This window comes from Anaerorudis cellulosivorans (genome assembly GCF_025943985.1).
Classification (GTDB): Bacteria; Bacteroidota; Bacteroidia; order Bacteroidales; family Dysgonomonadaceae; genus Anaerorudis; species Anaerorudis cellulosivorans.
The window spans coordinates 1-57671 of sequence record NZ_JAPCWE010000011.1 but is presented as its reverse complement, the minus strand read 5'-3'; the positions used below and the strand labels follow the sequence as shown (position 1 = coordinate 57671).

The 57671-nt window shown below is 40.2% G+C and carries 41 protein-coding genes, 1 tRNA gene and 1 pseudogene (1 of these 43 running past the window's edge); 33 read left to right on the top strand and 10 right to left on the bottom strand.

The window, feature by feature from the left end; translation table 11 throughout:
• Positions 1-1070: the 3' portion of a Fe-S cluster assembly protein SufD gene (sufD, locus tag OLM34_RS07510; RefSeq protein WP_264406342.1), read on the top strand. Its footprint begins 268 nt before the window's first position; only the last 1070 of its 1338 coding nucleotides appear in the window; the start codon falls outside the window, past its left edge; it ends in the stop codon at positions 1068-1070.
• Entirely contained in the window at positions 1070-2284 is a 1215-nt protein-coding gene (locus OLM34_RS07505) for an aminotransferase class V-fold PLP-dependent enzyme (protein ID WP_264406406.1), read from the top strand. The genes sufD and OLM34_RS07505 overlap by 1 nt, the downstream gene beginning before the upstream one ends.
• 54 nt (positions 2285-2338) lie before the next feature.
• On the opposite strand, the gene OLM34_RS07500 is transcribed toward OLM34_RS07505, so the two are convergent.
• The 5 genes from OLM34_RS07500 to dnaG form a co-directional block, all read right to left on the bottom strand.
• Positions 2339-3559 carry an LL-diaminopimelate aminotransferase gene (locus OLM34_RS07500; protein WP_264406341.1) on the bottom strand — a complete coding sequence of 407 codons (1221 nt, stop codon included), beginning with the start codon at positions 3557-3559 and terminating at the stop codon, positions 2339-2341.
• A gap of 32 nt (positions 3560-3591) precedes the next feature.
• Positions 3592-4431: a diaminopimelate epimerase gene (gene dapF / locus OLM34_RS07495; RefSeq protein WP_264406339.1), complete on the bottom strand. Its 840-nt coding sequence runs from the start codon at positions 4429-4431 to the stop codon at positions 3592-3594.
• A gap of 151 nt (positions 4432-4582) precedes the next feature.
• The gene (locus tag OLM34_RS07490; protein WP_264406338.1) at positions 4583-5905 is read right to left on the bottom strand and encodes an ABC transporter permease; all 1323 of its coding nucleotides are present in this window, start codon (positions 5903-5905) and stop codon (positions 4583-4585) included.
• 3 nt (positions 5906-5908) lie between these two features.
• Positions 5909-6829 (bottom strand): ABC transporter ATP-binding protein, encoded by a 921-nt coding sequence (locus tag OLM34_RS07485; protein ID WP_264406337.1) that lies wholly within the window; start codon positions 6827-6829, stop codon positions 5909-5911.
• A gap of 42 nt (positions 6830-6871) precedes the next feature.
• Positions 6872-8878, bottom strand: a complete 2007-nt coding sequence (gene dnaG / locus OLM34_RS07480; protein ID WP_264406336.1) for a DNA primase — start codon at positions 8876-8878, stop codon at positions 6872-6874.
• Between the two features lie 125 nt (positions 8879-9003).
• Here dnaG and OLM34_RS07475 point away from each other — a divergent pair, with 125 nt between their 5' ends.
• The gene (locus OLM34_RS07475; RefSeq protein WP_264406335.1) at positions 9004-10023 is read left to right on the top strand and encodes a branched-chain amino acid aminotransferase; all 1020 of its coding nucleotides are present in this window, start codon (positions 9004-9006) and stop codon (positions 10021-10023) included.
• A 40-nt stretch (positions 10024-10063) separates the two neighbouring features.
• Here OLM34_RS07475 and OLM34_RS07470 read toward each other — a convergent pair whose 3' ends face one another.
• The 3 genes from OLM34_RS07470 to OLM34_RS07460 all read right to left on the bottom strand — a co-directional run bounded on the left by OLM34_RS07470 (position 10064) and on the right by OLM34_RS07460 (position 14300).
• Positions 10064-10537: a CYTH domain-containing protein gene (locus OLM34_RS07470; protein ID WP_264406334.1), complete on the bottom strand. Its 474-nt coding sequence runs from the start codon at positions 10535-10537 to the stop codon at positions 10064-10066.
• A gap of 263 nt (positions 10538-10800) precedes the next feature.
• Positions 10801-13182, bottom strand: coding sequence for a transglycosylase domain-containing protein (locus OLM34_RS07465; protein WP_413777205.1), 2382 nt, complete (start codon positions 13180-13182; stop codon positions 10801-10803).
• Positions 13183-13340: 158 nt separating this feature from the next.
• Positions 13341-14300 (bottom strand): ROK family protein, encoded by a 960-nt coding sequence (locus tag OLM34_RS07460; RefSeq protein ID WP_264406333.1) that lies wholly within the window; start codon positions 14298-14300, stop codon positions 13341-13343.
• A gap of 151 nt (positions 14301-14451) precedes the next feature.
• Here OLM34_RS07460 and fabD point away from each other — a divergent pair, with 151 nt between their 5' ends.
• From fabD to OLM34_RS07435, 5 genes are all read left to right on the top strand, one after another.
• Positions 14452-15339 (top strand): ACP S-malonyltransferase, encoded by an 888-nt coding sequence (fabD, locus tag OLM34_RS07455; RefSeq protein WP_264406332.1) that lies wholly within the window; start codon positions 14452-14454, stop codon positions 15337-15339.
• Positions 15340-15431: 92 nt separating this feature from the next.
• Positions 15432-16115 carry a DUF4919 domain-containing protein gene (locus OLM34_RS07450; RefSeq protein ID WP_264406330.1) on the top strand — a complete coding sequence of 228 codons (684 nt, stop codon included), beginning with the start codon at positions 15432-15434 and terminating at the stop codon, positions 16113-16115.
• Positions 16116-16298: 183 nt separating this feature from the next.
• Positions 16299-17450: a COG1470 family protein gene (locus OLM34_RS07445; protein ID WP_264406329.1), complete on the top strand. Its 1152-nt coding sequence runs from the start codon at positions 16299-16301 to the stop codon at positions 17448-17450.
• A gap of 3 nt (positions 17451-17453) precedes the next feature.
• Positions 17454-18212 carry an ABC transporter ATP-binding protein gene (locus OLM34_RS07440; RefSeq protein ID WP_264406328.1) on the top strand — a complete coding sequence of 253 codons (759 nt, stop codon included), beginning with the start codon at positions 17454-17456 and terminating at the stop codon, positions 18210-18212.
• 106 nt (positions 18213-18318) lie between these two features.
• Positions 18319-19239 (top strand): ABC transporter permease, encoded by a 921-nt coding sequence (locus OLM34_RS07435; protein ID WP_264406403.1) that lies wholly within the window; start codon positions 18319-18321, stop codon positions 19237-19239.
• A 183-nt stretch (positions 19240-19422) separates the two neighbouring features.
• Here the strand turns inward: OLM34_RS07435 and OLM34_RS07430 are convergent, their stop codons facing one another.
• On the bottom strand, positions 19423-19644 hold the full coding sequence (locus tag OLM34_RS07430) for a DUF2905 domain-containing protein (RefSeq protein ID WP_264406325.1): 222 nt from the start codon (positions 19642-19644) through the stop codon (positions 19423-19425).
• Positions 19645-20365: 721 nt separating this feature from the next.
• Between OLM34_RS07430 and OLM34_RS07425 the strand changes: the two genes are divergently transcribed.
• The 15 genes from OLM34_RS07425 (at position 20366) to OLM34_RS07355 (ending at position 43826) form a co-directional block, all read left to right on the top strand.
• The gene (locus OLM34_RS07425) at positions 20366-20932 is read left to right on the top strand and encodes an RNA polymerase sigma factor (RefSeq protein WP_264406323.1); all 567 of its coding nucleotides are present in this window, start codon (positions 20366-20368) and stop codon (positions 20930-20932) included.
• 62 nt (positions 20933-20994) lie between these two features.
• Positions 20995-22185, top strand: coding sequence for a FecR family protein (locus OLM34_RS07420; protein ID WP_264406321.1), 1191 nt, complete (start codon positions 20995-20997; stop codon positions 22183-22185).
• A 134-nt stretch (positions 22186-22319) separates the two neighbouring features.
• Positions 22320-25793: a TonB-dependent receptor gene (locus tag OLM34_RS07415; protein WP_264406319.1), complete on the top strand. Its 3474-nt coding sequence runs from the start codon at positions 22320-22322 to the stop codon at positions 25791-25793.
• A 22-nt stretch (positions 25794-25815) separates the two neighbouring features.
• A complete protein-coding gene (locus tag OLM34_RS07410; protein ID WP_264406318.1) occupies positions 25816-27726 on the top strand; it encodes a RagB/SusD family nutrient uptake outer membrane protein in 1911 nt (636 codons plus the stop codon).
• A gap of 165 nt (positions 27727-27891) precedes the next feature.
• Positions 27892-28971, top strand: a complete 1080-nt coding sequence (locus OLM34_RS07405) for a discoidin domain-containing protein (protein ID WP_264406317.1) — start codon at positions 27892-27894, stop codon at positions 28969-28971.
• 170 nt (positions 28972-29141) lie between these two features.
• Complete coding sequence (locus OLM34_RS07400) at positions 29142-31895, top strand: M60 family metallopeptidase (RefSeq protein WP_264406315.1); 2754 nt, start codon at positions 29142-29144, stop codon at positions 31893-31895.
• 138 nt (positions 31896-32033) lie between these two features.
• Positions 32034-33473: a Gfo/Idh/MocA family protein gene (locus OLM34_RS07395; RefSeq protein ID WP_413777206.1), complete on the top strand. Its 1440-nt coding sequence runs from the start codon at positions 32034-32036 to the stop codon at positions 33471-33473.
• A gap of 15 nt (positions 33474-33488) precedes the next feature.
• Entirely contained in the window at positions 33489-34658 is a 1170-nt protein-coding gene (locus tag OLM34_RS07390) for a purple acid phosphatase family protein (RefSeq protein ID WP_264406312.1), read from the top strand.
• A gap of 17 nt (positions 34659-34675) precedes the next feature.
• Positions 34676-38077 carry a glycoside hydrolase family 2 TIM barrel-domain containing protein gene (locus OLM34_RS07385; RefSeq protein ID WP_264406311.1) on the top strand — a complete coding sequence of 1134 codons (3402 nt, stop codon included), beginning with the start codon at positions 34676-34678 and terminating at the stop codon, positions 38075-38077.
• 372 nt (positions 38078-38449) lie between these two features.
• A tRNA-Arg gene (locus tag OLM34_RS07380) sits at positions 38450-38523 on the top strand.
• 380 nt (positions 38524-38903) lie between these two features.
• On the top strand, positions 38904-40364 hold the full coding sequence (locus tag OLM34_RS07375) for a hypothetical protein (protein WP_264406309.1): 1461 nt from the start codon (positions 38904-38906) through the stop codon (positions 40362-40364).
• 151 nt (positions 40365-40515) lie between these two features.
• Positions 40516-40878 carry a helix-turn-helix domain-containing protein gene (locus tag OLM34_RS07370; protein ID WP_045090575.1) on the top strand — a complete coding sequence of 121 codons (363 nt, stop codon included), beginning with the start codon at positions 40516-40518 and terminating at the stop codon, positions 40876-40878.
• A complete protein-coding gene (locus tag OLM34_RS07365) occupies positions 40875-41147 on the top strand; it encodes a helix-turn-helix domain-containing protein (protein WP_052673239.1) in 273 nt (90 codons plus the stop codon). The genes OLM34_RS07370 and OLM34_RS07365 overlap by 4 nt, the downstream gene beginning before the upstream one ends.
• Positions 41131-42678, top strand: a complete 1548-nt coding sequence (locus OLM34_RS07360; RefSeq protein WP_264406301.1) for a DNA primase family protein — start codon at positions 41131-41133, stop codon at positions 42676-42678. Before OLM34_RS07365 ends, OLM34_RS07360 begins: the two co-directional genes overlap by 17 nt.
• A 107-nt stretch (positions 42679-42785) precedes the next feature.
• Positions 42786-43826, top strand: coding sequence for a DUF6371 domain-containing protein (locus tag OLM34_RS07355; RefSeq protein WP_264406299.1), 1041 nt, complete (start codon positions 42786-42788; stop codon positions 43824-43826).
• Positions 43827-44074: 248 nt separating this feature from the next.
• Here OLM34_RS07355 and erm(F) read toward each other — a convergent pair whose 3' ends face one another.
• Positions 44075-44875, bottom strand: a complete 801-nt coding sequence (gene erm(F), locus OLM34_RS07350) for a 23S rRNA (adenine(2058)-N(6))-methyltransferase Erm(F) (RefSeq protein WP_042005545.1) — start codon at positions 44873-44875, stop codon at positions 44075-44077.
• A gap of 275 nt (positions 44876-45150) precedes the next feature.
• On the opposite strand from erm(F), the pseudogene OLM34_RS07345 reads away from it, so the two are divergent.
• From OLM34_RS07345 to OLM34_RS07300, 10 genes and pseudogenes are all read left to right on the top strand, one after another.
• A pseudogene (locus OLM34_RS07345) lies at positions 45151-45309 on the top strand (PG0870-related protein); the annotation flags it as partial.
• 36 nt (positions 45310-45345) lie between these two features.
• Positions 45346-46077, top strand: a complete 732-nt coding sequence (locus OLM34_RS07340; protein WP_264406401.1) for a DUF6371 domain-containing protein — start codon at positions 45346-45348, stop codon at positions 46075-46077.
• A 401-nt stretch (positions 46078-46478) separates the two neighbouring features.
• Complete coding sequence (locus OLM34_RS07335) at positions 46479-48011, top strand: type I restriction-modification system subunit M (protein WP_264406298.1); 1533 nt, start codon at positions 46479-46481, stop codon at positions 48009-48011.
• Positions 48012-48024: 13 nt separating this feature from the next.
• Positions 48025-48966, top strand: coding sequence for a hypothetical protein (locus OLM34_RS07330; protein WP_264406297.1), 942 nt, complete (start codon positions 48025-48027; stop codon positions 48964-48966).
• The gene (locus OLM34_RS07325; RefSeq protein WP_264406296.1) at positions 48963-49421 is read left to right on the top strand and encodes a PIN domain-containing protein; all 459 of its coding nucleotides are present in this window, start codon (positions 48963-48965) and stop codon (positions 49419-49421) included. The genes OLM34_RS07330 and OLM34_RS07325 overlap by 4 nt, the downstream gene beginning before the upstream one ends.
• The gene (locus tag OLM34_RS07320; RefSeq protein WP_264406295.1) at positions 49418-50434 is read left to right on the top strand and encodes a PIN domain-containing protein; all 1017 of its coding nucleotides are present in this window, start codon (positions 49418-49420) and stop codon (positions 50432-50434) included. Before OLM34_RS07325 ends, OLM34_RS07320 begins: the two co-directional genes overlap by 4 nt.
• Positions 50431-51666 carry a restriction endonuclease subunit S gene (locus tag OLM34_RS07315; protein WP_264406293.1) on the top strand — a complete coding sequence of 412 codons (1236 nt, stop codon included), beginning with the start codon at positions 50431-50433 and terminating at the stop codon, positions 51664-51666. The genes OLM34_RS07320 and OLM34_RS07315 overlap by 4 nt, the downstream gene beginning before the upstream one ends.
• Complete coding sequence (locus OLM34_RS07310) at positions 51666-53765, top strand: ATP-binding protein (protein WP_092027366.1); 2100 nt, start codon at positions 51666-51668, stop codon at positions 53763-53765. The genes OLM34_RS07315 and OLM34_RS07310 overlap by 1 nt, the downstream gene beginning before the upstream one ends.
• Positions 53755-56910, top strand: coding sequence for a type I restriction endonuclease subunit R (locus tag OLM34_RS07305; protein WP_264406287.1), 3156 nt, complete (start codon positions 53755-53757; stop codon positions 56908-56910). The genes OLM34_RS07310 and OLM34_RS07305 overlap by 11 nt, the downstream gene beginning before the upstream one ends.
• A 348-nt stretch (positions 56911-57258) precedes the next feature.
• Positions 57259-57573, top strand: coding sequence for a hypothetical protein (locus OLM34_RS07300; RefSeq protein ID WP_264406285.1), 315 nt, complete (start codon positions 57259-57261; stop codon positions 57571-57573).
• Positions 57574-57671 lie beyond the last annotated feature (98 nt).

The window sequence follows — 57671 nt, the reverse complement described above, 5'->3', positions numbered from 1 at the left end:
TCTTCTTCCTCATCAATGACCGGTATTACGATAAAACGCAACCCGATCTGCCGCTATCCAACGGAGTATTTGTAGGAAGCTTACAGACATTTTCCGAAAAATATCCCCGCTCTTTCAGCATGTATTACAATAAAATCGCAGCAGCCGATAACGGTGTCACCGCTTACAATACAATGTTTGCTCAAGATGGTTTTGTGGTGTACGTGCCTGAAAATACGGTTGTTGAAAAGCCACTTCAGCTGATTAACATTCTTCGCGGAGGTGTCAATTTGAACGTAAACCGGCGTATTTTACTCATTGCCGAGAAAAATGCCGACGTCAAATTGTTGATATGCGACCATACGGTGGACGATGTGAATTTTGTGGTAACCCAAGTAACGGAAATGGTAGCCGGAGAAAATGCCCAAGTCGAATTTTACGAATTGGAAGAGAATTCGGTGAAAGTAACCCGGATAAGTTCGTTATACTGCCTTCAGAAAGAACAATCGAAAGTGACGGCTGCAGGAATTACCCTTCACAACGGTTATACCCGCAATGATTACCGTTTCCGATTATCCGGAGAATATGCCGAAACGCACGTAGGCGGACTGGTGATAAGCGACAAGGAACAACATACCGATAATTTTGCCTTTCTCGATCATGCCGTACCGCATTGTACAAGCAACGAATTGTTTAAGTATGTTTTGCAGGAGAAGTCGACCGGCGTTTTTTGTGGAAGAATTTTGGTGGAAAAAGGGGCACAAAAAACAGAAGCCTATCAAAGTAACCGAAATCTTTGCTCTTCTGAAGATGCGCACATGTATGCAAAGCCTCAGCTCGAGATTTATGCCGACGACGTGAAATGTTCGCATGGTCTGACAACAGGACAACTCGATGAAGATGCCCTGTTTTATATGCAAGCACGAGGTATCCCCGAAGAGGAAGCACGCATGTTACTTATGGTGGCTTTTACGAAAGATGTGGTAGACATGATTCATATCGACATTCTGCACGACCGGTTGGAATATTTGATAGACAAGCGATTCCGGGGCGAATTGTTGCGATGTGGGAACTGTAATGTATGCAAATGATGTTGAATATAACTGAGATACGAAAAGATTTCCCCATTCTTTCACGCACGGTTTACGGAAAACCGTTAGTGTATCTGGATAATGCTGCCACCACTCAAAAACCCCGCTGTGTGGTGGATAAAATAGAAGAAATGTACTATAACCTCAATGCCAATGTCCATCGCGGAGTACATTTTTTGAGTCAGGAAGCCACTAATGCTCACGAATCGGCACGGTTAACCGTACAAAAATTCATTGGGGCAAAATCTCCCAATGAAATTGTTTTCACTCGTGGAGCAACGGAATCCATTAATCTGGTAGCCTCATCCTTTTGCCGGGCATTTTGCAAGGAAGGTGACGAAATTCTCATCACGGCAATGGAGCATCACTCCAATATCGTTCCGTGGCAACTGCAAGGCGATATCAAGGGAGTAAAACTTCGGGTAGTTCCTATAGACGAAAACGGCGAATTGCACCTCGATGAATTGGTGAAAAAAATTTCTCCATTCACCAAACTGATTGCCGTAACTCATATCTCCAACGTATTGGGAACGATCAATCCTATTGAAGAAATAACGAAAATTGCACACGAACACGATATTCCTGTTTTGATTGATGCAGCACAGTCGGTACAACACCTGCCGATTGATGTACAAAAAATCGATTGTGATTTTCTGGTTTTTTCATCCCATAAGATATATGGACCCACAGGAATCGGCATTCTATATGGGAAGGAAAATTGGTTGGATGCCTTGCCTCCATATCAGGGTGGCGGTGAAATGATTGCCAGCGTAAGTTTCGAAAAAACCACGTATAGCGAGATCCCTTTTAAATTTGAGGCAGGTACGCCCGATTTTGTTGGATCTGCCGCTTTAGCCACGGCATTAGACTATGTTTCGGAAATTGGATTGGAACCTATTTCTTGCTATGAGCGTGAGTTGCTGGAATATGCCACTCAACGGCTACAAGACATTAAGGGGCTGCATATATATGGCAAAGCAGCAAACAAAAGCAGTGTAATTTCTTTTCTGGTGGATGGTATTCATCCGTATGATATGGGAATGCTGCTCGATAAAATGGGGATAGCCGTACGCACAGGGCATCATTGTGCAGAGCCCTTGATGAAAGAATTGGGCATTCAAGGAACGGTTCGTGCGTCGCTGGCTTTTTACAACACTTATGAAGAGGTTGATGCGCTGATAAAAGGGATTGAACGAATTATCAAGATGTTTTGAATACGGAAACAAGGCTACATAAAATAAGCGGCCAAACGCCGCTTATTTTATGATTTATATTTCCCATTTCTTAATTCGTTCAATGGCTTCCCGAGTTTTTTCGTGACTGTTGAAAGCCGTGAGACGAAAATAACCTTCGCCGCTTGGGCCAAAACCTACCCCCGGAGTACCTACGATGTGACGCTCATTGAGCAACCGGTCAAAAAACTGCCACGAATCATTTGTATCGGGGCATTTCAGCCATATATAGGGCGAATTTACACCACCATATACAGTCCAACCCTTCTCTTGGAGTCCTTCGCGGATAGTCTTCGCATTTTCCAGATAATAATTTACCAATCCTTTAACTTCCTCTTTTCCTTCCGGAGAATACACGGCTTCTGCTGCCCGTTGAATAATATAGGCTGTTCCATTGAATTTGGTGGACTGGCGTCTGAGCCATAATTGATTCAGAGAAACATAGGTGCCGTTGGAAGCTTTTGTTTTTAGTTCTTTTGGCACCACCGTGTAGCTGCAGCGCAGACCGGTGAAGCCGGCATTTTTGGAGTAGGAACGAAATTCGATTGCGCACGATTTTGCTCCCTCAATTTCGAAAATGCTGTGAGGAACGTCATCTTCTGTAACATAAGCCTCATAAGCTGCATCAAATAAAATGAGGCTTTTGTTTTCGAGCGCATAAATTACCCATCTTTTCAGTTCGTCCCTTTTCATGACCGTACCGGTAGGATTATTGGGATAACACAGGTAAATGACATCTACTCTTTTTTTGGGTATCTCAGGCAAGAAATTGTTTTCGGGATGACAAGGGAGAAACACAATTTTACTGTTGGTAATGGAGCGCTCTTTTATTCTCATTATATTGGAATCCAAATACACCGGGTAAACCGGATCGGTGATTCCGACCATATTGTTTTCGCCTAAGATATCTACAATATTTCCCGTATCGCTTTTCGCTCCGTCACTCACAAATATTTCATCGGTAGAAATATCGATACCGTGTGCACGATAATCGTTCTCGGCAATTTTTTCAAGTAAAAAATCGTATCCTCGCTCCGGTCCGTAACCCCGAAAAGTTTCTTTTACCGCCATTTCATCTACGGCTTTATGCAAGGCTTTAATAACAGCCGGCGGTAAAGGCAATGTCACGTCGCCGATCCCTAAACGAATAATGTTTGCATCCGGATGTTCAGATGAAAATTGTTTGATTTTCTCGGCAACAGTAGTAAAAAGATAATTTTCGTTCAGCCTAAGAAAATTTTCATTTATCGTAAACATATTTTACTGAGTTAATGGTTGATGAATTCTTTTTAATCGGGAATTTCTCCCTTAAAAACAAAATGGGCATCGCCTGTCAGATATACTTGGTTATGAACTTTATCCCACTCGATGTGAAGATCGCCTCCTTTTAATTTCACAGTGACAGAGGTATCGCAACGATCATTCAGGACACCCGCTGCCAAGGAGGCACAAGCACCTGTTCCACAGGCAAGGGTTTCGCCGCTGCCTCGCTCCCATACGCGCATTTTGAGCGTATGGCGATCAATGACTTCGATAAATTCCACATTGGTTCGTTGAGGGAACATGGGGTGATTTTCGATTTTGGGTCCTATCTCATCAAGTTTCAATGCATCGATGCCCGACATGAAAATAACGGCGTGAGGATTACCCATCGATACACAGGTTATGCGATATGTCTTTTCATCGATGGTCAACGGTTGGTCGATTACTTCGGAAAGTTCGGAAATAACCGGAATGGAACGGGAAGAAAAATCAGCTTTCCCCATATTTACGCGTACCCGTTGGACGGTATCGGTTTGGGGATCAATAAACAGTTGAAGATATTTTATGCCTGCTTTGGTATCTAAGGCAATTTCCCGTTTTTTTGTCAATCCTCTTTCATATAGGTATTTTGCCACACAGCGTGAAGCGTTGCCACACATTTCGGCTTCACTGCCGTCAGCATTGAACATGCGCATGGAAAAATCGCCTTCGTCCGAAGGGCCTATCAGCACAATGCCATCGCCGCCTACACCAAAATGCCGGTCACTTAACTTTATGGACAATGCCGAAGGGTTATCTATTTTTTCTTCAAACAAATTAAAATAGATATAATCGTTACCTGTCCCCTGCATCTTTTCAAATTTCATACATCCCTATTTTATTTGAAAAATGATTAATACTGCTTTCAATAAATTTCTACCGTTTGAAAAGAAAAAATGCCGAATTCCTTTCAAAAACGATTTTATAGCCGGCAAAATTACGACTTTTTGTCGATTTTAGCAATAAAATAGTTTACATTTATTTATATTTTGCCCATTTTATTATTTCTTTTACCGTGGGTTTTTTCCCATACATCAATATTCCTACACGATAAATTTTGGCAGAAAAAATCGAAATAACGACAAAAGAACCGTATAAAATGATCACTGAAAGAATTTTTTCCCAAGCCGGAATCCCAAAAGGAATGCGCACCATCATCACCACAGGTGAAGTAAAAGGGATAAACGAACACCAGAAAGCTAATGGACCGTCAGGATTTTCTATGCTGTAAAAACCGGCATAAAAAGCAAATAAGAGAATAATCGTTATAGGCATCATAAATTGTTGAGTATCTTGTTCATTGTCGACCGAAGCCCCGATCATGGCAAAGATAGATGCATATAACACATATCCACCAATAAAGAAAACGATGAAATATAAGATGATTTCCAACCAATTTATCGTTTGAAACATGGCAACAATTTCCGACATATTTACCGGCTGCATTGAGTTGTTCATCAGTTGAGAAGAGGTAGCTGCATCGTTAGAAAAAACCGGCAAAATGCCTAAAACCATGGTCAGACTACCCAGCAGCAATGCCCAAATGAAGAGTTGTGTTAATCCCACTAACCCGATTCCGACGATTTTTCCGATTAGCAAATTTACCGGTTTAACGGAAGATACCAGTACTTCTACAATTCGACTCCGCTTTTCTTCCAGCACAGCTTGCATCACCATTCCCCCGTAACTCATAAGAAAAATGTATATCAACAGGGTGAAAGCGATACCAACAATAGAGGAAAGCATTGAAGAAGAGGCAAAGGTTTCTCCCTCTTTGTTCAAACGCAACGTCGAAACAGACACATTAGCACCCGATTCAATGATGTGGCGAACTTTTACGATGGTTTGAGCATCCACATTGCCGGAAGCAGATAATTCGTCGAGCTTTTGTCGCGTCACTTTTTCTGAAAGTACTTTTTCGATGTTTTTCAATAAACTCATCGGAACTTGTTTTTCGGAGATCAAGAATACATTCTGCGGTTTTTTACTCAAATCGTCCGTTATTTGAAGAATGGCAAAAAAATCTTTTCCAAGCCGAGGAGTATAATTAGCTGATTCGTCTGCTTTACCGACGATTTCAAATCGGTAGTCATCCGTGGATTTAAATTCAGGAGCATAAATTCCTGTATGATCAATCACGACAATTTTTTTGATTTCGGAATCTTTTATTGTCGATAACCAAAGAGGAACAAAAGCCAATGCTAAAAAAAGGACCGGCATGAATATCGTGAAAAGGATAAACGTTTTTTTTGTGACGCGAGAACTATATTCGCGTTGTATGATTAATCCGAGCGTATTCATAAGTCAGTTGTCTTTTATGGACTGAGATGTAACCGCACTCACGAAAACCTCGCGCATGGTAGGAAGTTCTTCTTCGAAAGAAATTACCGGATAGGTATTCAAGATCAGTTTGATAAGTTCCGTATTTTCCATCTCGACCTTTTTTTGAATTCTCACATCGATATATTCGTGTTTTTTTTCTTTGGATAGTACAGTAAATGATTCATTCTCCATTTCAAAATCATCAGAAAATAATCTGAAGCGAAGAACATGTTGCCTGTAGGCGTTTCTGATTTCAAAAACATTTCCATGCAACACCACTTTCGATTGATTGATCAAAGCAATGTTATCACATAATTCTTCCACCGATTCCATATCGTGAGTAGAGAGAAGAACAGTTTTTCCTTCATTTTTGAGCCGAAGTATCTCGTTTTTGATGATATCGGCATTTAAGGGATCGAAACCGCTAAAGGGTTCATCTAAAATTATCAACTCGGGATTGTGGATAACGGTAGCAATAAATTGCACTTTTTGCTGCATCCCCTTCGACAATTCTTCAACTTTACGGTTATACCAATTCGTGATGTTGAACTGACGGAACCATTTTGTCAGTTCAGTTTGTGCATTTTTTCTCGACATCCCCCTAAGTTGAGCAAGATACATTACCTGATCGCCCACTTTCATTTTTTTATACAGGCCTCTTTCTTCGGGTAAATAGCCGATACGATACACATCTTGCCCGGAAAACGGACGGCCGTTAACGAGGATTACGCCACTGTCAGGCGCAATGATGCGGGTAATGATGCGGATGAGCGTGGTTTTCCCTGCGCCGTTTGGACCAAGAAGGCCAAAGACAGAACCTTGTGGCACAGCGATGCTCACACCATTTAATGCCAAATGTTCGGCATACTGTTTTACAATATCTTTCGTTTCGAGATAATACATGTAAATAGGAGTAAGAAACCTTAGCTAATGAGAAATCCGGGTTTAATATTTCAATACAATGCGTTCCCCCAATATTTTTGCCAATTCTTTTTTGATATTTTGTAATTGCTGTAATTCCTGAAGAAGGATTATCATTTCGTCGGCATCCGCTTTTTGGATAGCTTTTTTTACATTCTCAATCTTTTGCATGACATAGGCATTTTTCAGTTCGGTAGTAGCTCGCGGCACCAATGCTTCAAGCAAATTTTCTTCAATGAGACGAGAATCTTTATTGTTGATATCTTCGCCCAAAAATTTAGCATGAATCTTACTAAGATGATATTTATCGGTCATCAACTCTGAGGCTAGTTTACCGATTTTTGGGTCATGATGATAAAGAAAATACTTGTCGGGCGCAAAATCCTTTTCTGTCGATTTTTCTACAGCTTCTTCAAATATTTGCTGATATATAGGATGGGTAAATTGGATATGATCACGTTCAAGATCATATTTTATAAAATGGATGACCGAAGGACCTTCTTCAACAAGAACATCAATTTCGACCACATTTTTGCCTTCCCGCCGTTTTTCTTTTTTAAAACGTCTATAAATCGGGTTCATGCCGTAACGAATAACATATCGGATGATTTGTCGTTCATACTTCTCATAGGGATCTTCCGGAAAAAAAGAGCGAGACGCATCATCATGATCAACAGGTAAATCTTCTTTCTTGTCAGAAGAGCGTTCCTTTTGTTTTTCAATATTTTTTAATCGGATTTTGTTGACTTCTCTAATCAGTATTTTTTCGTCAACATTCATCAAGGCGGCACAATCATGAATATAAACGGAACGGGTAATATTGTTGTGGATCACCGAAATACTTTGTACAAGATCGGTAATTAATCCGGCGCGTTTTATGGGATCGTTGGCTGCTTCTTTTAGTAGAAGTTGGGTCTTGAAACGAATAAAATCGACTTCATGTTCGTTGATATAGCGGCTAAAACTTTCTGCATTTTGTTTGCGCGCAAACGAATCGGGATCTTCACCATCGGGCAGCAATACCACTTTCACATTCATGCCTTCTTCAAGCAGCAAATCGATTCCGCGCAACGCAGCCTTAATCCCTGCCGTATCGCCATCATACAAAACCGTAATATTATTGGAGAAACGGCGAATCAAACGTATCTGTCCGTGCGTAAGCGCTGTTCCCGACGATGCAACTACGTTCTCTATCCCCGCCTGATGCATGGAAATTACATCGGTATAGCCTTCCACCAAATAACAACGATCTTGTTTGACTATGGCATTTTTGGCAAAATAGATTCCGTAAAGCTCATTGCTCTTGGAGTAAATTTCGCTTTCGGGTGAATTGATGTATTTCCCTGTGTTTTCTGCCTTTTTAAGAATGCGGCCACCAAAAGCCACCACTTTTCCCGAAAGGGTATGAACAGGGAAAATGACTCTTCCTCTAAAACGGTCAGTGAGCGGGAGCATACTCTCTTCCCCTACTGCAAGCCCTGACTTTAATAAATATTCGCGCTGATAACCGGCCTTCAGTGCCCCGGAAGAAAAAGCATCGCGTTGTTCGGGGCTATATCCGAGTTGAAATTTTTTAATGATATCGTCCCGGAAACCGCGTTCACGAAAATAACTCATTCCGACAGCTCTTCCTTCAGGATGTTCATGAAGTGTTTTCACGAAGAAATCGCGGGCATATTCGTTCAAGATAAACAGGCTTTCGCGGATGCTCTGTGCTTGCTTTTCTTCGTCGGTCAGTTCCTTTTCTTCTACTTCAATGTGGTATTTTTTTGCCAGATATTTCAATGCTTCATAATAGGAGAGTTGCTCGTGTTTCATGATAAAATGCACCGGAGCACCTCCTTCTCCGCATACAAAGCACTTGCAAATGTTTTTGGCAGGAGAAACGTAAAATGACGGCGAATGATCATCATGAAAGGGACACAAGCCAACATAATTCGATCCCCTTTTGCGAAGTGTAATGAAATCAGCTACCACATCTACAATACGTGCAGCATCCTGAATACGTTCTATGGTAACTTGATCAATCATATTTCGTAGCACGAAAATAGTGATTTAAATTGTTAATTTTACATTTTTGATGAAATAATATTATCTTTGTGGGTTTAGATAATTCAAAATAAACAATTCAATATTCTCTTATAAATTTTTACAACATGGATACGATTGATTGGTCGAATTTATCGTTCGGCTATATGAAAACCGATTATAACGTACGAAGTTATTATCGTGACGGAAAATGGAGTGAGCCTCAACTGGAAACCTCCGAATATCTGAATCTGCATATGGCAGCCACGTGTTTGCATTACGGGCAGGAAGTATTTGAAGGGCAGAAGGCTTTTATGGGAAAAGACGGCAAAGTGCGTATCTTTCGCATGCGTGATAATGCATTGCGAATGCAATCGTCTGCACGCGGTATTTTGATGGCAGAACCGCCGGTAGAATTATTTGAAGAGATGGTGGTAACGGCTGTCAAAAAAAATCGGCGGTTTGTTCCGCCTTACGAAAGCGGAGCTTCCCTTTATATTCGTCCGTTACTGATCGGAACCACTGCTCAAGTTGGAGTGAGACCTGCCAAAGAATACCTTCTTATTGTTTTTGTTACACCGGTCGGTCCTTATTTCAAAGAAGGATTTAAACCTACACCCATGGTAATTTTGCGCGAATATGATCGTGCAGCACCTCTAGGAACAGGAAGGTATAAGGTGGGTGGAAATTATGCTGCGGGTTTGCCGGCTGACGAAAAAGCCCACAGAATGGGATATTCTTCCGTATTGTATCTCGACGCTAAAGAAAAAAAGTATATCGATGAATGTGGTCCTGCAAATTTCTTCGGAATTAAAAATAACACGTATGTTACGCCGGAATCTACTTCCATTCTTCCATCCATAACCAATAAAAGTTTGATGCAACTGGCAAAAGATATGGGGATGAAGATTGAGCAACGTCGTGTTCCGGTAGAAGAGCTTTCTACATTTGAAGAAGCCGGTGCTTGCGGAACGGCCGCCGTAATTAGTCCTATTTCGCGTATCGATGATTTGGCTGAAAATAAAACGTATGTGTTCTGCACGGACGATAAACCGGGACCGGTTTGCGAGAAGTTATATCATAAACTGCGAGCCATTCAATATGGTGACGAGCCCGATCCTTACGGTTGGATAACCGTGTTGGATTAAAATAAATCAAACCGGGTTTCTATGATGATTCCCGGTTTTTTTATTTTTTCCATTTACAATAAGGATATTTAGATAAATACGCATTATAATATCGGATATCGTTTGTAACTTCTTCTCCCAGCCATTCCGGCTTTTCAAACGACTGATTCTCGCTCTCTAACTCAATTTCGGCAATGGTGAGTCCCTCATTTTCCCCATGAAATTCATCTACCTCAAATGTACTTTTTCCCACTTTTACCACATAACGTGTTTTTTCGATAACCGATTTTCCGCAAAACTTCAGCATATCTTCCGCTTCTTTTAAAGGGATCTCATATTCCCATTCATAGCGGGAAAACTCACTGCCATTAACTGTGCTTTTGATGGTCAGATATGCCTTTTCATCGGATATACGAACCCTTACAACCAGTGGCGAATCCGTAGAAAGATATCCCTGCATGATACGATGAAAAGCAGATGACTTTGATTTATAGTCGCCCTTCACCAAGAATTTCCGTTCTATCTCATACTTCATAAAGATGAATTTTGTGGCCAAATGTATGAAAAATAATCGAAGGAATAGTCGAAAGGTTCCATTAAAAAATGATGAATGTTAAATATCAAATCGTGTAGTATTTAAAGCTAAGTTCAACTTAGAAGCGCAAAGCGATACGGAGATAAAGGGAGATGTAATCGAAAATCCGGTCATTAAAAATGTCCGCATCAATGGCAAAAAAATCGATTTGTTTGCTACCGATTAAACCGGAATTATTCCCACAATAAATATTCCTTGTCGGATTAATTGAACATATCATCGATTCCTTCGGTTGTCACTTCCTCGTATTCCGAAGGGTAATTTTGCGTTCCGGAGCACGGATTCTTATATTGGGGCGGAACCTCAAAAACACCGTTGTCGCTCATATTCAGCGAGGGATCGGCGTATATTTTTTGGTAGAATAGTCCGTGGATGGGCAACGCCATACTTGCCCCTTGGCCATATGCCATGCGGTCGAAATGAATGGAACGGTCTTCTCCGCCCACCCAGCATCCGGCAACAATCGAAGGAGTAAACGACATGAACCAACCGTCGGAATGGTTTTGTGTGGTTCCTGTTTTGCCTCCCATTTCTCCTTTCAGGTTATAAATCCTTCGTAATCGACTGCCCGTTCCTCCGTCAATTACCGCTTTCAGCATATCGAGCATTTTGTATGACGTACTTTCGCTGAATATTTCGTGCATTTGAGGAATAAACGTTGCAATTAGGTTGCCGTAAGAATCTTCTATATGGGTTACCATCAGGGGTTCCACACGAATACCCTTGTTTACAAATGAAGAATATCCACTCACCATTTCCGAAACAGAAGCATCGCAAATACCCAGTGCGAGTGAAACCACCGGGTCTATCGGACTTTTAAGCCCGAAGGATTTCAGCAATCGGGCAAAGGCATACGGCGAAAACATTTTCATTAAATATGCCGTTACCCAGTTACTCGAATTTTGTAACCCCCATTTGATGGTCACCGGTTCGCCAACAGCACGAGCACCCGGGTTTTGCGGGGTCCATTCCCGTCCGTTTTCATCCGTCAGCGTTTGAGGAACGTGCAGCATTTGGTCGCAGGGCGTCATCCCTTCTTCCATAGCCAGGGTATAAAGGAAAGGCTTGATGGTTGAACCTATCTGCCTTTTCCCTGTACTGACCATATCGTATTTGAAGAATTTGAAGTCGGGTCCCCCTACATATGCCTTTACATGTCCTGTATAAGGATCCATTGCCATGAATCCCGAACGAAGAAATGATTTATGATATCGGATGGAATCCCAAGGCGTCATAACCGTATCGATTTCTCCTTTTTCCCAAGAGAAAACTTTCATTTCTACTTCTTCGTTTTTGAAATACCTCAAAATCTCTTCTTCGCTATAACCGGCTTTTTTCATACCCCTGTATCGATCGGTCTGACGCATGGCATTTGCCATCAGATCTTCCACTTTGTTGCTGACATCGGAAGAGAACGGTGCATATTTTTTCCCTGCTTTTTCTTTATCAAAAAGAGGTTGTAAATAACCTCCGAGATATTCTTTGACGGATTCTTCGGCATATTTTTGCATGCGTGAATCGATAGTCGAATATATTTTCAACCCATCGGTATAAATATTGTAATCCGAGCCGTCGGTTTTTTTGTTTTTATGGCACCATCCATATAGAGGATTGGTTTCCCATGCAATGGAATCTTCAATAAATTGTTGCCGTTGCCATGTTGCGGGATAATCTCTTTTATCGGGCTTATTTGCCATCATAATCATGCCCAGGTATTGACGAAAATAGGGAGCCGGAACATCCACATGACTCAGTCTGTTAAAGTCAACGTTTAGAGGCGTTTGTTTGAGTGAATCGGCCTCCTGTCGGCTCAGGTATCCGGCTTTTCGCATTTGCTCGATTACCACATTGCGTCGTTGGAGAGTAAGTTCGGGACGGCGTATGGGATTGTAGAGCGAAGAATTTTTCAACATGCCTATCAACATGGCCGATTCCTGAATATTCAATTCGGCCGGTTTTTTGTTGAAATAGGTTCGTGCAGCCGATTCTATACCTACGGCGTTGTAGTTGAAATCGTATTTATTGAGATATAAATTGATAATTTCATCCTTGCTGTAATAACGCTCCAATTTGACGGCGATCACCCATTCGATGGGTTTTTGCATCATTCGCTGTAATTTGTTTCCGGCCTTGGGGGAGTAAAGCAATTTTGCCAATTGTTGGGTAATGGTACTTCCTCCTCCGCTATCTTCCTGTTGGAGGAGAAGGGTTTTCACGATGGCACGTCCCAAACCGATAACATCAATTCCCGAATGTTTATAAAAACGAATATCTTCTGTGGCTATCAATGCATCGATAAGGTGAGGTGAAAGATCGGAATATTTCACAAAAATGCGATTTTCTTTGTTTTGTGAAAAAGTAAAAAGGAGCTGTCCATCGGTTGAGACAACCTGAGAAGCATATTTATCGATCGGATTCTCCAATTCTTCAATATTGGGAATATATCCGATAGCTCCTACGGAAATCAAGCCGAAGATGAGGATGCCCAAAATGAGTAGGAATCCGTAAATTTCCCACATCCATTTTATCACGTTCTGTTTTGATTCGGATGAATTATTTTGTTTGCTTTTTTTTCTTTTGCCCATATATTTTTATAGCAAAGAGTACGATTAACTCTCGGAATTTCACTGCAAAGATACACCATAATTTTCAATTAACATACAACAAATAAAAATGAGGTGCCCAAAAAATGAGCACCTCAAAAAAGTGAACTATTTTGATTAAATCGATTTTTCGTGTCTTTCTATACTTCCCAACCTAAAGCGCTTGCACCCAGAACAGCAGCATCATCCTCTTTCAATCCCGAAAAAAGTATTTTCACTTTGTTTTTGAATATCTTTAAAAGGTTTTTTTCCATACTCTCTTTGGTGGGCTTGAGAATAAAGTCGCCGGCTTTTGCCAGACCTCCGAAAAGGATAATGGCTTCCGGACTTGAAAAAGCCACAAAATCGGCGAATGCTTCACCCAGTATATTTCCTGTAAAATTAAAGATAGAGATGGCAACCTCATCACCTGTTACGGCAGCGTCGTATACGTCTTTGGAAGTAATGTCCTCAACCGGAATATTTCTTAAGAGGGTAGGGGTATCGGGATTTAGATCCAAGATTTCCCTTGCGGTTCGTGCTACACCTGTTGCCGATGTATATGCTTCGAGACACCCGTTTCTTCCACAACCACACAACCGACCATTATTGCGGCGCATAATCACATGACCGAGCTCACCGGCGAAACCGTCATGACCATAAACCAACTGCCCGTTTACGACAATTCCGCTTCCGACGCCTGTTCCGAGCGTAATTTCAATGAAATCCTTCATGCCGCGTGCAGCCCCGTAGGTCATTTCTCCAATTGCAGCAGCATTGGCATCATTGGTCAGGGCAACAGGTATGCCGATTCGTTCTTCCAGCATCTGTGCAAAAGGAATAACTCCTTTCCATGGAAGGTTGGGTGCAAATTCAATGCTGCCGGAAAAGTAATTGCCGTTAGGTGCTCCAACACCGATTCCTCTAATGGTATCTTTTGAGAAAGGATCCTTCAGTATGTCGTTAAGAGCCTGTGCGAGTTCGTCTAAATAATCGCCGACGTCTTCATGACGACCGGTTTTAATGGCTCCGCTTCTTAAAATCTGGCCTCTTTTATCTACAATTCCGAAGACGGTGTTGGTCCCGCCGATATCAATTCCTATTACATAAGGTTGATCCATGATTTTTTTGTTTTTTAAAAAGTTAGTCAATGATGATTAGTTTTCGCAAATATACAGGTTTTTTTATCAATTTACTTTTTTATGCTTGAAAATTTTTTATTTTAAATTTATTACCTTTGCGGTTACAGAAACCAACATAAAATAGGTATTTATGAAAAAAGCGTATGTATTTCCCGGCCAAGGTGCTCAATTTGTGGGTATGGGAAAAAATCTCTATGAATCACACCCCTTGGCCAACGAGTTGTTTGAGAAAGCCAATGCTATTTTGGGTTTTTCCATTACGGATATCATGTTTAACGGCACCGATGAAGATCTTCGCCAAACCAAAGTTACCCAACCGGCAGTATTCCTTCATTCCGTTATTCTTGCCAAAACAATGGGTGATGAATTTAAACCCGATATGACTGCAGGGCATTCTCTCGGCGAATTTTCTGCTTTGGTAGCTGCCGGAGCATTATCTTTTGAGGACGGCTTGAAGCTGGTGTATAAGCGGGCTATGGCTATGCAGAAAGCTTGCGAGATGAATCCTTCTACGATGGCTGCTATTCTCGGACTACCGGATGAAAAAGTGGAAGAAATTTGCGCTTCTATCACCGATGATATCGTTGTTCCTGCCAATTACAATTGTCCGGGTCAAATTGTAATTTCCGGCACGATCTCGGGTGTAGAAAAAGCCTGTCGATTACTGAAAGAAGCCGGTGCTAAACGTGCGCTTCCCTTAAAGGTAGGTGGCGCTTTTCATTCTCCGCTTATGGAACCGGCACGCCAGGAACTTTCGGAAGCCATTTCCGTGACGCCTTTTTCCGCTCCGATATGCCCTGTTTATCAAAATGTTTCAACTGTTGGAGAAACCGATCCCGAAACCATAAAGAAAAATCTTATCGCGCAACTTACCTCGCCGGTGAAATGGACGCAATGTGTGCTGCACATGATAGAAGATGGAGCTACCGAATTTATTGAACTCGGCCCCGGAAACGTATTACAAGGACTCATTTTAAAGATCAATCCGAATGTCATTGTTTCGGGTAGACAACAATAGAATTTTGTTGATTAAGATTTATTAAAAAATATTGTTTGTTAAAATGGGAAAAGGAAAATATATTTGCTATCATTATTAACTATCGACTCCAAATGAAAAAAATCGTCTTTCTATTTTTTTTAACGATAAGTGCTTTTGTTGCAAATGCACAGTCTTTTTCTTCCCATGCTCCCGATTATAAATCGATAAAGAAAAGTATCGAAAATCCTTCATCCGAATTTTATTATCCCAACCTCATGGAGAGATACCAAAATGGCGATTCTTCCCTAACGAGAGAAGAGCGGAGTTATCTGTATTACGGGTATGTTTTCCATCCCGATTATATGCCGTTGGATACTTCATCCTATAATAACCGGTTGATGGAAACCCTTTCAAAAGAATCATTTACGAGCGTCGATTATGAAAAACTTATTGGTGATGCCGATGCATTGCTGAAAGAAGATCCGTTCAACTTGCGGGCACTCAACATCAAACTGATGGTTTATGCTCAACAGGATAATGTTGCCGAATATAAGAAAGCGTTTGCACAACGTAAAGTCGTTTTGGATGCCATTGTGAGTTCAGGTGACGGACTTTCCAAAAAGACGCCTTATTATGTAATCAACGTGTCGCATGAATATGATTTTTTGAGCAGTATAGGATATCAAGTCGTTGGCGAAGGTAAGATTACAGGTCATTATCATTATGTAAAGTTGGGGGAAAACAAATACGGTATCAAAGGACTGTATTTCGATATAACGCCTGTTCTTGAGTATATGAGCAAACATAGGCGGTGAAGTTTTTTGATATCGAAATAGTAAAGGGTTGAAGTGTTATTTTCAGCCCTTTGTTATTAGTCATCGACAAATTTCAGATGAAACTGCGGTTTCATCGAATAATCGGATAAATGCGGTTTAGATTATCTATTATTTTATTTATGTAATGTACAAATTGGTTAAAAAAATCATGGAGGAATTTTTATGTCAGTACAAAAAAAGTTTTTAAGCTGTCAAGCACTTGTTTTGCTGGTTTTTCTTTCATTAAACCCGGTATCGGCTATGGCATCCGGTCAGGTTATTTTGTACACCCCTTATACAACAATTTCGGTTTCTCCGGGGGATGCGATCGAATATGCTGTTGATGTAATCAACAAAAGCGACCAGGTATTCAATGGCGATATACGGGTTATCGGCATTCCTCGTACATGGACGTACACTTTAAAAGGAGGAGGTTATACGGTCAGTAGAATTGCCGTGCTTCCTGATGATAAAAAGACGTTATCGCTGCGAGTGGAAGTGCCGTTTCAGGTCAATAAAGGGGCATATACTTTTCGCTTATCTGCCGGCGATTCGGCATCGCTTCCACTCACGGTTAAGGTAACCGAAATGGGATCGAGCGAGACGGAATTTACTGCTGATCAGTCCAATATGCAAGGAAATGCCAATGCAACTTTCACTTACCGAGCTACCTTAAAAAACAGAACCATCGATAAGCAACTCTATGCGTTGATGGCAAATGCTCCGCGAGGATGGACAGTTACCTTCAAAGCGGATTACAATCCGGTTACCTCTGTGGAACTTGAACCGAATACTACCAAAGAAATTACTATAGAAGTCAAACCACCCAAAGAAATCAAAGCAGGTACCTATAAGATTCCCGTAAGAGCCGTCACAGGATCTACTTCGGCATCGATGGAATTGGAAGCCGTTGTCACCGGCAATTATGAGATGTCGCTCACCACGCCCACCGGTTTATTGAGTACAAAAATTACTGCCGGCGGAAAACAGAAGATCGGGTTGACCGTTCGCAATACCGGTTCAGCCGATTTGACCGACATCGAAATGAAAGCTACCGCTCCTTCTAAATGGCAGGTAACGTTTGAACCCGAAAAAATCGATAAATTGGCACCCGGCAATGAAACCACCGTTTACGCTACCATTCAGGCCGACAAAAAAGCCATTCCGGGAGATTATGTCGTTGAAATGAGGGCTTCTACACCCGAGACAACGTCTCAACTTTCATTTCGCGTTATGGTGAAAACGCCCTTGATTTGGGGATGGGTTGGCGTGTTGGTGATTTTGGCAGCAATTGGAGGAGTGGTTTACCTGTTTCGCAAATTTGGGAGGAGATAAATTATGGCCGAAACAATCATCGAATTGGTTAACCTGACAAAGAAATATCGGTCGTTTACGGCTGTAGACCATATTCATTTGACGGTTGAAAAAGGAGAAATATTCGGCCTCTTGGGACCTAACGGTGCCGGAAAATCGACGACGATTTTGATGATGCTGGGGCTGACCGAGCCAAACGAAGGTCAAGCAAAGGTGTGTGGAATTGATCCTACCCGTCATCCCATTGAAGTAAAACGAAGAGTAGGTTATTTGCCTGAAGATATCGGTTTTTATGATGACCGTACCGGATTGGAAAATTTGGTTTACACTGCCATGTTGAACCGCATTTCTGAAGCCGAGGCTACCCAAAAAGCCAACGCACTGCTTAAGCGCGTAGGGTTGGAAAATGTCGATGGGAAGAAAACCGGCAAATATTCGAAAGGCATGCGTCAGCGATTGGGCTTGGCCGATGTACTGATAAAAAATCCTCAGGTGATTATTCTCGATGAGCCGACTTCGGGTATCGATCCGCAAGGCGTAAGAGCATTTCTTGATCTGATTATCGAATTGCGTAACGAGCATGGTCTCACGGTATTGTTTTCATCCCACAACTTGCATCAAGTAGAACAGGTTTGTGACAGAGTGGGTATTTTTGTACAAGGCAAAATATGTGCAATGGGCACTATTACCGATCTTTCACGGCAATTGTTTGGTGATGCCGATCACAATCTGGAGGACATTTATAACTCTTTTTTCGATGAAGGAGGTGTACATCATGAATGATAAGCGATGGAACCATTTTTTCAAAAAATACCGGCCTCATGATGCCGTAGCGGAGCGTCCTTCGGCATTTACCCATAAGACCAACATAATCCATCCATTTTGGGTTATGGTGAGCAAAGAGATTTCGGATCAGGTACGCAGCTGGCGATTTATCATTATGGCAGCTCTTATTGCGCTCACTTGTTTGGGCTCTTTATACGCGGCGTTGGCGCAATTTGGCAAACAATCGGGGAGTGCAGAAGATGCTTTCTTTTTCCTTAATCTTTTCACCCTGTCCGATGGTACGCTGCCACCCTTTACGGTTTTTATCAGCTTTCTTGGTCCGTTACTGGGAATAAGCCTTGGTTTCGACGCCATCAATTCGGAACAAAACCGTGGCACGCTCAGTCGTCTGTTGAGTCAGCCCATTTATCGTGATTATGTCATTAATTCCAAATTTGTAGCCGATCTTATCGTAATCAGTACCTTGTTCGTTGCATTGGGGTTGCTCGTACTGGGTTCGGGATTGATTGCTCTTGGAATTCCGCCAACCGCCGATGAGTTGTCAAGACTCATTTTTTTCATCCTGATCAGCATTATTTATGTCGCATTCTGGCTGAATTTATCCATTTTGTTTTCCGTTGTTTTCCGTCAGGCAGCAACGTCGGCACTTTCGGGTATCGCCATTTGGCTTTTCTTCAGCATCTTTTACAGCATGATAGTCGATTTGTTGGCAAGAGCTATAGCTCCCAAAGGGATGTTGACAGAAGGACAGGCAGTGCAATTTCAGAATTTTGTTTTGGGATTGATGAGGTTTAATCCCGGTCAGCTGTTCAGCGACGCAACCATAACGTTGCTCATGCCTTCCGTGCGCAGTTTGGGGGCACTGACGATGGAGCAGCTTGAAGGTGCACTCCCGACGCCGTTGCCCATCGGACAAAGCCTGCTGATGGTATGGCCGCAAGTTACCGGATTGATAGCCGGCTCTATTTTGCTGTTCGGCTTGGGGTATTACTTATTTATGCGGCGGGAGATTCGTCCGCGATAGATTGGAAGCGATCGAGAAGAATAGCGGTATTCCGTATGTAATGTCAGCATCAATCCGCTAGAATGAGGGTGTATCACCATATGATTTCACCCTCATTGTGTTTATATCCTATTGGTGGACAATTTCAATTCATCACTTCTTAGCGGCCGGTTTTTCGATTCAGTCTTTTTTAGAAGCGCATTTTCATGACTTAAAATAGCGGATTACGTTAACGATAAGGGTAAGAATGAGGCTTATCACAATCATTGAAGTAATCGGGATGTAAATCCGGATATTTTCTTTTTCGATCCGGATGTCACCCGGTAAATGTCCGAACCATTTGAAAACCGAAGGCGTCAGATACAGCGTAACACCAATAACTACCAGGATAATGCCTATAAAAATAAACCATCGTGCCATTTTCATTTTCCCGTAATTTTGATAATTAACATCCTATGAGGTTGATTGTTCTGAAAAAATTTTAATGCACAAAGATAGTTTTAAAATCAGTTGGATCTTGAAAACTAGTTCGCCTTTTTATGCTACTTTTGAAGGAAAAAAGAGTGAACTCCTCGATCCCCGTCATTATTCACCATATATGTAGAGAACAGGTAATTGACTTGAATCCGTTTCTTTTTCTCCGAGAAAGATGGGGAAACAAAAAAGATACCCGTGACTGTAGTATGGATATACCATGTCCCCTTTTTGTTCGCTTCAAGGCAGGAACAAAAACATCGGATTTTGTGATTTCGGAGTAAAAACGACCTGCGGTTTTTTCTTAAAAAATGCAAAATCCAGGGAAAAAGATGATGCAAGGAAGGAGCGAGGATGGTGCAGCCTTGGTACGGCCTTGGTACGGCCTTGGTAAGAAGCTGAGTTAATAACATTTTTTTTCTTTTTTGTGAAAAGTTGTATTTTTTGAATTGAATCGATCAAATTTATATACCAAATAAAAAATTGTTTACCTTTGTAAAGTATAATAAAAAAGGAGAAATAAGTGTAATTCGTTGATATATAATTTTAATAACAAGATTCAAATATGTTTTCTTTTACATGTTTTTTATACGACTTGTCAAGTAAAATATGTTTTTACGAATTGTTTATGTTGTTTTTTGAATAAAATTGTATGCACAGATAGCAAATCGAGATGATGAAGTTTTCCGACTCAACCGATATGGAACTATGGTTCTCCTTTAAGAAAGGGGACAATTCTGCCGTTTCTTTTATCTACAGGGAATACTTCCCCGTCTTATACCGATATGGTTTAAAATTCAGCGTCGACACTTTTTTAATAGAAGATACCATTCAGGATTTATTTACCGAATTGATCAAAAACCGTGAAACGTTGGGCGATACAGATAACATTCTTTTTTATCTCCTCAAATCTTTTCGGCGCAAATTAGTGCGAAAAATGGAAAATGTAAACCGGTATGACTTCACCGGTGAGATGACAGACGAATATCCGTTTGAAGTGGTATGGTCTGCCGAACAAGAGCTAATTGTTGAAGAAGAATCCAAACAACGTTCATCGTTGCTGCTAAAAGCACTTAGTGAACTTACTCCACGTCAAAAAGAAGCGGTTTACCTCCGTTTTACCAAAGAACTCGATTATGCCGTAATTGCCGAAATCATGGATATCAGTATCGAGGCTTGTCGCAACCTTATTTCCAAAGCCATTTCGAACATGAAAAAGCAAATCGACGAGAAAGGTTGAAAAATTTTTGTTTTTTTTGATGATATTTTGTTACATGTAGCCTTTATATAATAGAGACATGAATGATGAATGACGAAAAATACATAGCATATACTACCGAAGAGTTTGTATTGGATGACGATTTTATGCGGTGGGTGCTCCATCCCGACGAGGAAAGTGATCGTTTTTGGAATGAATTTCTACTTCGATATCCTGAAAAGAAAGAAGAAGTGGAAGAGGCTGTTTATATTATTCGTTCTATTCGTGCGGTTGAGCCGTTGGTCCCTTCCCGAAAATTAAAGTATGGTTACACAAAGGAGGGGCATGTTTTAAAATCAGGACAAAAAGCGCGTAAAATTGGACAACGGTTAATAAAGATTGCCGCAGTTTTTGTTTTGATTGTTACACTTGGCGGGGTGTTATATTATTATCAGCATTATCGGGAAAGGTTTTCGATAGAGTTGGCTCAAGGCGAACAGACTGAAAAAGGTAAAGTTATTCTTCCCGATGGAACTATTAGCGAATTTGAAACCAAAGAAACCCGGATTCAACAGACTGTCTCAGGCGAGTTGACCATCAATAATGATACTGTTTTGTTGAAAGAGAAAGATGTGAAATCGGATGAGCCGGCCATGGCGCAGGTTATTATTCCTTACGGTAAACGTTCGCAAATCATCCTTGCCGATGGTACCAAAATTTGGCTCAATGCCGGTAGTACCTTATCGTATCCGGTGCGTTTTACCGCCAATGCAAGGGAAGTATATCTTTCGGGTGAAGCTTTTTTTGAAGTGTCAACCGATCGTTCCAAACCCTTTTATGTATTTACTAGTGATTTGAGAATCAAGGTTACCGGTACGCGTTTTAATGTGAATTCCTATAGCAATGATGCTATCACACAGGCTGTGCTTGTTGAGGGGAAAATCGAGGCTGCCAAAAATCGCTTATTCGGTCGTTCTGTAGAACTATCTCCCGGGGAACGCATTGTTTATGACAGAAAGGAAAATAAAATACAAAAAGATAAAGTGGATGTCGAGTTGTACTCCTCATGGGTTAATGGCTACCTTCTTATTGAAAACGAACCTATAGTAGAGATTTTCAAAAAATTGGAGCGGTATTACGACAAAAAAATCATAGTAGAAAAACTCTCCAATCAACCTCGCTTTACCGGGAAACTCAATTTGGATGACGATTTGGAAAAAGTCTTGAACAATATCGCTTTTTCTGCCAATTTCTCAGTAGAAAACAAAAATGGACTATATATTATTAACCAATAAAAAATTACCGAAAATGCTTATGAAATAAAACATGAAATTACCCAAAACGAAAAAACCGGGATGAGCGACCAACTGACCCCGGTTTATTGATGAATTTTAATTATTTATTAAACAACTAAAAGACAAACAAATTTATGAAAGAAAAACAACATGAACAACAAGTTGGGAATATTTTGTCATATTTCCGACAAACAATGCGAATTATGCGGTTAAGCTTGTTTTTTATGGTGGTAAGCACTGCGATGGCCTTTAGTGCTGCTACTTATTCTCAAAGTACAAAACTTTCGGTAAATCTGAGAGATGCTACGGTAAGGGAAGTGATAAAGGCCATTGAAAATCAAAGCGATTTTTTGTTCTTGTATCAAGAAGGACAAGTCGATCTGAATCGGCGCGTTTCTATTCGTGCAGAGGGAAAACAATTGCAGGAGATATTGGATGAGGTATTCAGAGGTACCGACAATATCTACATTGTGAGCGATCGACAGGTTGTGATCGGAAAAGCACCGAGAAAAAACTTGGAAGCCCAACTTGCTGCATTGCAAAAAGACATGAAAGTGAATCTTTTTCAGCAACAGCAAAAAGAGATTACCGGTAAAGTAACGGATTCGTCGGGTGATCCTCTTCCGGGTGCTACAGTCATGGTAAAAGGTACTACTATCGGAACAATTACAGATCCTGATGGTATGTTTTCTCTTCGCATTCCCGCCAATGCACAAACTTTACTAGTTTCCTTTGTGGGTATGAAAACTAAAGAAATACCCATTTCCGGTCGATCCTCATTCAATGTTGCATTAGAAGAAGAAAGTGAAACATTGGATGAAGTGGTAGTAACTGCATTTGGAACCGGACAAAAGAAGGTTACAATGGTGGGTTCTGTTCAAACTGTCGATCCCGGTCAACTTAGGGTGCCTTCTGCCAATCTTTCTACTAGTTTTGCAGGTCGTTTAGCGGGAGTAATTTCCTATCAGCGTACCGGTCAGCCCGGTGCTGATGGAGCCAGTTTTTATATTCGGGGTATTTCCACTATCAGTGGAGCCACTTCTCCTTTGATTATTCTTGACGGAGTCGAGATTTCTTCCGGCGATTTAAATACTCTTGATCCTGAAATTATTGAGGAGTTTTCAATATTGAAAGATGCAACAGCTACGGCGATGTATGGTTCGCGTGGAGCTAACGGAGTAATGATCATTAGAACAAAGTCGGGTTCAGATCTTAGAAAGCCCATTATTAATTTCAGAGTTGAAGGTAATATGGCGGTGCCGACAAGTAAAATAAAATTAGCCGATGGCGTTACCTATATGAGGCTGTTCAATGAAGCAGTAGACAATTTGGGAACTGCTCTTAAATATTCGGACGATAAGATTTATGGAACCGAGCATAGATTGAATGAATATGTATATCCTAATGTAAATTGGTATGACGAAATATTCAAGGATCAGGCATTTAATCAAAAATTCAATTTTAATATCCGAGGTGGAGGGAAAAAAGCTGATTATTTCAGCAGCTTCTCTGCTACTCATGAAACCGGGTTTATTCAAAACAGGAGCAAGGATTTTTTCTCCTTCGATAATAATATTGATGTAATGCGGTATAATTTTCAGAATAATATCAATGCATACCTTAGCGAGTCTTCCAAATTTTCTCTAAGATTGAATGTTAATTTAATGGATAAAAGTGGTCCGTATACCGATGTGGGGAGTATATACAACAGTATTATGGCTATCAATCCTGTAGATTTCCCCATTATGTATCCGGATGATCCTACATTTGCCTACATTCGTTGGGGAGGATTTAGCGGAGCAAATATCGCTCCGTATAACCCCTTTGCCCAACTGGTAAGTGGTTATCAAGATCAATTTACCAGTACGGTTGTTGCCAATTTGCAATTCGATCAAGGATTGGATTTTATAACCAAAGGATTATCGTTTAGTAGTTTAGTTTCTTTTAAAAACTGGTCTTCTACTTCAACTTATCGAAGTGCTCCGTATAATATGTTTCAGCTTACCAATTATAGACGTTATCCTGACAATACCGTGGATTATACTTTAGGATTAATCAGCAGTGAGCAAAATCCTATTTTAAATACAACAGGTGGTACGACGGGCGATCGTTGGTTTTATATTCAGGCAAATTTAAACTGGTCACGTACATTTGGTAAACACGACGTGAATACATTGCTGATTTATAATCAAGATCAATTCAACTTGAACAATATAGCAGCTGATACGTCGCTCGATCGTTTGTACAACTCGTTGCCCAAACGTACCCAAAGTATTGCCGGACGTTTATCGTATGCATATAACAATAAATATCTTGCCGAATTCAACTTTGGATATAACGGTTCCGAAAACTTTGCAAAAGGGAAACGTTTTGGTTTTTTCCCCTCTTTCGCACTAGGGTACAATATCAGCATGGAGCCGTTTTTTGAAAGCTTGCTTCCCGTTATTAGCTATTTGAAAATCCGTGGATCATACGGACTTGTGGGTAATGATGAAATAGGTGCACAACGTTTCGCATATTTACCCAGTATTGATTTGACGGGGACAGGTTTTACTACCGGCATAAATCAGGATTATTCCATGTCAGGACCTGTATATAACCGATATGCCAATTATGATTTGACATGGGAAACAGGTAAGAAATTCAATGTGGGTTTTGACCTTCATTTGTTTAAAGATTGGAAAATTGTCGCCGATTTCTTTCAAGAAAACCGCAGTAATATTTTTCAGCAACGTGGTACCATTCCTACTTATTTAGGGACTGCCAATACCATAGTATATGCCAATACAGCTGCCGTGCGTAACCAAGGGTTTGATTTTTCGGTTGATTATGGGAAACAGCTCAGTAAGGATCTTATCGTACAATTAAAAGGAACTTTCAGTTATGCCCATAATAAAATCACAAAATATGACGAACCGTCCGATCAGCTATATCCTAACTTGATGAATGTTGGGCATCCTTTGAATACATACTTGGGCTATATTGCTGAAGGTTTGTTTATCGATTGGGATGAAATTGCCAACAGAGCAGAACAGCAAATTTCGGGGAATGTGGCTCCCGGAGATATAAAATATAAAGATATTCCGGATAAGGACGGTAATACCGATGGACGAATTACTTCAAGCGACCGTGTTCGGATGGGCTATCCTACTGTACCGGAGATTATATATGGTTTTGGCCCAAATATCAGGTATAAAAAAGTTGATTTCGGATTCCTTTTCCAAGGCGCTGCCCGTACTTCTATGATGCTTTCAGGCATGCATCCTTTCGGAACCAACACACGGAAAAATGTTATGAAGTGGATTGCAGATAGTCATTGGAGTCCTGATTACCAAAATATTTATGCGGATTATCCGCGTTTAACGCAAAGTGATCATGCCAACAATACGGCTACTTCTAGTTTTTGGTTAAGAGATGCATCTTTTCTGAAGCTTAAAAATGCAGAAATCGGGTATACTTATAAAAATATGCGTTTCTATTTAAGTGGCACAAACTTGTTGACATTTTCAAATTTCAAATTATGGGACCCTGAAATGGGAGGTGGAAGTGGTTTGAAGTATCCCACAACGCGTGTTTTTAATCTCGGATTTCAAATGACTGTAAATTAATAATCATATAAAAAACATGACAATGAAAAAATATATTCAATTTATTTTTATAACACTTGCATTACTGACCGGCTTATGGTCCTGCGACTATTTGGATATCGTACCGGATGAAGTGGCAACCGAAGAAGATGCTTTTGCAACAAAAAAAGCTGCGGAAGGTTTTCTATATTCCTGTTATTCGTATATTCCTAATCCCAGACAAGGTGCGGGCTCTTTGGATTGGTTTACAGGGGATGAGGTGGTGACAGCTTTTGAACATGAAGTTTTTGCCCAGTTCCCTAAAGGGAATTATACGGCTACAGATCCCGTGATTTCTTATTGGAATACATTATTCAGTGGAATTAAACAATGTTATCGGCTTATAAACAATGTGGACAAAACTCCCGGACTGGAAAAAAGTTTGATTGAGGATTACAAAGCCCAAGCTGATTTTTTAATTGCTTATTATCATTTTCTTTTACTTAAGAATTACGGACCGATCATTTTAGTAAAAGAAGAACCATCATTAAATACCCCTCCCGAAAAATTTCTTGGACGTTCACCTTATGATGAATGCGTAAAATGGATTGCCGAAAAGTTCGATGATTCTGCAACGCGGCTCCCGGCTACTAGAAAAAATGATCAAATGGGGTTGGCTACAAGTGTTGCGGCAAAAGCAATCAAATCGCGGATGTTATTGTATGCTGCTTCTCCCTTATTTAATGGGAATACGATGTTTAGCGATTTTAAAAATCCTGATGGAACGCTTCTTATTAATACTACTTTTGATGCTACTAAATGGCTTAGTGCAAAAAATGCAGCCAAAGATGCCATTGATGCTGCAGAAGCAATCGGTTGCAGACTTTATCAACCTACCGATGCAACCGATGCCTCTTTGCCTGAACCGGCTGATCCTACTCAACGTGCTTTACGTTTTACATTAGTCGATAAAACGAGTAAAGAATCGGTCTGGATTGATGCCCGTGATGAGGGTTTTTATTCGTTACAGAATAAATCAAGACCATACTATGCAAATGCATCTTGGAATGGAATATGTCCCACTTTAGCCATGCTTGATCGGTTTTATACAAAAAATGGTTTGCCGATTGATGAAGACCCGGCTTTTAATTATGAGGGAAGATTTACTCCCACTGCTTTCGCGGCAGGAGACATAAATGGGGAAGGGCAAACCCAAGTGATGAATTTGAATCGAGAACCTCGCTATTATGCGTGGGTAAGTTTTCAAGGCGGTTATTATGAATGTCAAGGGAAGTACGAACAAAGTACTAATCAGTGGGCATATGCACCAAAGAATAGGAGAGGCATTAACGGTATGAAAGTGTTAACGCAGTTTATGAGAAACCAATCATGCGGTATTCATCAGAGGAGCAATAATTATAGCCCCGGTGGTTTTCTGAACAAAAAGGGAGTCTCTCCTGCTTGTAATTCCGGCGTTGGAAACGGTTATGTTAAATATCCATGGCCGGTAGTAAGGTTAGCCGAACTTTATTTGAATTATGCAGAAGCATGTGTTGAAACAGGTGATTTGGAAGAAGCAAAAATATATTTAAATAAGATACGCGAACGTGCAGGAATTCCTACTGTTGAGTCAGCGTGGGGGAGTATTGGTGTTTCGCTTACCAAAGAAAAACTTCGTCAAATTGTTCGTCAAGAACGCATGATCGAATTGTATTTGGAACATCAGAATTTCTGGGATATGCGTCGTTGGCTGTTGGCTGATCGATATTTTAATGTGGTTCCTGAAGGGAATAACATTATGACCGATAATTTTGATGAGTTTTGTATGAGAACAGTGCTGGATGGCCGCAAAGTTCCCGGAGGGAATGCTCCCAATATCGTCCGTAAATTTGTTGCTCCAAGAAATTATTTGTTGCCTATTCCTTACAGCGAAACGCAAAAAAATAAAAATCTGGTTCAAAATCCGGGGTATTAAATGTGTTTAAAATGTTATTATTGGCTTGAAACATGTTGATTTAATTTAAGTCCATAACAAGTTAACGATCTTGTCATTTTATTGTAAAAAAATGGACTATAATTTCAATATGAGTTCCAAGATAATAAGAGAATTAGTAGATCAAATCGTTTTAAAAATAAAAATATGAAAAATATCAATATTATAGTATTTGCCTTAGTAAGTCTGTTTTTATTCGCTTCTTGCGATAAAGAAGAGACTGTTTTACTTCCTTCCATAGGCGAAATTCAGGTTGATAAGGGGTATGGCGAAGTAGTTTTCTATTGGGATTTTCCGCAAGATGATGAAGCGGAATACATTCGCGTGGATTATACCGATAATGGAGAAAATAAATGGCGAAATTTTAGTAAGTATGCTAAAAAAGCACTTATACCCAATTTGTCGGCCACTGAATATGAATTCAGAATTTCTGTAGCAGACAAAAAAGGGAATTTATCCGAACCTAAAATAGTAAAAGTGACTCCCAATGAGCCGGCTTATTTGATGGTTGCCCGAACATTTGATGCGAAACCAACTTTTGGCGGAATAATTGTAACATGGAAAAACGAAACCGGCATAAAAGTAAGAATCAATGTTGAATATACTGATTCGAATGGTGACCCTCAGGTGCATTCTGTTGAATCATCTGATATTGATGGGAAAGCAGTAGTAATTGGTAATATTGCGGATGAAATTCAAGAATTCAGGGTGTATTCTTCAAATCCGAGTAATTATGGTCAAAAGTCTGAAGAAACTATTTTTAATATTAAGCCGTGGAAAGTTATTAAATTTGAAGATAAATCCAGTTGGAAAGTAGTTAGTGTGGATTCAGATGATGGTAGTAATAAAGCTGAAAATTTATTCGACAATGATTTAACAACTTTCTGGCAAACAAATTGGGTTGCAGCACATCCTTTCCCTCATCATGTTGCTTTTGACATGAATAAGGAACGTATAGTAAGTAGTGTGGGTTTTTATAATAGGGATCATAATAATGCTAATAACGCCATGCAGAAATTTAGAATTGAGGGAAGCCTTGATAATGAGAATTGGACAGTATATGGCGAGTTTGATGATTTTCCGACGGATAGAAAAGTTGAAATTATATATAATCTACCGTCCACACCGGTTATGCGCTATATGAGAATTACTGCTTTAACTGCACGCAACAACGTTGCTTATCTTGCTTTGGCTGAGATTAATGTTTACGGTGCTTATTTGGAATAAACATTGTTTCGAATACTCTTTAAGATAGGTAATTTATGTTATTTATTGGTTTTTATACTGATCTGCGATTTCGCAGATCAGTATTTTATCTGATTTAGTTTTGTTAATTGTTATTACTGAAAAATCATAATATAGAATATTCTTTGATAACCTGGATAGCACTTACAGCAATGAAACATAGCAAAATTTTTTTATTTATTTTACCGTTATTTTTAGGTTTATTTTATGGTTGTAGCGATACGCCCACGAAAGAACCTCCCACCTTAACCGTAAAGGAAAAAAGCCTGACATTCGAAGCCGGGAAAACCCAACGTTCCATAAGTATAGTCACCAATATGGATTCCTGGACTTTTGCCGTTGAACCCGCGGCAGCGGAATGGTTGAGTGCCATTAAGTCGGGGAACAATTTGGTGATTGCCGTAAAGGAAAATACCGAAATGGAATCGCGTAGCGGTAAGATAATGATATCTGCCGGCAATTTGACGGAAACCGTCACGGTAGAACAAATCGGACAGGCTCCGGCCATTCTTGTCTCCTCCGAAATTTTCACGGTGGAAGCGGAAGGAGGGGAAATCGATCTTGAAATTACCTCCAACATAGAATACGAAATCATCGTGCCTTCCGATGCCGATTGGATCCATCAGGTCGAAACCCTTACCCGGGCCATGGTTACCCGGGCTTACAAATTCAAAGCGGATTGGAATGCCGGCGAACAAGAAAGGCAGGTGGAAATACTGATCAAACACACGAGCGGGAATCCGCAAAAGAAAGTACTGGTCATTCAGAAAGGGCACACGGGGTATAGCGGCGGGGATACCGAAGGGATCAAGGACGACATCAAGGTGCCGGTCAGCTCGGGGAAAGCCTCGTCATATCAAAGCGGTTCAAACATCGAAAAGTCTTTCGATGGGGACATGAACACCCTTTATCATTCCAATTGGAGCAATACGGCTCCGGATTATTTTCCCATCACGCTCGATTATTTTTTCGAGAATCAGGAATGCATCGATTATCTCGTTTATTATCCGAGAACCGAAGGGTATAACGGAAGGTTCAAGGAGGTCGAAATATGGGTAAAAACGGAGGATAATCCGACGTACGTTAAGGTGATGGATTACGATTTCAAGGGCTCCTCGATACCGACACGTGTTGTTTTTGAAAAGCCGGTTGAAAAACCGTTGGCTATACGTTTTGTGGTTAAATCCGGTGTAGGAGACGGTCAAGGTTTTGCCAGTTGTGCCGAGATGGAATTCTACCGGCGCAATCCGGACAATTTCGATGTTCTGACCGTATTTTCGGATGCCACCTGTTCGGAACTTCGGCCGGGTATCACGTTGACCGAGATCGGGAAAATTCCGGTAAGCCTGTACCGCAACATTGCGTTGTATTTGTACAATGGGAACTATCCCAAAGAGTTCAGGATTCAGGAATACCGGGCTTGGCCTCATCCCGACGATTGGGCAAAAACAAACAAGACCTCCACGTACAGTCTGCTGGATAATCCTACGGGGATCAGTGTTTCTCAAGGAGAAGAGTTGGTTGTTTTTGTCGGGAAAACCAACGGCTACACACTCAGCATCAAAGTACAGGATCTGAATAAGCCCAACGGAGACGGTTACGGCAATGCTTCGTTTTATCCGCTTTCGGAAGGGATGAACAAACTCAAGATGAAAAACAAAGGATTGGTGTACGTTTTCTATCACACACCCGATTATAAAGTTGCGCCACCCGTGAAGATTCATTTTGCAACGGGCCAGGTCAACGGTTATTACGATTCCCGCAAGCATCAACCCTCGGATTGGGCGCGTTTGCTAAATGCGGCGAAAGATTCGTACTTTGACGTGTTGGGAGAATATGCCCATTTAACATTTCCGACCGAAGATTTTAAAACGTATGCGGGCAATGACGGTCCCGAATTGATAGCTGCTTATGACGATTTGGTGTGGTTGGAACAGGATTTCATGGGATTGATGAAATATAACCGACATCCTGTGAACAGGGCCTATTTTCATGTCATGTATACCTCCTACATGTATTCGACATCATACAGGACGGCCTATAACGTATCGACCACAAGCTCCATTTTGAAGCTTTCTACGCTGAAATCCAGTCCATGGGGTCCTGCTCATGAATTGGGACATACCAATCAGACGCGTCCGGGCTTCAAGTGGCTCGGGATGACGGAAGTGAGCAATAATGTGCATTCGCTGTACGTGCAGACCCAATGGGGCAATCCGTCGCGGTTGGAATCCGAGTCAATGGGGAGGTTCAACAACCGTTACGAAAAAGCCTATTACAATTCGTTCGTCAACGACACGCCTCATCCGGGAGAAAGCGACGTTTTCTGCAAGTTGGTATCGTTGTGGCAACTGCAGCTGTATTTGGCGGAAGCGTGCGGCTATACCGATTTTTACAAAGATTTTTACGAACAGATCCGCATCAAACCCGATAAACCGACGGCGGGAGAACAACAGCTCGAGTTCGTGAAAACGGTATGCGAAGTAGCGCAAAAGGATTTGACGGACTTTTTCATGAAATGGGGTTATCTGACACCGTTCGACGCAGAAATCGATGATTACGGAAAAGGAAGGCTTACCGTTACCCAACATCAGATTGACGAAATTGTTGCCGAGATCAAATCGAAAAACTTTCCTTTGGTAACGGATAAAATTGAGTATATTTGCGATTCGAACAAACAGTACTTCAAGAACAAATCATCCGTACAGAAAGGCACGGCTACAAAAAACGGGACATCCGTTTCCATGTCGGGATGGAAAAACGTGGTAGCGTATGAAGTATACGAAGGCGGCAAATTGGTCTTTGTATCGAATAAAGACTCCTTCACGTTAGATAATCCTTTCACCTCCTCGACCAAGGTGTATGCGGTTGCCTATAACGGAGACAAGACGGAAGTTACCTTTTGAACGGAGTTTGGGGGGAAAGCGACATAACCCTTTAAAAGGATATAATATAATAAATCAACATAAACCGAATAAATCAGTTATAAAGTTATGCAAAGAAGAAAACGGATGGGGAAGTCGGCGCTGATATTGGCCGGCATCATGATGTTGGGAACGGCGATGAGTCCGGTTTTTGCCCAGAGCGGCAAAAAGGGGAAGAGTGCAAGTTCCGCAAGTAAGGTAATCGGACCGAAGAGCGGGCAAAGCGGCGATCAGGTGATCCGCACGGCAGTACCCGAGCGACCTTCGGGACAGAAGCACGTGCTGGGACTGAGGGCGCCGAAGCTGGACACGGTGCGGGTAGGCTTCATCGGGTTGGGCATGCGCGGTCCGGGAGCCGTGGAGCGATTCACCCACATTCCGGGCGTAAAGATCGTCGCCTTGTGCGACAAACACGGCGAGCGGGTGGAGAAGTCGCAAAAGATTTTGGATAAGGCGGGATTACCGGCAGCAGCCTCCTACAGCGGGAGCGAAGAGGCATGGAAGGAACTTTGCCAAAGGAAGGACATCGATTTGGTATACATTGCCACGGACTGGAAACACCATGCCGGGATGATGATCTACGCGATGGAGCAGGGCAAACACGTGGTGTGCGAAGTACCGGCAGCCATGACCCTGGAGGAGATATGGAAGGTGGTGGACACGGCCGAGCGGACGCAGAAACACTGCATGATGCTGGAGAACTGCGTGTACGACTTTTTCGAGCTGACGACGCTGAACATGGCCCGGCAGGGACTCTTCGGAGAGATACTGCATGTGGAGGGCGGCTATCTGCACAACCTGGAAGACTTTTGGGACTATTACGAAGGCGACTGGCGCATGCAGTACAACAAGACACACCGGGGGGATGTTTATCCCACGCACGGTTTCGGTCCGGCCTGTCAGTTACTGGACATTCACCGCGGCGACCGGTTGGACGTGTTGGTATCGATGGACACCAAGCCGGCGAACCTTCCGGAGTACCTGATCAATAAGAGGGGGATGTCTCGGGAGGAAGCCTACGATTTCCGCAACGGGGAACACACGATGACGATGGTGCGGACGGCCAAGGGGAAGACCATTTTGATTCGTCACGATGTCTCCTCTCCGCGTCCCTATTCGCGGGAATACGAGGTAACGGGGACGAAGGGCTTTGCGCAGAAATACCCGCAGGAAGGCTATGCTTTCCGGAGCGATTCTCCGGTGGAAGCGGGGGTGATGCCCGATCACGAAAACCTGAGCGGACACGGTTTTGTTTCGGAAGAAGCGAAGAAGGCGTTGATGGAGACCTACAAACACCCGATACACAAGGAGCTGGAAGAGCAGGCCAAGCAGGTAGGCGGACACGGGGGTATGGACTTCATTATGGATTACCGGTTGGTGTACTGTCTGCGCAACGGTTTGCCGTTGGACATGGACGTATACGATCTGGCCGAGTGGTGCTGTTTGGTACCGTTGAGCGAAATCTCGTTGGATAACGGGTCGGCACCGGTAGCGGTACCCGATTTCACCCGGGGACATTGGAACGATGTTCAGGGATACCGTCACGCATTCACCGAGTAAAATTCGTTGGAGAAAATGAAACGATTAAAAACAGTTGCCGTTGCTTTTTGTCTGCCGTTATTGCTGTTTTCCCAAAACATCACGATCACGCACGGCCCCTATCTTCAAAAAGTAGGGGAAGAAGAAGTTACGGTGATTTGGACAACGGATAAAGATGCCGTATCGTGGGTGGAATTGGCACCGGCAGGCAACGACAGTTTCTATTCGGAAGAAAGGCCCCGTTATTACGATACCGCCTATGGCAATAAAGCTGTCGGCAAGCTTCATCGGGTAACGATTACCGGACTGACACCCGGTACGGAATACCGTTATCGGATCTTTTCGAAGGAAGTGTCGGGATACGAAGGTCACAGGATTCTGTATGGGGATATTGCCGCGAGCGACGTATACTCGCGGCGTCCTTATACCTTCCGGACATCGGATTCGCGGAAAGCGAAAGTTTCGTTCCGGGTGGTGAACGACATTCACGGCAGCAACGATCGTTTGCGTGTAATGCTTTCGGATGTAAAAAGAGAGAATACCGATCTGGTGATTTTCAACGGCGACCTGGTTTCGACCGTGAACGAGGAGAAAGGAATATTTGCCGGTTTTATGGATACGGCTGTAGACCTCTTTGCAAGCGAACTGCCCATGTATTATGTGAGGGGAAATCACGAAACCCGGGGAAGAGCAAGTTCTTCGGTGTACGATTATTTTCCCACTCCGACCGGAGAATTTTACTATGCGTTCAGGGAAGGTCCCGTTTTCTTTCTTGTGCTTGACAGTGGCGAAGACAAGCCCGATTCCGACATCGAGTATTCGGAACTGGCCTGTTTTGACAACTACCGAAGCAAAGAAAGCAAATGGCTGGAAACGATGGTGAAGAATCCCGAATTTCGCTCGGCCCAATACCGAATCGTGTTGATGCACATGCCTCCGGTCGGTTCAAGCTGGCACGGAACGCGTGAAGTAGCCCGGAAGTTTGTGCCGTTGCTTAACGATGCCGGGATCGATTTGATGATTTGCGGACATACGCACGAATACGGGTTTTTCGGCAAAGGAGAAAAAAGCGGGATAAACTTTCCCGTCCTTATCAACGATGACGAAACCTGCCTGGATGCTGAGGCGTCCGATAAGTTAACCGTCAAGGTAAAAGACACGGCAGGTAAAATACTGCATGTACATACATTTGATCCTCAAAAATAACAATTTACGATTTAGGAATGAAATTCAAACACATATCTCTCACTACTTTTTTGGCATTAGTGCCGTTTTTTGCTTACCCGACAAACGGGAATCAACATAATCAGAACAACACAAAACCGTATTGGCAGGATGTTCAGACTGTTGCTGTAAATAAAGAATATCCCCGCACTTCTTTTATGACATTTGATAGTCGCAATGAAGCTCTTTCCCGAAAATTTGAGGAGAGCCAATTTTACCGATCACTCAATGGCGTTTGGAAGTTTTATTTTGTTGAAGGATACAACGATTTGCCTGCCAATATTACCGATCCTGCCGTTTCAACAGCAAATTGGAACGATATTACTGTTCCCGGCAACTGGGAAATACAAGGTTTCGGAGTACCGATATATACCAATCACGGTTATGAATTTAAGCCACGCGATCCCCAACCGCCCATTTTGCCGGAAATGAATCCGGTAGGCGTTTACCGAAGGGATATCGATATTCCGTCCGAATGGATGAATCGGGATATTTTTCTCAATGTTGGTGGAGCAAAGTCGGGTATGTATGTCTATATCAATGGGAAGGAAGTGGGTTATAGCGAAGATTCCAAAAATCCCGCAGAGTTCCTTATCAACGATTATGTAAAACCCGGGAAAAACACATTGGTTCTAAAAATATTCCGCTGGTCAACCGGTTCCTATCTCGAGTGTCAGGATTTTTGGCGCATAAGCGGCATAGAACGGGATGTTTATCTTTGGGCACAACCAAAAATTCGTGTTCGCGATTTTGCCGTGACATCCAATTTGGATGATACCTATAAAAACGGTGTTTTCGGGTTGAAGACCCAAATCAAAAATAATACAGAAGGGAATGGCGATATCGAAATTCGATACGAATTGTTAGACGCAAACAATCAGGTCATCGCATCCGATAGGCAAACCGTATCGTTGAGCAGCGGGAAAGAAACGGCTGTCTCGTTCTCAAAACAAATTGACAATCCTTTGAAATGGACCGCAGAAACTCCCCATCTTTATAAATTACTGATAACGACCCTACAGAATGGGAAGACGCTGGAAGTGATTCCTTTCTCCGTCGGATTTCGCCGCATCGAAATCGTACCTGTACAAAGCATAAACGGCAGGACAGATTATTTATTGTTATTCAACGGAAAACCCATCAAATTGAAGGGAGTAAATATTCATGAAACCAATCCGGCAACCGGTCATTATGTGCCCGAAGAATTGATGCGGAAAGATTTTTCGCTGATGAAACAAAACAACATTAATACCGTCAGGTTGAGTCATTATCCTCAGAGCAGGCGTTTTTACGAACTTTGCGATGAATACGGATTATACGTATATGATGAGGCAAATATCGAATCGCACGGCATGTATTATGACCTTCGAAAAGGGGGCACATTGGGTAATAATCCCGAATGGTTAATACCGCATTTGGACAGAATCAAGAACATGTTTGAAAGGAACAAAAACCATCCGTCGGTAACCTTTTGGTCTTTAGGGAATGAGGCAGGCAACGGGTATAATTTTTATAAAGCATACCTGTGGATTAAGGAGCACGATAAAGACATGATGAATCGGCCGGTAAATTATGAACGAGCATTGTGGGAATGGAATACCGATATGTATGTTCCTCAATATCCCAGTGCGGCTTGGTTGGAAGAAATCGGGAGAAACGGAAGCGATCGCCCTGTTGTTCCTTCGGAATATTCGCATGCAATGGGTAATTCCAACGGCAATCTCGATTTGCAATGGCAGGCTATGTATAAATGGCCGAATTTGCAAGGCGGATATATTTGGGACTGGGTTGACCAAGGAATGGATGCCGTTGACTCCACAGGAACTCATTATTGGAAATATGGAGGTGATTACGGGAAAAATATGCCGAGCGATGGCAATTTTCTTTGCAACGGTATCGTGAACCCCGATCGCATGCCACATCCGGCTATGGCGGAGGTGAAATATGTTCATCAGGATTTTGCTTTTGATGCCGTAGATGTGCGAAAGGGCTTATTCCGAGTGAAAAACCGGCTGTTTTTTACCAATACGGACGATTACGACATCTATTACAACGTGACCGAAAACGGAAAAGCGATAGCGAAGGGGATGGTGGACATTGAACTCGAACCGCAGGAAACGAAAGAAATTGCCCTCCGTTTGCCCGATGTGAAGGCAAAACCCGGCAGGGAGTATTTTGTGAATTTCAATGTGGTGTTGAAAAAAGAAAAACCGGGAGTGCCTGTAGGGCACGTGGTTGCTTGCGAACAGTTTAAGTTGCCTTTCGGCATAGAAAAGAAAACGTACAAGGCACCTTCGGCACCCAAATTGTCGTTTACTACCTCGGGAGACCGCGTAATCGTGAGCTCCGGAAAAGTGAATTTTGTTTTCGATAAAAAAATTGGTCGGGTAACCTCTTATCGGGTTGACGGGAAAGAGTTTTTCGATAAAGCTTTCGGTATTCAGCCTAATTTTTGGCGAGGACCCACGGATAACGACTATGGCAATGCTATGCCCAGTCGCCTGCATATCTGGAAAGAGTCGAGCAAAAATTTTCATGTGACCGATGCTACAGCCGGTTATCAAGGAGAAAATGTGGTATTGGAAACCACATATCTGCTTGCTGCAGGCAACCTGTACATCGTAAAATATACTGTTTTTCCTACGGGAATTGTGAAAGTTGACGTGGAATTTACTTCTACCGATATGCAAAAGGAAGAAAAAGCGGCGGTTTCGGAAGCTACAAAAATGGCTACTTTTTCTCCTGAAGTAACCGCTGCACGAAAGGCTTCGTCGGAATTGACGGTGCCTCGGATTGGTATTCGATTCAGGCTTCCTGTGGAAATGCACAAGGTTACCTATTTTGGACGAGGGCCGGGCGAAAACTACATCGACAGGGCTTCCGGTTCTAAAGTTGGGTTGTATGAAACCACCGCCGAAGACATGTACTTCCCGTATGTGCGCCCTCAAGAAAACGGGCATCGCACCGATACCCGATGGATGGCTTTGACAAACGGGAAAAGCGGATTGTTGGTTGTTGCGGATTCTACCGTCGGATTCAATTCCTTACGTAATAGTGTGGAAGATTTCGATTCGGAGGAAAATAAAAATCGACCGTATCAATGGAACAATTTTTATCCCGATGAAGCAGACGACAAATCGAAGGAATTGAAACGAAAAGGATGGGATAGTCCCGAGAACAAAATGCCTCGTCAGACCCATATCAACGATATTAAACCGCGTGATTTTGTGGAAGTATGTATCGATATGAAACAACAGGGTGTTGCCGGATACAACAGTTGGGGTGCCCGCCCGCTTCCGGAATACAGTATTCCTGCAAACAAAAATTATACCTGGGGATTTACGTTGATCCCCGTAAAAAATGCTGCCGATAGAGAAGAAAAATCGGTGTTGAAGTATTGAGAACATTAGAAAAAAGAAGAATTCAACGTTAAAGATCACTAGCAGTAAAGACAAACGTGTAAAAATTGGAAATTTTCGTGTAAATTTGTATCAAATACAAACAGAATGGCACGAAAAAAGTTATCTCAATCGCAAATAGCGTGTATTATCCTTCTTTGGGTTGTTTTGGTCGTTTATATATTGACCATAGAAATTTCAATCCAAACGCTTATTGCTGTTATTTTCTCCGGGGCATTTATCTTTGTTCCTATTTACAAAAGTCTGAAAAAGTAGGATATTTTATGTCACCGCAGATCGCAGTAAATTCATTTTCGTAAATTTTTTTTATTGCAGTATTTGCGCTATTTTTGCAAATCGATATACTATAAGGATGGTCCGGTAGCTCAGTTGGATAGAGCAACAGCCTTCTAAGCTGTGGGTCGTGGGTTCGAATCCCGCTCGGATCACTGTAATAATCAAACACTTATCTAAATGTTTAGGTAAGTGTTTTTTTGTTTTGGGAAAACAATGGGAAAACTAGAGGCAACTAATACTAATATATATCCACAATTTTCAATAACCCTAAAACACGTATTTACATTAGTTTTTAACCTGAAGGACTTAAATCTATTAAAGATATTGTAATAATTAATTATATTTGTGAAAACAAGTTTGCACAACACTTTCCAGTATATTTATTGGTTTGTGGGATAATTTTAAGTTTCTGAATTCACTAAATGGATTCAGAAACTATTTATTTTAATTAACAAGCAACAAATACCGTGTGCGTAATAATAATCTGTAATGCTGAAATTTTAATCAAATTGAGGGGTTTTTTTAAAATTCTATGAGAGCAAAAGTATACGTTGAAACCAATAAAAAAGATATTTACTATTATGACCATGTAAAAAAAGCTGTATATGATCTATATCCATTAAGAGTTGATAAGATTCAAACCCTGGAATATTTTAATAATAATCTATATGCCGATGCCAGATTTCGGGCTTTTAAAAAAAACAATAACGATAAAATTAAAGAGTCCGATTTTAAAGAATTACCTGGTGAAGTAAATCGTGATATTGCTTATAAGGTTAGGATTGAACTATTGAATGTTATTTCAGACGATGATACTTTCATATTCGCGCATAATATATTAGCTCTAGGTATAAATAAATATGTTGAATCTCATAGATTAAATATTTGTAAGCCTAAACTGGAGAGTCTTGATGTTATATCAAAAATTGAGAATTTAATTTGCGAATATAAAGAAGATTATCCAAAATATAATTTGTCAGAATTCTTAATGCAGAAGGATCACTGGGAGTTTTATTGCAATCATAATAGTGAGCTTCAAAAGGATGAGGAATGGTGGCTTGAGGCTTTCAATTATGCTTATGAACTATTTGACAAAGTACGTGTGAAGTCTTATGATCCTTTTAAGGCACAGTATATCATTAAAAATATTTATTTTAATGATAAAGAGTTTGAGCCAATTATTGTTGCGATTATCAAAAATCTAATTGATAATTATAATTGCAATAATGATGATGAAAAAAGGAAGCGTTTGAAAATGCTATCAGTAATGATAGAAGAGTATAATAGTGAGAGTTACTTGAATATCGATAAGTATTATCAAAAAAAATTACCTTCTCTGAATCTTGATAAAATCAATTGGCTTAAAGCAACAAAGGTATTTAATTACAATATCATTAGAAAGTGGGTATTTCATGACTCCTTTAACCATGATCAGAGATTGAATATTATAAACCTTATAGAGAAAAAATACTATAAGGAAAAAGTAAGCCATCCAGATATTCTAATATATGATCTTTCAGAATATTTCCAGAACTTAAGAGATGAGGTTAATTCAAATCTAATTAAAGAGTGTGATGAGGTTAATTCATACAACGAGTCTTCATTTATGAAGGAAATTGAAGCTCTGAAAATTGATTTATTCCAAAAAACTAATGAAGTTGAGAGGTTATACCGGGAGAATGAAGCACTTAAAAAGGAGAATCAAAAACTTGCAAAAGATGTTTCTGATGATGGAATGACTGTTTCTCAACTGGCCATAACTTTCTACTACTTTTTTAATGAGTTGGGTGTAAATTTTGGTAATTCTGATAAGACTGAATGGGCAAAGTTGATTCATATAATAACCGGTAAGAGTAGAGAGAGGATCAGAAGAGCGCTTAATATTGAATTTGATACAAAAATCTCACAGAAAAATCTAAGATATATTGCTGGTTGTTTTCATAATTTATTCCCGCTTATCGAAGATAAAATAATAAAAGATATCAAAGAGTAAATTTGTAACCCCCTCTGTAACCCCTTCTGTAACTCCCTGACTCCGTTACAGCCTATATTTAGCTATCTATATTTGTCCCATCACCTCACTGTAGAGGTGGTGGCTTATTTTTTATTGGCACATAAATAAGTCTATTAATGCCATTAATATTATGGATGACAAAACAATTACATTTAATGAAGTACCTGAAGCAATTACTGTTCTGATTGAGAAAATTGGAAATCTTGAAAACATGATCGAAGCTACATTGAATTCCAAACCTGATGAAGTTGTATGGATGAATGTTGATGAACTGTGTTCTTATCTGCCAGCGAAGCCGGCCAAACAAACTGTTTACGGTTGGGTATGCTCTAAATTTATTCCTTATCATAAGAAAGGGAAGAAATTACAGTTTCTAAAAAGCGAAATTGATGAATGGTTGATAAGTGATAGCAAAGAAAAGGAAGATCTGGAAGCAGCTATTGAGGAACAGACTATGCGTATCCGTAATAATATAAGAAGGAGGAGCCTATGAAAGGAGTAGATTTAACTGATCGGCAAGATGAATGGTCTGACTGGATTGATGCTCAGGATGTATGCACTAACATGCATATTAGTCAGCGTACTTTACAGACCTGGAGAATTGAAGGTCTGCTCCCTTTCTCACGGATTAAAGGTAAGTTATATTACAGAAAGTCGGACATCTTTTTATTACTCAAAGAAAATTATAATGGTGATTTAAGAAGAGGTGATTACGAGAGTGAAGATGATGAGAAAGGAGGTATGAATGCTAGTGAAATGTGAAGTTAATGGAAGAGTAACTGAAGAAAATAATGTAGTAAGTGTTTCTGATAAACAAAATTTTATTGATTTACTCGATCTTGATTTAAGTGAATTTGAAAAACAGTTCGATTTAATTGAAAGTGAACCGGTTAAAGATCATTCTCAAATTCTGTTTTCTCTTTATGAGCAAATCGATGAGGTGGATTTCAGAAATGAGGCTGGTTTCTTAAATGATGATCAGAAATTACTGCAGAAGCATTTCCTTGTTACGTGTGTTGAGAAAATTCTTGAAACAGCGGATAAGAATAATTGGGGAGTTTGCAGGAATCATAATTTCATTTACTTGTATAATGGTGAGTATTGGAGTTGTGTAGAGTCTCAGGATTTCCAAATATTCCTTGGTAAGGCTGCCGAAAAAATGGGTGTTTATAAATTCGATGCCAGGCTATATACTTTTCGCCGACAATTGTTGCAACAATTTCTGTCTGTTTCCAGACTTCCAAAACCTCAACAGAATGATAATTCTGTTTTGATAAATCTTAAGAACGGTACCTTTGAGATCGATGGTAGTAAAATGCATCTGAGAAAGCCTGACAGGAATGATTTTCTAACTTATCAGCTTCCGTTCCCTTATGATGAAAAGGCAGAGTGTCCTATCTTTGATGATTATCTAAACACTGTTTTGCCCGATATAAACAGACAAAAGATATTAGCTGAATATCTCGGTTATCTTTTTATTAAAACTTCTGTTTTAAAACTCGAGAAGTCTCTGGTTTTATATGGTACCGGTGCAAATGGAAAGTCTGTTTTCTTCGAGATCGTTAATGCTCTCCTGGGTGGTACTGAAAACGTGAGTAATTTTTCTCTTCAGAACCTTACAAATGAAAATGGTTATTTTCGTTCTATGTTGGCCAATAAGCTTGTTAACTATGCAAGTGAGATTAATGGTAAGCTTGAAACATCTATTTTCAAACAGTTGGTGTCTGGTGAGCCTGTTGAGGCTCGACTACCATATGGTGAGCCATTCACGCTTACAAATTATGCTAAACTGATATTTAACTGCAATGAGCTTCCAAAGGATGTTGAGGTGAATAATGCATTCTTTCGTAGGTTTCTTATTATTCCTTTTGATGTTACAATTCCGGAGAATAAACAGGATAAACAGTTGGCTAGTAAAATAATTAATAATGAATTATCAGGAGTTTTCAACTGGGTCCTGGACGGACTGAAAAGGTTACTACAACAAAAGAACTTCACTCAGTGTGATGCGGCGGATAATATTCTAAATAAATATAAAAGGGAATCTAATACAGTTGCTCTCTTCATTGATGAGAGGTACAGCACTAATACTGATAAGTTTATTCCATTGAGTAAATTGTACAGTGATTTTAAATCTTTCTGTAAGGATGATAATTATATCCCGGTAACTAAGAGAAATTTTAGTGATCGAATCCGGAACCTGGGAATTCTTATTGAACGGAAAAATTATGGTATGGCTGTAAATGTTGAGAGAATAATATTCTCAACCTCGGACAATAATGCAGTAAGTTAAGGGTAAATTAAATAACTGTTCTAAATTCTGCACTTATTACACTTTCTACACTATTTCAAGATATTTAGACTGAAAAAGGCACGTTCTACACATAAAAAGTGTAGAATGTGCAGAAAGTGAACTTCCTGCAACACATTAATAATCTCATGTCTTTTTATAAACAACCATATCTCGAACCTTACAAGGGTATGGGTACACGTCACACTTGCCCAAATTGTAAAGTAAAGAAAACCTTTACTTTATATTTAGATGGAAATACTGGAGAACCAATTCATCCTACTGTTGGAATATGCAACCGGGCAATTAAATGTGGATATCACTATCCTCCACGACAATATTTTGCAGATCATCCCGAATTGTGGAAAAGTAGATCCGGAAAGTATATCTCTCAATCTAATAATAACCCTATAAGCTCCCATAACACAAACAGACGACCAAGTAAGCATTCTAAAACCAAACCTCAACTCTCATTAGATGTGCCACCAAGAATGGATTTAATCCCTCGTAAATACGTTAAAGAGTCCGTTTCAGCTAATTCTAACTTCGTCCGCTTTCTTTGTAAACATTTCCCTCGTGAGAACGTGAAAAAGGCAATAGAAAACTATGCCCTTGGAGCAACCAAAAATGGTAGTGTAATATTCTGGCAAATAGATATAAAAGGTAAAGTGCGTACTGGTAAGATAATGCAATATAATCCCGATACCGGAAAGCGAATCAAACACAAATCAGGTGCAATAAACTGGGTACACAATATTTTAAAAAGAAGAAATCCCAAATACACCAACTACAACCTCAACCAATGCTATTTCGGAGAACACCTACTCAAATTCTATCCTAACAAAACGATCGCAATTGTTGAGGCAGAGAAGACCGCAGTCATAGCAAGCATGATCTTCGATAATTATAATTGGCTTGCAGCCGGAAACCTCAACGGCCTCAACATTGAAAAATCAAAAGTCCTACGCGATAAACATGTAATCTTATTCCCTGATGCCGGCTGTTATCAAAGATGGACAAAGAAATCAATGCAAATCAAAAGCGAAGTCTTCTGTAAAATCGAAACATCCCACCTAATTGAAAATCACGCTACTGCAGATCAAACCACAGACGGTTACGATATCGCAGATTATATTATTGAGGGTTTTTAGTTTATTCTATTTATATTTTTCGTTATCTTTGAATTTTAACATAATTAGATTTGTTAACTAAAAAAAGATATAATAAATCATATTCGAATAACTTTCGTAAACATTCCGGTTATGCAGGGATATACGAATGTTATAAATCGGATATTTGCGAAAGTTGTTTATTTATTACGTAAATAACACGTTATGCGGCAGCTTAAAAGACGACACCAAACCAAAAAAAATCACCTTGACAACCACCCGACTTTGAACTACGAAGGATGAAATTTTTCAGGGACAACTTCCAGCATTTCCAAAAAACAGTTTACCCATTGACTTGGAGACAAACAAACAATTTGAGCATTAAGGTTTAAACCGAATTTTTCCGAAATTGACCTGACCTGACTTTTCCTGAAAATCGACTTTAAAGCTGTTTTTACAGATAAATCAGGTTTCTCTAACAGACAGGAAATAAATGCTAAGTATTTGGCTTTAAACTTAAAATCAAAAAATAAGTGTTTTCTTTTAATGTTTAACAGGGCTGATTTGACAGTTGGCGGTGGCAAGAAACTTTCAGGACCTACCTCATAGACAAGTTTCAAATCAAAAAAAGTATGATAGAAAACGGTATATGGATTGTAAAGCTTCCTCGAAAATAACTTTTGTGTAGGTTCTAACTGAAGGATAATGGAACCTCCCAGAAAATTTCCAAGACTCTCAAACATCAGGATTTTGAAAATATCGGAAGTAATGCCATAAGGAATATTTGACACCACTTTGAAAGGAAATTTCGGAACTGCAAAATTCCTAAAATCACAACCGACAACTTGAACATTTCGGGCATCAGAAAATAATTTTCGTAAATGTTCAACCAAAGCTGTGTCGTTTTCAATAGCAACAACATTGTTGGCGATTTTTAATAAATGAACAGTAAGAAACCCCTTGCCTGCCCCAATATCTAAAACCGTATCCTGATTACTTATATTTGCTTGTCTTATTGCATCTTTTATTAGCACTTTATCAATAGTAAAGTGCTGACCCGTAAAACGAACGGGCAATTTCTTTTTTGTCATTAGTAACTTCTTACAGGTGAATACTTGAATTCAAATCACAATTCATAATTCAAAAATTGAAATTGCTTGACTGCAAATTTAGTAACTTTGCTTGACAAATTAACGAGAAAGAAGAGAAAATGAAAGCCGACCGCATAACATCACCTATACGCAAGCAGGGGGTTCGTGCTTCGTAAGACAGGAAAGTGGTAAATTTGAAGTTCAGTTCTTCGTAGGAAGTTCAGTGGTTAAAATCCCTGCCTGCGTATAGCTGAGAAACGTTTCTCGAACCTTATAAGGGTAGGGGAACACGTCATACTTGCCCAAATTGTAAAGTAAAGCAAACCTTTACTTTATATTTGGATGGAAACACAGGAGAACCAATTCATCCTACTGTTGGAATATGCAACCGGGCAATTAAATGTGGATATCACTATCCTCCACGACAATACTTTAATGATCATAAATATAATAAACCAAACTCAGCACCTTTGCAGGCTCACACAGTTCGCCTGAAGACTTCGCAACGTAAGATAGATTGTATCCCTCTCAGTTATGTTAAACAATCCGTCTCGTTCAACTCTAATTTTGTACGCTTCCTGTGCAAGCACTTTTCGCGCGATAAAATTGAAAATGCAATGAGAAATTACGCTCTTGGAGCAACAAAAAACCAAAGCGTCATTTTCTGGCAGATCGATATAAATGGTAAAGTTCGCACCGGAAAGATAATGCAATACAACCCCAACACCGGGAAACGAATCAAAAACAAGACCGGAGCAATAAACTGGGTGCACAACATATTAAAAAAAAGAAACTCCAAAAAAGGAAACACCAAAAAAAGTAATTCCGAATCTGCCAACTTCAACCTATGCCAATGCTACTTCGGTGAACACCTCATCCGCCTTTACCCCGACAAACCAATCGCAATCGTTGAGGCAGAAAAAACAGCCGTTATAGGAAGTATTATCTTCGATAACTACAATTGGCTTGCAGCAGGCAACCTCAACGGCCTAAACGTTGAGAAATCAAGAGTACTCCAAAATAAAAATGTAGTCCTATACCCCGATGCCGGTTGCTTTGATAAATGGGAAAAGAAATCAATGCAAATAAAAAGCGCAGTGTTCTGTAAAATCGAAATATCAAATCTCATTGAAAAACATGCCTCTGCATATCAAGCTGAAGAAGGTTATGATATCGCAGATTATATTATTGAGAGCTTTTAGTTTTTTCTATTTATATTTTTTGTTATCTTTGGTTTCTTAACTAAAAAAAGACATAATAATTCATATTCAAATAACTTTCGCAAACACCCCCGATTTCGCACGGTATACGAATGTTATAAATCGGATATTTACGAAAGTTGTTTATTTATTGCGTAAATAAGACGTTGTGTGCAACCCTAAAAAACAACACGACCGACAGAAAACGAACAGAAAAATGAAAGAAAAAATGCCAACGCTTCAGCAAAATCAAAAGAGCTGCATCCCCACGCTCATAGCCAACGCAATGCAGCACATTTGCTTTTGCCCCAACGCACCATGGGACAACTATCACGGTTTGACAGAACGACAAGGCATTTAAAAAACTAGCTTTGACAATTAAAATTTAGCATAACAGACAACAAATGAGTGAGAATTTAGAATTAGAAAAAACCCTTTGGCAAGCAGCCGACAAACTTCGCAACAATATGGATGCGGCTGAATATAAGCATGTTGTCTTAGGGTTGATTTTCCTAAAATATATTTCAGACGCTTTTGAAGAGCTTTACGATCAACTGGAAGCGACCAAACACGAAACGGGAGCCGATCCGGAAGATAAAGATGAATACACCGCAGAAAGAGTTTTTTATGTGCCACCACAGGCACGTTGGAAATGGCTTCAAGGCAGAGCTAAACTGCCGACAATAGGCAAAGAGATTGACGAAGCAATGGACAGCATTGAAAGAGACAATGTTGCACTAAAAGGCGTTTTGCCAAAAGACTATGCCCGACCTGCACTCGACAAACAAAGACTTGGTGAACTTATTGACCTGATTGGCTCCATCTCTCTAAGCAAAGGCGGAAACGGAAAAGGCAAAGACGTTTTGGGCTTTGTATTCGAATATTTCTTGGGACAGTTTGCAGATGCCGAAGGCAAAAAAGGCGGACAGTTTTATACGCCTGCCAGCATTGTAAAACTCCTGGTGGAAATGCTTGCCCCCGAAGCTGAAAAACGGGTGTATGACGGTTGTTGCGGCAGCGGTGGAATGTTTGTCCAAAGCGAAAAGTTCATTGAACTGCACGAACACCGCAAAGGCAAAATTTCCATCTTTGGACAAGAGAGCAACCCTACTACCTATCGGTTGGCAAAAATGAATTTGGCCATCCGTGGGATTGACGCCAAAATTGAATTAGGGGACACTTTGATGAATGACAAGTTCCCTGATCTAAAAGTGGATTATATATTGGCAAATCCACCATTCAATGTTAGTGATTACAATATCAACAAAGCAGAAACCCACAAGTGGAAATACGGAATGCCGCCTGCAGGCAATGCCAACTATGCTTGGTTGCAACATTTTGTGAGCAAATTAGCACCTTATGGCACGGCAGGTATTGTTTTGGCTAACGGAAGTATGAGTTCTGAAATAGCCACCGAAGGTGAAATCAGAAAAGCAATGATTGAAGCCGACTTGGTGGATTGTATGGTAGCATTGCCTTCGCAATTGTTTTACAATACCCAAATTCCAGCTTGTTTGTGGTTTTTAGCGCGCAACAAAACTGAAACCAACAAATTCAGAAACCGCACCCATGAAGTGCTTTTTATTGACGCCCGAGAGATGGGAACAATGATTAGCAGAAAACAACGTGAACTGACCGACAAGGATATAACTCAAATCGCGGACACTTACCATAAATGGCGAAGCAAAGAGCAATTTAGCGAATACAAAGACATTCCAGGTTTTTGTAAATCTGCCAATATTCAAGATATCCGCAAAAACAATTATATCCTGACTCCGGGAAGATACATTGACTTCAAACAAGTAGAAGAAGACGATGAGGCATTTGAAGAAAAAATGCAAAAACTCACCACTACCCTTTCAGCGCAAATGCAGAAAGCAAAAGAATTGGATGATGCGATAAAGGCAAATCTGAAGAAAATTGGTTTCACCATTTAAAACGGAAAAGACAATGAATTACGATATAAAAATAGTTGGCGAAGATGAAGACAACGGGTTATTGGAATTTGACCGATTAAACCTGTTGACAAAATCTACCAAAGACATTGCTACCAAAGCTTTAATGTTCAGGTTGCGTGGATTTAGTGACATTACACCTGACAAGAACTTAAAAAAGGCTTTAGCAATGCGCTTGCAAAGTATTTCAGGAAGTAACCAGGAAGGCACTTCTCTGACCATTGATTGTGCCCATTTTTCTGAGACAATCAAAGGGCTTCAATATGAGCTTTTTAAGCCTACGGAGGAAATTTTGCAATTAACCCCGATGGCTTTGGTGATTCATTCTTTCCAAACAGCCCTGAAACAAGATAATAAAGATGCAGACTTGGACAAGCCTCTATTGAAAGCATTAATGAGCTTCAAAAAAAACTTCATTAGTGATAACGAAATCTTCTATTTGGCAAACCGTGGAACCATTGCCGAAGTACAACTGACAAAAGACGATTTCCAAAAAATAGGGCAGTTGGAGGAAAGTATTCCTGACCCCCAAAAAGTAATCATAAATGGACAATTGGATGAAATGAAGGTGTCCAAAGGAAAACTCGGTTTACAGACAGAGCAGGGTTTTGTAAATGTCTTTGCCAACGATAAGGCCATCATTGACAACATTGTCAGCTTTATGGGTAAAGAAGTAACCATTTCCGGAACGGCTCACTTTAAGCCAAATGGTCAGTTGAGTTTTGTGGAGATACAAGATTACAGCAAACCGGGAGCAAGAGATAAGTTCTTCTCTAAAAAACCTTCGGCAATGACTGCCCAGCAACAATTACTATTTCAAGCAAAGCAGCAAAAAAAATCAAACTCGCTTTCAGCCTTGAAAAGTATTTCGGGCTTGCTGAAAGATGAAATCAGTGATGAACAATTTACAGAAATGCTTAAAGATATACACAGATGAAAAACATCGTAATCGATACCTGTGTATTTATCCATATTGTAAGAGATACCGACACAGGAAGAAAATGCATCGAAGCACTCGAAAAATATGATGAAGCAGCAAATGTTATTGTATCTGTGGTAACTAAGGCAGAATTAGCTTCTTTCATTGCTCAAAACAACTGGGGCAAATCTAAAATAGACAAACTCAATAAAATACTTGAAGAAATTACATATATCGACATTTCCAATGCCGACCAGTTGTTGATTGACTCATATACCGAAATTGACGCATTTTCAAAGCGGAAAATCAAAGACAAAAGTGGTAATCTTCTCGATGGTTCAGCCAGAAAGATGGGCAAAAACGACCTTTGGATTGCGGCAACGGCCTATTCACTTGATATCCCTTTAATGACAACTGATGGGGATTTTGATCATTTGAATGGTTCAATGATGAACATAATGAAAATTGTATGAGCCAGCGGTTGAGAACTTTGATTGTATTTGACACCAACGTATTGCGTGATATGTTAGGCAAGGAAGTCGTGTATAATTCTTTCACTTTTGGCAAAACATACAACGAACTCGATACCTTCATAAAGGAAAACGGATTAGAAGAGTATGTAAAACTTTCCGTTTCTACTATGGTCATTGAAGAACTTAAAAACCAAAAGAAACGGGCATACAAACAAGACATTGCGAACCTGAAAGAAATCGTTAAACGGCTTGAAGGTTTACCACATATTCCAGAAGGCTCAATTCCTATTCCTGATGAGGACTTTGATTGTGGAGCTTTCATAGAGCAAAAAGCAGCAACCTACATAGCAGAAAATCAAATCAACACCTTGATTTACAAAGATGAACACGCTTCTTCTATTTTGAACAATATGGTTCAAAAGGTAGTATACACGGATAAACCGCTTTCACCTTTTGCCATTTCAGGACCATATAAAGATGCAGGTTTCAAGGATGGTATTATTTGGGAAACCCTGATGCACTTTGAAACGGTATTGGAATATGACAAAGTGATTTTCCTTTCTAAAGATGGCGACTACAAGGAAAACTGTTTGGACGACTTCAAAGAGAAATGGAACAGACACATCAAAATTGAAAAGGATAAAAACAACGTAATAGCCGAACTCAAAAGAGATTACGGCAACTATATTGAAGAACGAGCCATTCACGATTTTGCAGACAAAGAATATTTCAGGGATTATCTGTTTGACCAACTGAAAGTAAAAACGGAAATCGCCATTAACGGCTCAAACTTCAAGATTGAAAATTTTGTAATTGAAAATCCCTGCACGTTGGTTGAGCGGATGCCGCCATGTGATGAAGGAGATGAATACATCATCATTCATTCTCAAATCATCATTCACTTTACCGCAGCAGGTGAGAAAAAACAACAGGTGGTGATGGCACAAACCGAACTTGCAGATGAAGAAAGCAAGGAAATTATTCAAACCACCTACGACATTGAATTAATATGAGCGAATTGAAAAAATATAAATTAGGTGATTTGGGCTTTTTCTTTGGTGGTGTAACTTCTATCAAAAAAGAAGACTACGGACACGGAACGCCTTTTTTGCCTTATAAGAACGTTTACAAAAACTCGAAGGTGAATGTAAACGAATTGGAATTAATGAATGTACGTCCTTTGGATTTGGAAAGGCGTAATGCCGTTTATGGAGATATTTTCTTTACCGCTTCGTCTGAAACACCTGATGAAGTAGCAATGTCTTCCGTATTGTTAGACGAAGTGGAAAACCTGACCTTTAATGGTTTTTGCAAAAGGTTCAGATTAAATGATTTTAATACCTTGCTACCTGAATATGCTCGCTACTTGTTCCGTGATATTTCATTCAGACGAGAAGTGTACCAGTTGGCAACAGGCGACATTCGTTTCAATATCAGTCAAGAAAGTTTGGCAAACATTGAAATTGAAATTCCCGACCTACCCACCCAACGCCAAATCGCCCAAATCCTTTCTTCCCTTGACGACAAAATAGAACTCAACCTGCAAATGAACCAAACTTTGGAAGCTATGGCACAAGCCATTTTCAAAGAGTGGTTTGTGGATTTCAACTTCCCCGGCTTTGATGGCGAGTTGGTGGATGGACTGCCGAAGGGGTGGAGAATTGTTGAATTGTCAAGTCTAATTTCAGTAAAAGATGGTACTCACGATTCGCCAAAACAACAACAAGAAGGTAAATACTTAATTACTTCAAAACATCTTAAAAATCATTTCATTGATTTTTCAAGCGCATATAAAATCTCAGATGATGATTTCAATAAAGTAAACAAAAGAAGTAAGGTTGATAGATTGGACATTTTAATTACAATGATTGGTACAGTTGGGAATCTCTATTTTGTTCACGAAAATGAAATTGACTTTGCTATTAAGAATATTGGATTGTTCAAAGCTTCTGAGAGACCTGATTTAGCATATTTTTTATATTTCACGATTGACTCTAAAGAAACATCAGAATATTTCACAAAAAGATTGGCAGGCTCAACTCAACAATATTTGACATTAGAAACTTTGCGGCAAACACCTATCCTTTTGCCTGATGATGAAACCTTAAATTCGTTTAATGAATATGCTAAAACAATTTACGAGAGAATAGACATAAACAGTCAAAATATCCATTCACTAACCCAAACCCGTGACACACTTCTACCTAAGTTAATGAGCGGAAATATAGCAGTAATGAACACATAATGGATAAATTGAAATTCTATATAACCAATCGTTTTATCCTGCTTATTATAAGCGTGATTTTGTTTGTTGGCATTCATTACCTGTTTACAGGCTCAATTTTGCCGGACACAACAACAAAGAATATTTGGTTTTATTCAGGGCTTTTTATGCTCTTTTTTTCAATTCTTTTCATTGAGCCTTACTACTCATCACCAAAAAATGTAATCACCAATTCTATTCCTTTATTGTTAGTTTATGTTTCTGTAAAAAAATCATTTACTCACAATGGATTGTGGGTTACCACTATTTCAATTATTGGCTTGTTATTAATTGTGTCAATTGTTGCCATTGCAATCAGTTCAGATAACGAAAGCCCCGATTCTACAAGAAACAAGATATCAGCCACATTAAAAAACATTGCGGTATTCTTTGGTCGTGGCAAAATCATTTACTCTTTTGTTTTCATATCTGTTTTGATACTATATAAAGCCGAAATCTTAACAGAAGTAAGCGATACCTATTTGTTTACAATGATTATTCTGTGGGGATTAGTTTTAATCATAGATTCACAGTCTCTTCACAATTCATTTAGAAGAGAAAAAAGGCAGTTGTATTCTAATGCTATTGGTGAAATATTTGGTGTACAATCCAAAAAAATATTTTTAGCCAAGCTGTTTGAAGATAAAGGCAAAAGTATAAGGAAGTTCGACATTGTAAAATTCAAATACTCAATGCAGGATTCTGATGAGTATGCTATTGCAGGAATTGTGTTTGACACGTACTTGCTTAATCAGGAAAAATGGGTTAAAGTTTTACAGTTAGGAACTGCCGAGAAGGATTTGGTTAATTACAGTAAAAACATAGTCTATAAAGTAACTGAAAAGGAAGAGCTTAAAAGTCTAACAACCGAACTTAATGTTGAAAATTTTGTAGGGGTTGTAATTGAGAAATCGACTATTGGTACTATCAGATTCGAATATTCTAAGAAAACAGATGACATTCAAGAAGGAGACTTACTTGAACTTAAAATTGGTAAACGTAGATTGTTTTATCAGGTGATAAGCGGCTCAACTGAGTATGAAAAATTAGAGAGCAAAAATGAAACAGGATTTATTGAAGGCGAAGCAATTCAATTAGGTGAATGGCAAAATGATTTACTTTCCTTCCAAAAGTTTGGATGGGTTCCAGCCATTAACACTCCTATTTTTAAAGCAGATACAAGTAATATTCAGGTACAAGAATATACTTATCCTGATTTCAAATTAGGAACAATTCCTAATACACAATTACCATCTGTTATTAACTTGCACGAAGCTGTAAGTCATCATTTAGCATTATTGGGGGTAACAGGTTCGGGCAAATCATTTCTTGCAAGGGAAGTTATCAAGTCGCTATTGACAGACACTAATGTCATTTGCATTGATTTCACAGGGGAATACAAGAAAGATTTAGAAGCCCTCAAGCCCTCTGAATTAATAAAAGTAGATGGTTTAGATGCTCTTGAAGAGAATTTTGCTGAAAAACATAGAAAAGCTTTAAACCGCCAACCAGATGAAGAACTTAAATTAAAAAAACAGATTCAAGGCAAACTTGATGAATATGTTAAACATTTTATTGAAGGTGAAAATAATCTTGGATTGTTTGAATTACCAGCTTTATCCAACACATCCTTTATCATAGAGTTCACACAATTTTTCATAGAGAGTGTATTCAATTATGCTAAATCAAATGAAGGTAGCCGAATTTGTTTAGTTCTTGAAGAAGCTCATACCATTGTTCCTGAAACCAATTTTTTAGGAGATTTAGGGGATTACGGTAGTACCAAAGCATTGGTAAACAAAATGTCTCAAATCGCACTACAAGGGCGAAAATATGGCGTTGGGCTAATGGTTATTGCTCAAAGAACAGCGAATGTTTCTAAAACTGTCCTTACACAATGTAATTCAATTGTTTGCTTTCAGGCTTTTGATGAAACAAGTTTTACATTTTTAGGAAATTATATCGGTAAAGACTTAGTACAAGCTTTACCAAATTTGAAACGGTATCACGCAATAGTTACAGGAAAAGCTATCCGCTCTAATGTACCTATGATAGTCAATTTAGAAAGAAATGAAGAATAGCATCACCGAAAACCAAATAGAAGAAATTGCATTAGGTTATTTACAAAGTTTAGGCTATGAATACCTGAACGGAGTAAATATATCTCCCGATGGCGATCACCCCGAAAGAAAATACAACGAGGTAGTATTAACCACTCGCTTGCGTGATGCCATTGACAAACTCAATCCCAACATTTCGCAAGATGCCAAAGAAGATGCCCTGAAAAAAGTATTGCGTACTGAAAGCCCCAATGCCTTAATCAACAACGAAAACTTTCACCGCTACCTAACCGATGGCGTGGACGTGGAAATGAGAACCGAAAACGGCATTCGTGGCGAGAAAATTTATATTGTCGATTTTGAAAAACCCGAGAACAACGAGTTCTTAGCAGTCAACCAGTTTACAGTAGTAGAAGGCAACCAAAACAAACGCCCAGATATAATCCTGTTTGTAAACGGCTTGCCTTTGGTAGTGATAGAACTCAAAAATGCCGTTGATGAAAACGCCAATCTGAAATCGGCATTCAACCAATTGCAAACCTACAAACAAGCCATTCCTTCACTGTTCACTTATAATAGTTTACTCATCATCAGTGATGGTTGGGATGCCCGTTGTGGCACCATTACCAGCGATTACGGCAGGTTTATGACTTGGAAAACCAAAGACGGACAAACCACAGCCGACCATTTGCAACCCCAAATGGAAGTGATGTTTCACGGAATGTTGAACAAACACACGCTATTGGACTTAATCCGCCAGTTTATTGTATTTGAAAAAAGCGACAGCAAAACACTCAAAAAAGTAGCTGCCTATCATCAATATTATGCTGTAAACAAAGCCGTAGAAAGCACTGTAACCGCAAGCGGAAGCAATGGCGACAGGCGTGGCGGTGTGATTTGGCACACACAAGGAAGCGGCAAAAGTTTGAGTATGGTATTCTTTTCTGGCAAGCTCATCATTGAGCCGAGAATGGAAAATCCCACTTTGGTCATCCTGACAGATAGAAACGACTTAGACGAGCAACTGCACGAAACCTTTACCAATTGCCAACAACTTTTAAGGCAAGAACCCCAAAAAGCCGAAAGCCGCAAGGAATTACGCCAATTGCTCAAAGTGGCATCAGGGGGCATTGTGTTTACCACCATTCAGAAGTTTATGCCAATTCCTGCCGACATTGTGCAGCCCGAAAATGAAAATGTAGTAAACGAACCAAGTGTAGAATATATTGGTGCAGACATACAGGCACTCAGCGAACGGAAAAATATTGTAGTCATAGCAGATGAAGCCCACAGAAGTCAGTACGATTTTATTGATGGCTTTGCCAAACATTTACGTGATGCTTTGCCCAATGCCACGTTTATAGGTTTCACAGGCACACCCATTGAAACCACCGACAAAAACACCCAGGCAGTTTTCGGTAACTATGTGGACATTTACGACATTCAGCAAGCCGTAAACGACAAAGCCACCGTTCCGATTTTCTATGAAAGCCGTTTAGCAAAAGTCCATTTCAACGAAGACGAAAAAGTAAGCCTAGACGAGCAGTTTGAAGAGCTCACCGAAGGGGAAGAACTGAGCAACCGCCAGCAAATGCGGCAAAAGTGGACACGGTTGGAAGCCATAGTAGGCAACCCCAACCGACTTCAAAAAATTGCCGAAGATTTGGTGTATCACTTTGAGCAACGCAATGCCGTGTTGGACGGCAAAGCAATGATTGTGTGTATGAGCCGTAGAATTTGTGTGGAACTCTATGAAGCCATTATCAAAATCCGTCCGTTGTGGCATTCAGATGATGACGACAAAGGCACGATAAAAGTAATAATGACAGGCAGCAGCAGTGATGCCTTGAATATGCAGGCCCACATTCGCAACAAACCGAGAAGAAAAGCCATTGGCGACCGCCTGAAAAATCCAAACGACCCATTGAAGTTGGTGATTGTTCGGGATATGTGGCTCACAGGATTTGATGCCCCTTGTTTGCATACGCTCTATGTGGACAAGCCAATGCGTGGACACAACCTGATGCAAGCCATAGCAAGGGTAAACCGAGTATTTACCGAAGGAAAAGAAGGCGGTTTGGTAGTGGACTATTTGGGCATTGCTCAAGAACTGAAAACTGCATTAGCCGATTACACCGCAAGCGGTGGCGAAGGCAAACCTACACTCGACCAGGAATTGGCAGTTGCCAAAATGTTGGAGCTGCACGAAGCAATAGACTACCAGTTAAGGCATTTTGATTGGCGTAAATTCTTCACGCTTACCCCCGAAGAAAAACTGAAATTCATTCCCGTTATCGTGGATTACATTTTCAGTCAAGAAAACGGAGAGCAGAGTTTTACCGAAAACACGAAAAACCTATTGAAAGCCTTTGCGATTTCCGTTCCCCACGAGCGGGCAATGGCAATCCGTGATGATGTGGCATTGTTTCAAGCCATCAAATCAAGGTTGGTAAAAATATCCGACCGAAACGAAGGCGGCAAAACGGATGAAGAAATGGAAACCGCCATCAAGCAAATCATTTCAGAAGCCATCACAGCCGACAATGTAATTGACATTTTTGATGCCGCAGGACTGAAAAAGCCCAACATTGAAATCCTTGACGAACGCTTTTTGCAAGAATTGAAAGACTTGCCACAAAAGAATTTAGCCGTTGAGTTATTGAAAAAACTACTCAAAGATGAAATCAAGAAGCGGACAAAAATCAATTTGGTAGAAAGCAAGAAATTTTCCGAAATGTTGGAAGATGCCATCAAGCGCTACCACAACGGAATGATTGACACGGTTGAGTTTTTGGAAAAAGTGCTTATTCCTTTTGCTCAACAAATGAAAGAAGCAGACAAACGTGGCGAAAAATTGGGATTGGATTACAGGGAATATGCTTTTTACACAGCTTTGGAAGTAAATAACAGTGCTGTTGCAATTCTGGGAGATGATATTTTAAAACACATAGCTCAAGAACTATTAAAAACGGTACGCAACAGCACTACAATAGATTGGACTATTAAAGAAAGTGTTCAAGCAACATTGCGTAGGAACGTAAGACGTATCTTGAGGAAGTTCGGCTATCCCCCAGACTTGCAAGAAAAAGCGGTTGAAACAGTGATTACCCAAGCAAAAATGTTGGCAGAAGATTTGGTAAAAAATGGAGACAAAAAAGAAGAATAAGCCAACGCTATTGGTGGCACATTTGCAAAACCGCACAAGCCCACGCTAAAGCCAAGTTTTGCAAAAGATCCACCAAGCCAACGCACGATAAAACCGACACTAAATGACTGACAAACAGACAAATAAAACAGAAGGGCAGCACACAACAGGCGTTTGGCGGCAATGGCGGGTGACGTGGTTAATTGAACATTCTACCTCGCATCAACTTTTGTGGTGTATTGACAGTTTAGTGCTCCGAAATCCGCCACTGCGCCAAGCCGCAAACCGTTAGCGTTCATACCAAAAGACCGAGCAATTAGACAAATAAAACTTTAATTTTTAACATTTATATTTAAACAAAAGCAAGAAATGAGAAAACTATTTTTACTAATCACTTTAACGATTAGTTTGACAAGCTTTGGACAGGAAGTAACCAACGATTTGAGTAAAGTATTTAGAATAAATGCCTTAAACCCTGGACTAGAATTTGAGATGCCGATTTCAAATAAATCGACTATTGCAATAAATCCAGGAATTGGAATTCATGGTAGTTATATGCACCTTGAGTATGATTATTTGGTAAGTGGAGTAACATATTATATTTCGCCGTTTTTGGACTTGTCATACAAAAAGATTTACAATCGGACTAAAAGACTTGATATTCCGGTGATATCCACCCAGTGATTCCGGTGATACCCACCCACTGGCTGAACTATCAATTTGGCAAAGTTATCTTTTTTTTCTTAAACTATCTCCTTTTAATTCGATTCTATGTGAAGGAA

Bases quoted from the DNA above. Each gene is read 5' to 3' on its own strand.
- OLM34_RS07505 (WP_264406406.1), top strand. From the start codon at position 1,070: ATGTTGAATATAACTGAGATACGAAAAGATTTCCCCATTCTTTCACGC.
- OLM34_RS07500 (WP_264406341.1), bottom strand. From the start codon at position 3,559: ATGTTTACGATAAATGAAAATTTTCTTAGGCTGAACGAAAATTATCTT.
- dapF (WP_264406339.1), bottom strand. From the start codon at position 4,431: ATGAAATTTGAAAAGATGCAGGGGACAGGTAACGATTATATCTATTTT.
- OLM34_RS07490 (WP_264406338.1), bottom strand. From the start codon at position 5,905: ATGAATACGCTCGGATTAATCATACAACGCGAATATAGTTCTCGCGTC.
- OLM34_RS07485 (WP_264406337.1), bottom strand. From the start codon at position 6,829: ATGTATTATCTCGAAACGAAAGATATTGTAAAACAGTATGCCGAACAT.
- dnaG (WP_264406336.1), bottom strand. From the start codon at position 8,878: ATGATTGATCAAGTTACCATAGAACGTATTCAGGATGCTGCACGTATT.
- OLM34_RS07475 (WP_264406335.1), top strand. From the start codon at position 9,004: ATGGATACGATTGATTGGTCGAATTTATCGTTCGGCTATATGAAAACC.
- OLM34_RS07470 (WP_264406334.1), bottom strand. From the start codon at position 10,537: ATGAAGTATGAGATAGAACGGAAATTCTTGGTGAAGGGCGACTATAAA.
- OLM34_RS07465 (WP_413777205.1), bottom strand. From the start codon at position 13,182: ATGGGCAAAAGAAAAAAAAGCAAACAAAATAATTCATCCGAATCAAAA.
- OLM34_RS07460 (WP_264406333.1), bottom strand. From the start codon at position 14,300: ATGGATCAACCTTATGTAATAGGAATTGATATCGGCGGGACCAACACC.
- fabD (WP_264406332.1), top strand. From the start codon at position 14,452: ATGAAAAAAGCGTATGTATTTCCCGGCCAAGGTGCTCAATTTGTGGGT.
- OLM34_RS07450 (WP_264406330.1), top strand. From the start codon at position 15,432: ATGAAAAAAATCGTCTTTCTATTTTTTTTAACGATAAGTGCTTTTGTT.
- OLM34_RS07445 (WP_264406329.1), top strand. From the start codon at position 16,299: ATGTCAGTACAAAAAAAGTTTTTAAGCTGTCAAGCACTTGTTTTGCTG.
- OLM34_RS07440 (WP_264406328.1), top strand. From the start codon at position 17,454: ATGGCCGAAACAATCATCGAATTGGTTAACCTGACAAAGAAATATCGG.
- OLM34_RS07435 (WP_264406403.1), top strand. From the start codon at position 18,319: ATGGTGAGCAAAGAGATTTCGGATCAGGTACGCAGCTGGCGATTTATC.
- OLM34_RS07430 (WP_264406325.1), bottom strand. From the start codon at position 19,644: ATGAAAATGGCACGATGGTTTATTTTTATAGGCATTATCCTGGTAGTT.
- OLM34_RS07425 (WP_264406323.1), top strand. From the start codon at position 20,366: ATGATGAAGTTTTCCGACTCAACCGATATGGAACTATGGTTCTCCTTT.
- OLM34_RS07420 (WP_264406321.1), top strand. From the start codon at position 20,995: ATGATGAATGACGAAAAATACATAGCATATACTACCGAAGAGTTTGTA.
- OLM34_RS07415 (WP_264406319.1), top strand. From the start codon at position 22,320: ATGAAAGAAAAACAACATGAACAACAAGTTGGGAATATTTTGTCATAT.
- OLM34_RS07410 (WP_264406318.1), top strand. From the start codon at position 25,816: ATGAAAAAATATATTCAATTTATTTTTATAACACTTGCATTACTGACC.
- OLM34_RS07405 (WP_264406317.1), top strand. From the start codon at position 27,892: ATGAAAAATATCAATATTATAGTATTTGCCTTAGTAAGTCTGTTTTTA.
- OLM34_RS07400 (WP_264406315.1), top strand. From the start codon at position 29,142: ATGAAACATAGCAAAATTTTTTTATTTATTTTACCGTTATTTTTAGGT.
- OLM34_RS07395 (WP_413777206.1), top strand. From the start codon at position 32,034: ATGATGTTGGGAACGGCGATGAGTCCGGTTTTTGCCCAGAGCGGCAAA.
- OLM34_RS07390 (WP_264406312.1), top strand. From the start codon at position 33,489: ATGAAACGATTAAAAACAGTTGCCGTTGCTTTTTGTCTGCCGTTATTG.
- OLM34_RS07385 (WP_264406311.1), top strand. From the start codon at position 34,676: ATGAAATTCAAACACATATCTCTCACTACTTTTTTGGCATTAGTGCCG.
- OLM34_RS07375 (WP_264406309.1), top strand. From the start codon at position 38,904: ATGAGAGCAAAAGTATACGTTGAAACCAATAAAAAAGATATTTACTAT.
- OLM34_RS07370 (WP_045090575.1), top strand. From the start codon at position 40,516: ATGGATGACAAAACAATTACATTTAATGAAGTACCTGAAGCAATTACT.
- OLM34_RS07365 (WP_052673239.1), top strand. From the start codon at position 40,875: ATGAAAGGAGTAGATTTAACTGATCGGCAAGATGAATGGTCTGACTGG.
- OLM34_RS07360 (WP_264406301.1), top strand. From the start codon at position 41,131: ATGCTAGTGAAATGTGAAGTTAATGGAAGAGTAACTGAAGAAAATAAT.
- OLM34_RS07335 (WP_264406298.1), top strand. From the start codon at position 46,479: ATGAGTGAGAATTTAGAATTAGAAAAAACCCTTTGGCAAGCAGCCGAC.
- OLM34_RS07330 (WP_264406297.1), top strand. From the start codon at position 48,025: ATGAATTACGATATAAAAATAGTTGGCGAAGATGAAGACAACGGGTTA.
- OLM34_RS07325 (WP_264406296.1), top strand. From the start codon at position 48,963: ATGAAAAACATCGTAATCGATACCTGTGTATTTATCCATATTGTAAGA.
- OLM34_RS07320 (WP_264406295.1), top strand. From the start codon at position 49,418: ATGAGCCAGCGGTTGAGAACTTTGATTGTATTTGACACCAACGTATTG.
- OLM34_RS07315 (WP_264406293.1), top strand. From the start codon at position 50,431: ATGAGCGAATTGAAAAAATATAAATTAGGTGATTTGGGCTTTTTCTTT.
- OLM34_RS07310 (WP_092027366.1), top strand. From the start codon at position 51,666: ATGGATAAATTGAAATTCTATATAACCAATCGTTTTATCCTGCTTATT.
- OLM34_RS07305 (WP_264406287.1), top strand. From the start codon at position 53,755: ATGAAGAATAGCATCACCGAAAACCAAATAGAAGAAATTGCATTAGGT.
- OLM34_RS07300 (WP_264406285.1), top strand. From the start codon at position 57,259: ATGAGAAAACTATTTTTACTAATCACTTTAACGATTAGTTTGACAAGC.